We start from the raw sequence: 57,671 nt of genomic DNA, 5'->3' as shown, positions 1-57,671 counted from the left end.
TGATCACGGTAGAGCTCGATTCCGTCGGCCAGGCCCTCGGCGCGCTGGAACTCCCAGTACGCCTCGTCCACGACGACCACCACGTGGGACGGGACCCGCTTCAGGAACTCGCGCACGGCGTCGTCGCGCAGGCTGGGGCCCGTGGGGTTGTTGGGGGTGCACAGCAGGATGACCCGCGTGCGGTCGGTGACGGCGCGGGCCATCGCGTCGAGATCGTGCGAGCCGTCCGGGAGGTTGGGCACCTGCACGCCGAGCGCGCCGGCCAGACCCACCGAGATCGGATACGCCTCGAACGAGCGCCACGCGTGGATCACCTCGTCCGGGCGACCGTCCTCCCCGGAACCGGCGAAGGCCGCGAGCAGTTGGTTGAGTGCGCCCAGGCTGCCCGCACCGGCCACGACGTCCTGCGCGGGGACGTCCAGGTACTGCGCCAGGGCCTCACGCAGGGCGCTCGCGGCGGGATCCGGATAGCGGTTGTAGGCGTCGAAGGACGCGAGCGCGTCCCGGACAGCCGGAACGGGACCGAAGGGGTTCTCGTTGGATGCCAACTTGTAGGCCACGAGACCGGGGATCTCGGCGGCCGACTTGCCCGCGGCGTACGCGGGGAGCTTGCCGAGCGCCGCCCGCGGCGTAACGCGCGTGGTCCGCTGCGGTGACCCCTGCGATCCGAAAGCGGGCGTGGAAGTTTCCATAGCTGCCATGCTAACGCCAGGGACCGCCCCACTTCGTCGGTGCGTCAGTGTTCCTCCCGTCCCTGGTAGACGTACGTTTCGGTGCGCGTCCCGGGCCCATGGGGCACCGCGTCCGCGAGCCGCCGCTCATGAGCCACCACGGCCGGGTGGCGCGAATCGGTGATCCCCTGGGCGCCCACCGTGTACACGTACATCTCATGCGCCCCGACCCCCGCGACCCCCTGCTTCAGGGTCAGCGCATCCTGGTAGGGGGTGTTCACGCGCACCGTGGATCGGTGGCCGGCATCCGGGTTGGGCACGCCGTCCAGGGTGGGCACGACGTCGTCCACGTGTTCCACGGCCATCACGGACGTGCCCTCGGGGATCTCGAAGTCCCCCACGGGCGAACCGAATGTGGTGACCGCGGCGACGTCGTAGCGCTCACGGAACGCGCGGTTCGCGGCCAGCCCCGCGGCGTCGATCCCGCCCAGACTGTGGCCCGTGAGCACCACGGTGTCCCCGGGGCGGATGCCCGCGTCCTGCAGGGCCTGCACGGCCATGCGCTGCGCCTGGGGCAGCTCGGTGAGGGCGGCGTCCGGTTGCGCCGTGATGCCCTGCCCGATCCCCTTCAGATCATGCACGCCGGGACTGTCCTCCCACTTCTCGGTCCCGGTCAGCACCACGGAGTACGCCGTCCTCCCGTTCCCGTCCGTGGCCTTCTGCACCATGACCGTGCTGTTCTCGACCTGCGCCCCGTCCGGGCCCGCGCCCGAGACGATGTTCTTGGCGTCCTTGAGCGCCGCGGCGGTCCCCGCGATCGTGGTGGGCACGGCCCCCGCGTGCCGCACCCCGGCCGGAAGCGGCCGCTCGGGCATGCCCGTCATGTGGTGGCGGGCGGCATTGGCGGGGGTCACCCCGGTGAACACCTCCCGGCGCGCCTCGCGTAACGCGCGCGGCCCGAGCGCCGGTCGCAGGGCAGCCGGCACACCGCGGTCGAAGGCCTCTGCCGGGGTCAACCGGCGCCCGTTGCGATACGGCGTGCACCACGCGATGCCCGCCAGGGAAGCCGGCAGCACGGCTGCCGCGGCGGGTGCGAGCATGGCCTCGAGCACCCCGGGGTCCTCCCCCGCGGCATCCCGCAACGGGTCGCCCGCACCTCCGGTGGTCTTCTCGGACCTGCCGTACGCGGTGAGCAGCCCCACGGCCAGCGCTCGCGCGTGCTGGCCCAGCGTCAAGGGCCTCGGCGCCGACGACGCCGCACCGCCGGTTCTCCCGTCCGGCTCCGCCACGACGGCGCCGGGCCCTGGTACGTCCGCACCGGCTCCCGAGGTGCCCGCACCGGCTCCCGGGGCGGTGTGGGCCCCGGAGGCTTCCCCGCCGGGCACGACGGGGTACCGAAGCAGCCCCTCCATGAGATCGTCCAGGCCGGGACCGCGAATGAGGGCGTCGGTCCCGCGCGGCCCACCTCCCCGGATGATGAGCCCGTACTGCCACGGTTGGACCCGCTCGAGGAACTCGTGCGGTGAGTCGATCCCCGCGCGAGCCAGTGCGACGTCCAGGTCCTCCAGGGTCCGACCGCAATCCCGGGCCAGAGGGCGGGTCACACCGTACAGGGGCAAGTCCCACACCGGCCCCGCCAGTAGGGACGTCAATGCCCTCTCCACGGTCTCGTAGTTCTGTCGCGCGAGAACCAGTCGTGCGGCAGAGGCCTCCAGCCCGGCCATCTGCCCGAGCAGATCGCGGCTCACGAGATCGGCGAGCGCCCCCGCACCCGCCAGGGACGGTTGACCCGTGAGGGACCACAGGTGCAGTTCGGCGGTGACCGGGACGAGCCCGGCGAGGGCGCCGCCCACGGTCTCGGCCACCCCGGCGAGCGAGCCCTCGATCCCCGAGATGACGTCCGTGTTCACGCTGAACGCGCCGCCGCCCGGGACACCACCCGAGACCTCCATGCTGGTTCTCGCGCCTTCCGCGGCGGCTATGACCCGTTCCGGGTCTGCGTAGCCGTCCGGCGCGGGACGCTCCCCGGAACCCGGGGTGAACAGTTCGCTCTGGAGGTCCTCGGCCCGCCCATGGACCTCGGTCACGCCGTGTTCCATGCTCACGGCGGTGTCCCGCGGGGACGAGGCGCCCACATCTTCCGCAACCGGCACGGCGGCGGGGCCACCTCCCGAGACCGGCACGGCCGACCTCCCGGCCTGTTCCTCACCCGCGGCCGGCACAGCTGCGTCCTCCGAGGGTCCGGTGCTCGGGCCTCGCACCGTCCGCGTCGCCGCGGTCACGGCGTCCCACCCCACGACGCGCTCGCAGCGTGACCCATCGCGAGTCCCACGCCCAGCACCGTGCTCAGTGCCGCGGCCATGGGAGCCCCCACCTGGGCGATGCTCTCCACCGCCGCGACCCGTTCCGCGAGCGCGGCCGCCCCCGTTCGCACGAGTTGAGCGGTTTCGCGGCAGCGCTGCGACGCGCCGCGCAGTTCCTGTTCGTGGCGATCGGCACGGGCCCGGAAGGATCTGGCGCCCGGGCCCTCCCAGGCGCCGTGGGTTTCCGCGAGGGACGCGATCCGGGAGGCGAGCCCCGCGAGGTGCTCCGCGGCGTCGTCGTAATGACGTGCCACGACGCAGAGCCGTTCGTGGACCAGCGCCGAGACCGCCGACGGGGACGTTCCCGGGAACACCGGGCTCGCGAGTTGTATCATGACCGGTTCCTTCCCGCGCCCCACCACGCGGGCGCCACGGGACCAGGCTAGGGAGCGGCGACCCTGCGCTCGGGCGGCCCCGGAAGCATGTGAGTCCAGGCTCCGCGCGGCCGTCCCGAGGGCCGCGGTGCAGGGCGTTCACCGCGGCGAGGGGCGCCCCGGCGCGTGAAAGAATGAGGGCCATGTCGAACACCGCGCAGACCCTCCCCTCCGGACGTGTGGCCCTGAGCCAGCAGTCACCCGCCATCGCGCTGGGACCGCTGGACGGCCGTTACCGCCCCCAGACCGCCGTGCTGGTGGACTACCTCTCGGAAGCGGCGCTGAACCGCGAACGGGTGCACGTGGAGGTCGAGTGGTTCATCCACCTGTGCGAGCAGCGAGCGCTCACGGGTCTGGAACCCCTCTCGGACGAGCAGAAGAGCGGTCTGCGCGCGATCGTCGCGGACTTCGACGCCGCGTCGGTCGCGGAACTGGCCGAGATCGAGGCCGTCACGGTGCACGACGTCAAGGCGGTGGAGTACTACATCGGGCGCAGGCTGCCGGAGCTCGGCCTCGAGCACCTGACGCCGCTCGTGCACTTCGCGTGCACGTCCGAGGACATCAACAACCTCTCCTACGCGCTCGGCATCCGCGATGCGATCAACCACGTGTGGTTGCCCGCGGCGCGCGAACTGGTCGCGGCGGTGGCCACGATGGCGCGGGACGCGAAGGCCACTCCCATGCTGTCCCACACCCACGGCCAGCCGGCCACGCCCACGACCCTGGGCAAGGAACTCGCGGTGTTCGCGCACCGCCTGGGCCGCCAGGTGCAGCGCGTGGCGGACACCGAGTTCCTGGGCAAGCTCAACGGCGCCACCGGGACGTTCGCGGCGCACACCGCCGCGGCCCCGGACACGGACTGGCCCGAGATCTCCCGGTCCTTCGTGAGCCACCTGGGGCTCACGTGGAACCCGCTGACCACCCAGATCGAGTCCCACGACTGGCAGGCCGAGCTCTACGCGGACATGGCCCGGTTCAACCGGATCCTGCACAACCTGTGCACGGACGTGTGGTCCTACATCTCGATCGGGTACTTCCACCAGATCCCGGTGGAAGGTGCCACGGGCTCCTCGACCATGCCGCACAAGGTCAACCCCATCCGCTTCGAGAACGCGGAGGCCAACGCGGAGATCTCCTGCTCTCTGTTGGACACGCTCGCCGCGACCCTCGTGACCTCGCGGTGGCAGCGGGACCTCACGGACTCCTCGTCCCAGCGCAACATCGGGGTGGCGTTCGGTCACTCGTTGCTGGCGGTGTCCAACGTGCTCAAGGGCCTCGACCGCCTGGACGTGGCGCAGGAGGTCCTGGCCGAGGACCTGGACCAGAACTGGGAGGTCCTGGGTGAGGCCGTGCAGACCGCCATGCGGGCGGAGGCCATTGCGGGCCGCGAGGGCATGGACAACCCCTACGAGCGGCTCAAGGAACTCACCCGCGGCCACCGCGTGGACGCCGAGCGGATGCGCGAGTTCATCGCGGGCCTCGGCCTCTCCGAGGACACCGCCCGGCGCTTGAGCGACCTGGGCCCCGGGCAGTACACGGGCCTGGCCGAACAGCTCGTGGACCGTTACCTGGACTGAGCCGCCGGTCCCCACCCGGGCATCACCGGGCCACCCGGTCCCGGCCCGACGCCGCCCGGTCCCGCCCCCGGAGCGGCTCCGGGCAGGGCGGATGCAGCACCAAACAGCTGTGTCCCGGAACAGCACGCTCCATGCGTGATCACGTGCTGTTCCGGGACACGGATGTATTCGGGGGTCTCACGGGGCCCGGAGCGGTCCCCGCCCGGGGTCGTGCGCCCTACTTGCGCTTCTTCCGGCCCTTCGTGTCGGGCTCCAGTTCCTTCCGATCACCGTCGGAGGAACCGTCCTCGAACTTCTCCGCGCGCTCACCCAGGGCCAGGTTGGGCGGGAACTCGTCCGGGAACTCCCCGAAGGCCTCGCGCGAGGCCTTGATGACCTGGCGGGCCATGGCGAGGTTGGCGCCGCCACCCACCACGGCACCCAGCCCGAACGGCAGCGCACGGCCCAGCACCGCGCCGGACTGGCGGGCCAGGAACCGCTTGACGAACATGTTGCGGATCGAGCGGCCCACGTCGAAGCGCTTGGAGCTGTCCGGGGACTTGCCGAGCATCAGGCCCCACTTGCTCGTGAGGCTCTTGCTCGCGGACGAGCTGGACAGCAACTGGCCCATGAGCGCGCTGCCGTCCTCGCCGAGCATGAGCGCCATGATCATGGTCCGGTTCTGCTGCTCGTCCTTGGGCTCCACCCCGTGCAGTTCGGCCATGGCCTGCGCGTACAGGGCCGTGGCCTCCAGGTAACCCGCCACGGCGGCGGAGGACAGCCCGAGGGACGCGATGGTGCCGATCCCGGGGACCGCCGCGGTGGCACCCACGGCGCCGCCGCCCACGGTCACGGAGCGCAGGTAGAGCTTCTCGGCGCGCTTGGCGATCTGGGCGGGCGTCTCCTTGGGGTGCTGCGCACGTTCCCGCTTGAGCGCCTTGACCACCCACGGCTGCTGGATGCGCAGCACGTGGTCCAGGAACTTGTTGACACCGGGCTTGGGTTTGCCGTTCTCGTCGAACGCCTTGTTCAGGGGGTTCAAGTCCATCAACGACCACTCCTCGAAACGGGTTGGGGGTGTTCGGCGGGTACCGCCGAAGACATCAGCACCACTATTCCACAGCGCGCAGGGCTTTCGGCGTGCCCGGCCCCCCGGTGTATCGTGCGCGCGGCCGACGACGCCGCCCCGGCCCCGTCCCACGCGCGGCTCACACCGGAGTCCTGCCACCGCATGGCCGCGAGCAACATCATGGGCAGCTGCTCGAAACCGCCCACCGTCTCGATCTTCAGTGTCACGTCCTTGGACGTGGCATCGAGCTCGGACAGCTGTTCCAACAGATCCGCGACATCGTCCGCGCTGCGCACGAAGGACATATTCACGAGGTCCGCGTGCCGCGCCACGAAACGCAGATCAACGGCAGGTGAACTCCGCCCGCGGGTCAGTGCGTGCTGAAGTCGGTGAACGCCCCCGTGGGCGGGCCGAAGTGCTCGTCCACGGTGATCACCGCACCGGGGGTGTCCCGGGAGATGAGCGCCTGCAGCAGCTCACCCACGGCCCAGCGCGGACCCTCGGCCACAACGGTCACGGTGCCGTCCGGGTTGTTGGTGGCACTTCCCACGAGTCCCAATTTCTCGGCCTGGCGCCAGCACCAGTAGCGGAACCCCACGCCCTGCACGGTCCCGTGCACCACGGCGGTGAGGGCGAGGGTCCCGTTCAGGTCCAGCTTGTCCTGATTGCGGCCGGCTGACGCGGCGGGATGAATCGACGGCATCTCCATGCCCCCAGCCTAGAAGACCCCGGTCGGAGCGACCCGGCAGACAGGGCCCGCAGGTCCGGAGCGGCTATCACGACCGGGCGCCGGGGCCGGCTGTCGGGCCGAGCTGCAGGAGCCCGAACCATCAGGGTCTGATTTGCGGGGCCCGATCTGCCGCGACCGGGCGGGAGAAATCGCCCGGCCCACGCGGACCCCGGTGGGGCCCGCCACGGACCGGGCGATCACGACTGACAAAGGCTGCAGATCAGCCCAGGTTCTCGAGCGCCTGTGCGATCGGGGTGTCACCGTCGGAGAACTCGATGAACTTCCTGGCGGTACCCCGCGGATCGGCGAGCACCCGGGCGGCCACGAGGGCCACGTTGCCGCGTGCCGTCTTCTTCTCGTCGTCGCTGCCGGCGCGGCCCAGCGTGATCTCCCCCGAGGGGTCGTCGTCGGTGAGCGCCCCGGGGCCCAGGATGGTCCACTCGAGGGAGCTCGCGCGCAAGTGGTCGTCCGCATCCGCCTTGGACTGCGCGTAGGGGTAGAAGTCGTTGTCCTCGGGGACCCCGTGGTCCTGGCCGGCGCCCATGTAGGACACCATGACGTAGTGCGTGACGCCGGCGGCCTGTGCGGCATCCATGGAACGGATCGCGGCGTCCCGGTCCACGGCGTACGTGCGCTCGGGGTCGCCCCCGCCCGCGCCCGCGGACCACACGACGGCGTCCTGGCCGGAGAACAGCTCTGTCATGGCCTGGACGTCCAGCTCCTGGACGTCCGCGACGACCGGGGTGGCCCCGGTGTTCTCCACGTCCTGGCTCTGCTCCCGCTTGCGGATCACCGCGTTGACGGTGTCCCCCTGCGTGGACAGCAATCGGCTCAGCTGCAGCGCCACCTTGCCGTGGCCACCGATGATCGTGATCTCGGACATTGCGGGTCCTTCCTGTCGGAACGGGTGTCGCGGGGACAGCGCGTGCCCCCGACATCCAGTACAGCATGCGGCAGCGGCGGATTATTCCGAACCCCCGGGGCCCACCCGGTAGCTCTGCCGCCGCTCGATACGGGGGTCCGCCGCGCCCGGCGGTGCCGGAACGCCCCGGCCCCACGGGCCCGTCATACCCTGCGGGACCTCAGTTCTCGGGGCCGCCGTTGGCGAGGCTCGCGTTGAGCACCCGGGCAAGGGTCAACAGGTCCGCGTCCTGCTGTTCGGCGAGTGCGTCCGCGAGCACGCCCAGTAGACCGTGGACCACGAACCGGTCCCGGATCTCGACGACGCCGCGCTCCTCCCCGCTCTCGTGATCCTCCCGGAGGCTGCGCAGACCCGTCATGGCGTGTTCCGCGACCGCCCCGCGTGCCAGGGAGGGCCCGGGCCCGCACAGCACGGCCCGGTAGAACTCCTGGTGCTCGTCCAGGTGCGCCACGAGCGGGGGCAGGACCAGGTCCAGCGGGCTGGCCTCGCGGTTCTGCAGGGTGCTCGGGTCCAAGGGCACGCGAGCCAGCAAGGATTGCGTGGCGCCGAGCAGCACCTGGTCCCGCGAGCCGAAGTTCTCGTACACGGCCTTACGGCTGACGCCCGCGGCCTGCGCGATCTCGGTCATCCCCACCTGGGAGCCCCGGCGCGCGACCAGTTCGACGGCGGCTTCCACCACTGCCGCACGGGTGCGTTCGATCCGCCGGTCCATGCGCGCTCCAATGTCAGGGTCGTAGAAAGGGTGCCCATCTATTGAACGCTTAAACAGGAAATTACGCGACAACCTAAAGGGTGAGACCCGCAACCCCTCCGAGGCCCTCAGCGCGCGGGCGTGACCGCCTCCACGAGGAACACGCGCCCGTCCCCGCTCAGGGTCACCGTGCTCGGGGTGTCCAGGCAGATCAAGGACTCGCCCGACGTCGCCCGCACACCCTCCGCGTCCGCGTCACCGGCGGAGCGCGCGGAGACCTCCACGTCCCCCTCGGTCACGAGCACCATGCACACCCCCGCGAGCTCCCGGGTGACGGGGCGCTGCGGGCTCACGCGCACCGCGGCCAGGGAGAGGGCGGGATCCCACAGCGGGTACCGCACCACGCCGTCCTCGGCCTCGCGCGGCTCCAGGACGCTCACGGGCTGCTGGGCAGTGGCCATGACCCGCAACAGTTCCGGGACGTCCACGTGCTTGGCGGTCAGACCCGCGCGCAGCACGTTGTCCGAGCACCCCATGATCTCCACCGCGGTGCCGCTGAGGTACGCGTGCACCTGTCGGTCCGGGGTGAACAGGGCCTGGCCGGGGGCCAGGTGCACCATGTTCATGCACAGGGCCACGAGCAGACCCCGGTCACCCGGGTAGTGGTGGGTCAACAACCGGATCAGGTGCGTCGCGCGTTCCACGGGATCGGCCTCCGCGGACAACCGGGGTTCGTCCGCGTCCTCGCCGCGGGGCGAGGTGGCCGGGGTGGTATCCACAGCGGTGACGCACGCGCGCACGGCGGCGGCAGCGGCGTCGTCGGCGAGCTCGAGCGCGTACTGCACGGGACACTCGGACGCCGCGGCGTCCGCGAGCCACGGGAGGTTTAGTTCCCGGGAGAGACGCTTCAGGTCGGCCCGATCCTGCTGACCCGCGAGCAACCACATGGGTGACAGCGCCACGACCGTCTCCGGTTTGGCGCGCTCGTCCTTGTAATTACGGTGCGCGGAGTCCCGCGCGACGCCCGCGGCGTTCTCCCGCGCGAACCCCTCACGGGCCTGTTCCTCGGACGGGTGCACCTGGATGGACAGCGGCGCCGCGATCGCGAGGATCTTCAGGAGGAACGGCAGGTCGGGGGCCACTTCGTCCAGGCCGCGCTGGACCCCGTCGAGGGTCACCCGGGACGGAGCGCTCGCGTGGGCACCCATCCACAGCTCGGCCTCGGGTTCCTCGGTGGGTGCGGAGCGCCCCTGCATGCCGGCGAGGACCGATCGCGATCCCCACGCGTAGTGCTGGATCGGATTGGTCATCCTCAAGAACTCGGCCATGTCGAACATGTAACCACAGCGCCCCGGAAAACGCCGGACTACCGGGGTTCACCGATCCCGCTCACGTAGAATCGGGACGGTGACCACAGATCTTTCCTCATCATTCAAGGCGTACGACGTCCGCGGCATCGTGGGCGAGAGCATCACCGCGGACAGCGTGCGCGCCACCGGTGCCGCGTTCGTGGACGTCCTGGGCCTGGCCGGCTCCGGGGTGGTCGTGGGTGGCGACATGCGCCCCTCTTCCCCCGAGTTCGTGGAGGCGTTCGCGGCTGGCGCCACTCGCCGCGGTGCGGACGTCACGGTGATCGGCAGCATCTCCACGGACGAGCTGTACTTCGCGTGCGGCACCCTGGACAGCGCCGGCGTCACCTTCACCGCGAGCCACAACCCGGCCGAGTACAACGGCATCAAGATGGCCAACGCCGGAGCCGTCCCCGTCTCCTCGGACACCGGCCTGTACGAGATCCGCGACGTCGCGCAGCGCTACCTGGACGCCGGGGAGATCCCGGCCTCCGAGCACCGCGGCCAGGTCTCGCGTCGGGACGTACTGGGTGACTACGCCCATTACCTGCGCAGCCTGGTGGACCTCTCCGGGATCCGCCCCCTCAAGGTCGTGGTGGACGCGGGCAACGGGATGGCCGGGCTGACCACTCCGGCGGTGCTCGGGGACGCACTGTTGGACCCACTGCCGCTCGAAATCGTCCCGCTGTACTTCGAGCTGGACGGCACATTCCCCAACCACCCCGCCAACCCACTCGAGCCCGCCAACCTCGAGGACCTGCAGCGGGCCGTGCGCGAGCACGGTGCGGACATCGGGCTCGCGTTCGACGGCGACGCCGACCGCTGCTTCGTGGTGGACCAGAACGGTGATCCCGTCTCCCCGTCCGCGGTGGCCGCGATCGTCGCCGAGCGCGAGATCACCCGGGCCCGCGCCGCGGGTGAGGACCGGCCCGTGGTGATCCACAACCTCATCACGTCCAAGGCGGTCCCCGAGCGGATCGAGGCCTCGGGCGGGCGTGCCGTGCGCACGCGCGTGGGCCACTCCTTCATCAAGGCGGTCATGGCCTCCGAGCGCGCCGTCTTCGGCGGTGAGCACTCCGCGCACTACTACTTCAAGGACTTCTTCAACGCGGACACGGGCATGCTCGCCGCGATGCACGTGCTGGCCGCGCTGGGTGAACAGGACGCGCCGCTGAGCGATCTCATGCGCACGTACGACCCCTACGTGGCCTCCGGGGAGATCAACTCCGAAATCGAGGACAAGGCCGCCGCGGTGGACCGCGTCCGGGCACACTTCGCAGCCACGGACCCCGCCGTGCAGGTCGAGGACATGGACGGCACCACGTTCACCCACCCCGAGCAGGGCTGGTGGTTCAACCTGCGTCCGTCCAACACCGAGCCGTTCCTGCGGCTCAACGTGGAGGCCCCGGACACCGCCGCCATGGAGTCCGTGCGGGACACCGTTCTGAAGCTCGTCCGGCAGATCTGAGTTCCTGGGTGCCGCGGGCTCGGCCCGCGGCTCCCGCCCGGCCCTCCCCTCCGCCCGTTTCGGGCGGCTCGGCACGGCCCGGAGAACACGACGACGCCGCGCGGCCCGGGTGGCCACGCGGCGTCGTCGTCATGTCGGGGAGGCTCAGGCGTTCGCGGCGCGCGCCTCGTCGTGGAGCATCCACTGGTCGGGACCGAAGATCTCGTACTGGATGTTGCGCCCCGGCACACCCTTCTCGATGAGCTGTGAGCGCAGCGCCTTCATGAAGGGCAGGGGGCCGCACATGAACGCGTTGGTGTCCTCGTCCACGTCCAGGTCCACGTCCGCGATGTTCATGAAGCCCTCGTGGTCGCCCTCACCGGGGGTCTCCATCCAGGTGATCATCGTGGCGTTGGGCAGGCTGTCCACGAGACGCTCCATGATCTGGCGGCCGGGCCAGCGTTCCTTGGAGTGATCCGCGTGCAGCACGGTGACCTTGCGCTGCGAACCCTCCTTGGCCAGGCGGTCCAGGAACGCGACGATGGGCGTGGTGCCGATGCCGGCCGAGGCCAGCACGAGCGAGCCGTGGCCCTCGTCCAACACCACGTCACCGTAGGGGTTGGAGATCTCCAGGACGTCGCCCTCGTTGATGTCCTCGTGCAGGATGGGCGTGACCTCGCCGTGGGGATCCTTGCGGATCACCACGCGGCGGTGGCCCTCCTGGGACGGCACCAGTGTGAACTGGCGGGGCTGGCGGATCCCGTCCTTGACCTTGACCTGGATGGTCACGTACTGACCGGGGATGGAGCGGGTCAGCGGGGTGTCGTCCGCGGGTTCGAACTCGAACGCCACCACGCCTTCGGCGATGTCCTCCTTGGACACGAGTTTGAAGGGCGCGAACATGACGTCATTGGCCTGCTGACCGTAGAGGCCCTTCTCAAGCTTGATCAGTGCATCCGCCATGAGCCAGTACACCTCGTCCCATGCGGCCACGACCTCGGGGGTCGCGGCGTCACCCAGGTCCGCGGCGATGGCCCCGAACAGGTGCTCGTGGACGGTGGGGTACTCCTCGGGCAGCAGCCCCAGGGACGCGTGCTTGTGGGCCACGCGCGAGAGCACCTCGTCCGGGTAGGAGTCCGGGTGGTTGAGCAGGTGCGAGGCGAAGGCCGCAATGGAACCGGCAAGCGCCTGCGGCTGGGTGCCGTTCTTCTGGTTGGAACGGCTGAACATGCCGTCCAGCAGATCGGGGCGGGCGTTGAACATGGACTTGTAGAACTCGGGGGTGATCGCGGGGATCCGCTCGGCGATCACGCCGATGGTTTGCTCGATGACCGGGCGGGACTTCTGGGACAGCATGATGATTTCCTCTCATCGCGGTGTGACGAGAGTCAATTTAGCATTTGAAATGCACGTTAAAGAACCGACGCTCCATCCCTGGTGACGGGGGTTCGCACGCTCGGGGGACGCAGCCCCAGTTGCACCGCGATGGGGCCCACCTGGCGGGGGTTCACGAGGTCCGCGATGGTGATGCCGTCCAGTTCCCGGTAGAAGGCCTCTCGCGCCCCGGCCAGGGCCCGGCGCAGCCGGCAGCCGTGGTTGAGCGGGCACGCGACCTCGTCCGCCTCGCACTCCACGATCGCGGTGTCCGCCTCCAGGATGCGCAACACCTGCCCCACGCTGGCCTCCCGGCCCTCGTCCGTGAGCATGACCCCACCAGCGCGCCCGCGTTGCGAGCACAATAGGGACATCCCGCGCAGTTTGGCCACCGTCTTGGCCACGTGGTTGTACGGCGCCCCCACGCCGTCCGCGATGCGCTGCGTGGACATCATGGTGTCCGGGGGCAGCCCTCCCATGAGCAGCAGCACCCGCAGCGCGATGTCCGAAAAAGCCGTCAGCCGCACAGTTGTCCCTTCGTCATCGGCCCGTCCTCAGCCCACCGACGACGACGCCGCGCGGCCGGTGTGGCCGCGCGGCGTGATTATACAGGATGGCTCCGACCGCGTGACCACGCGGATCGGGAGACCGGCGTCAGCTGTTGCGCAACCGGTCCTCGAGCCCGGCGCGCTGTTCGAGGATCACCTCGGGCACGTCACCGAGGCGCGCGAACCACTCGTCGATCCCGGGCAGTTCGTTGAGCCACTCGTCCTTGTCCACGCGCAGCGCGGCCTCGAGATCGGCGTCGGAGATGTCCAGGCCGGTCAGGTCCAGGTCCTCCTTGCCCGGGACCACACCCACGGGGGTCTCGTGCCCCTCCGCGGTGCCCTTGAGGCGTTCGACGATCCACTTGACCACGCGGGAGTTCTCCCCGAAACCGGGCCACGCGAAACCGCCCTCCGGGGTGCGGCGGAACCAGTTGACGTAGTAGATCCGCGGCATGTTCTCCTCGCCCACGCGGGCGCCGGTGTCCAGCCAGTGCTCCAGGTAGTCATTGGCGTTGTAACCGATGAACGGGAGCATGGCCATGGGGTCACGGCGCACCACACCCACGGCGCCCTTGGCGGCCGCGGTGGTCTCGGAGGACAGCGTGGCGCCCTGGAAGACACCGTGCTCCCACCCGAAGGACTCGGAGACCAGGGGCACGGTGGTCTTGCGGCGGCCACCGAAGATGATCGCGGACAGCGGCACGCCCTCGGGGTCGTCGTACTCGGGGGCCAGGATCTCCACCTGCTTGATGGGGGTGCAGAACCGGGAGTTGGGGTGCGCGGCGGGGCGGCCGGACTCGGGGGTCCAGTCGTTACCCTTCCAGTCCGTGAGGTGCTCGGGGACGTCGTCGGTCATGCCCTCCCACCACACGCCGCCGTCGTCGGTCAGCGCCACGTTAGTGAAGATGGTGTTGCCGCGCTCGATCGCACGCATGGCATTGGGGTTGGTGGACCACCCGGTACCGGGTGCCACGCCGAACAGGCCGGCCTCGGGGTTGACCACGCGCGGGGTGTGGTCCTTGCCGAAGCGGATCCAGGCGATGTCGTCCCCGACCATCTCGGCCTTCCAGCCCTCGATGGTGGGCTCGAGCATCGCGAAGTTGGTCTTGCCGCACGCGGACGGGAACGCTCCCGCGATGTAGTGGGACTCGCCCTGCGGGTCCGTGATCTTGAGGATGAGCATGTGCTCGGCCAGCCAGCCCTCGTCGTGGGCGATCGCCGAGGCGATGCGCAGCGCGTAGCACTTCTTGCCCAGCAGCGCGTTGCCGCCGTAACCGGAACCGAAGGACCAGATGGCGCGGTCCTCGGGGAACTGCACGATGTACTTGGCGGGGTTGCACGGCCACGGCACGTCCTGCTCACCGGGCTGCAGCGGGGCACCCAGGGAGTGGACGCACTCCACGAACTCCGCCTTGTCACGGGACATCTTCTCGAGGACGGGCGTGCCGATCGTGGCCATGATCCGCATGGAGCACACCACGTAGGGCGAATCCGTGATCTCCACGCCGTACTGGGGCTTCTGGGCGTCCAGGGAACCCATTACGAACGGGATCACGTACATGGTGCGACCGCGCATGGCCCCGTTGAAACGCTTGGTCAGCGTCTCCTTCATGACCGTGGGGTCTTCCCAGTTGTTGGTGGGACCGGCACCCTTCTCGGTCTTGGTGCAGATGAAGGTGCGCTCCTCCACGCGGGCCACGTCCTCGGGGTCCGAGAACGCCGCGAAGGAATTGGGGAGCTTCTCGTCCGAGAGCCGCACCAGGGTGCCCGCCTCCACCATGAGGTCGGTGAGCCGGGTCCATTCGGCTTCCGAGCCGTCCGCCCAGTGGATGTGATCCGGCTGGGCCAGCTCGGCGATCCCACGCACCCAGTCCACGAGCTCCCGGTAATCCGTGGGGGGATTGTCCAGGGACTGCTGGACCTCGCGGTTCAGGGCGGTGGTCCCGGTGGTTGCTGTGCCGTTGTCAGCCATTGACATGTCTCCTCGTTGAGGCCGTCGTACGTGCCGCTTCCCGCCGAGGTGCGCCGTCCGTTCATGCTTGCCACGTCACTGTGGAACGGTTCCGGGGGCCGACCTCGCAGGGGGTTGCGCGCGGGTGTGCCTGGAGTCTATCGCGGGGGGCCCTTCCGGAACGCGAGTTACACCACATCGCGGCCCCGACCATACGGCTCGCACCGCCCAGCCGCCCCGGCACCGCGCGGGCACCACTCCGGCGCGATTTGTCGCCGGGCACCGGCGGGTGTAAGTTATTACCCGTTGCAAGGGCCTCGGTCGTTGCTTCAGGAGCGCCTGTAGCTCAACGGATAGAGCATCTGACTACGGATCAGAAGGTTGTAGGTTCGAATCCTATCGGGCGCACTTCTTGTCGGACCCCGCATCCCCCAGGATGCGGGGTCCTTCTCATTCACCGCCGCGCCTCGGTATCAGGATCGGCTCCAGGATCGAGGTACCGCCGTGTCCCCTCTCACGACCCCCGTTCGCCGTCTCGCCCTGGGCGCCGCGGCCCTCGCGCTGGCCCTCACGGGGTGCGCGGCCCCCACCGATTCGGCCACACCCTCCCCGTCCGCCTCCGCGACCACGAGTGCTGCGGCCCCGGCGACGACGCCGCCCGCCACGCAGTCCCCCTCCCCCACCCGGGGCGCGGGAGACGCGACGTCCCCCGCGGCGTCGTCGTCCCCGCAGGACCCCACCGAGCACGCGGCGGCCGGGACCGCGCTGGCCGCGCTCGGGGAGCTGCCCGTGAAGGGGCGCGCACCCAAGACCGACTACTCGAGGGACCAGTTCGGCCCGCGCTGGGCGGACACCGATCACAACGGCTGCGACACCCGCAACGACATCCTGCGCCGGGACCTCACGGGGATCGCCGTCAAGCCGGGGACGCACGGGTGCAACGTGAGCTCCGGGACGCTCGAGAGCCCGTACACCGGCGAGACGATCGACTTCGTGGCCGGGCAGGCCACGAGCTCACAGGTGCAGATCGATCACGTGGTCGCGCTGTCGGACGCGTGGCAGAAGGGCGCGCAGCAGCTCGACGCCGCGCGGCGCACCGAACTCGCGAACGACCCCCTCAACCTGCTCGCCGTGGACGGGCCGAGCAACAACACCAAGTCGGACGCGGACGCCGCCACGTGGCTGCCGCCGCGCACCGGCGAGCGCTGCGAGTACGTGGCCACCCAGATCGCGGTCAAGCAGCGCTACGAGCTGTGGGTCACCGACGCCGAGAAGAACGCCATGGTGCGCGTGCTCGACACGTGCCCCGAGCAGCCGCTGCCGGAGGCACGTCCCATCCCGGATCCCGCGGACTCACCCGTGGCCCCCGTGACCGAGGCGCCGGCTGCGCAAGCGCCCGCGGCCGAGGCGCCCTCGACATCGGAGGCATCGGCTCCTGTGGCACCAGCTCCGGCCGCACCCGGTGCGGGCGCGGTATCCGATCCTGCGGACGCTGCCGTCCCGGAGGCCGAGGCGCCCGGTGCGGGGGTCCCGGGCGTTCCGGGTGCGGACGTCTACTTCTCACGCTGCGCCGAGGCGCGCGCGGCGGGGATGGCCCCGCTCTACGCCGGCACACCGGGGTACCGCCCCGGCCTGGACGGCGACGGGGACGGTGTGGCCTGCGAGTCCAGGAGCTGAGGACCGGCCCGGGGTGAACTCCACACCCGAGGGGGCTCCGCATGAGCTGCATCCCCGCGGCGCGTGGAACCGTGCGGGTTCTACTAGACCCCCGGGGCGTGGAAGCGCGTGAGGCGGGCGTCGGCGCCGTCGAGCACGGCCCAGTCCCCGGGGACCTCGAGCACCGCGGTGCCCCCGGTCGGGAAGCCCGTGGCGGCATCCATCATGGCGTCCTGGTCCGAGTCACGGGAGGCCAGGCGCAGGACGGTGTCCAGCACCTCGGGCATGTGGGCGACCACCATGAGGGTGCGCACGGTTTCCGGGGCGTGGTTCACGGCCGCGATGATCTGCGCGTCCGTGGCGTCGTAGAGCCCGTCCCACAACTGCGGCGTGGGGGCCTTCTCCCCGAGTTCGTGGCACACCCACGTGACGGTCTGGCGGGTGCGCAGCGCCGGGGACACCAGGATCATGTCCGGTGCGGCATGTTCGGCCAGCCACCGCCCCACGTCCGCGGCCTCACGGGCACCGCGTGGCACCAGGGGGCGGTCGTGGTCCGGGACGCCCCGCGGGAAGTCCGCTTCCCCGTGCCGCATGATCACCAGGTGCTTGAGGTCGTGGGGTGCCATGGGCCCCAGTGTGTCACGGCGGGGCACAGCCCGGTCACGGGAGCAGCGCGACGGCGCGCTCGCGGGTATGCGCGGCCTCGCGACTGAGCAGGATCAGATGGAGTATTCGGGCGCGGCCCACACGACGACCTCGGGGTGGTCGTAGAACCGGTACCCCTGGCCACGCACGGTGCGCACGGTGTTGGCCAACCGCCCCAGCTTGGAGCGCAGCCGCCGCACGTGCACGTCGATCGTGCGCTCGGAGGGGACTTCCTCGGCGTCGTCCCAGAGGTTGTCGAGCAGCTCGGTGCGGCCCACGGTGCGGGTGCCGTTCTCCACGAGGTAGTTGAGCAGCTCGAACTCGCGGTGGGTCAGGTTCAGCAGGTCGCCGTCCAGGAAGACCTCGCGGCGGGACAGGTCGATCAGCACACCCACGCGCTGGTGGTCGATCGCGCTCCCGGCACCGGCCGCGGGCAGCGGCGCGATGGGCTCGATCACGGGGTCCGAGAACGTGGGATCACCCAGGGCGCTGCGCACGACCTCGAGGTCCGTGCCTTCCGCGTGCACCGGGGCGAGGGCCACGGCGGCGTAGGAATCGGACTCCGGGACCGCGGAGCTGATGAACTGGCGGACGTCCTGCACGAGCTGCACGAGGTTGATCCCGCGGTCGGCGGCGGCCTGCTCGTCCACGCCCACGTAGATCACGAAGCCGCGGGCCTCGGTGGGCTGCTGCCCCGCGCCCGGTTGACGTTCCAGGCGCGAATCGGCGCCGTGTTCGGCGGCGACGGAACGCAGGTGTCGGAAATCCTCAGCGGTCCCCACCATGCGATGCGCCCCGCGGGGTCGGGCCGTGGACTGGGCTCCACCCAGTCGGTGCCGCTGCGAGATGTGGACGTAACCCGGTGCGCCTGACATTCGAACCCCTGCCTCGTGATGCCCCCGTTCCCGTGAATTCCCTGGAAAACGGCGTTATCCTCATGTTCTGTGACGCGCGTCTGGACTGGCAAGTAATATACCTGTTTTTTTCTCACATAGTGAGACTGGCCCTCGATTCATACGATCCCGTGGCGAAATAGGTTGCTTTCTCGCCAAGATGGGGGATCATTTGCCCGTTCAGGGCGCCCCGCAAGGACCGGGCCGGTGGGCCCTCAGTCCACGACGCCGTACAGGCGGTCGCCCGCGTCCCCGAGACCGGGGACGATGTACGCGTTCTCGTCCAGGCGCTCGTCCACGGAGGCCAGGACCACGTTGACCTCGTTGTCGTCCAGTTCCCGCCGCAAACGCTCGAGACCCTCGGGTGCGGCCAGGAGGCACACGCACGTGATCTGTTCGGCACCGCGGCGGTAGAGGAATTTGATGGCCTCGCTCAGCGTGCCGCCCGTGGCGAGCATGGGATCCAGCACGTAGACCTGACGGCCCGTGAGGTCGTCCGGCAGCCGTTCGGCGTAGGTGATGATGTCCAGCGTGGTGTCGTCGCGCGCCATCCCCAGGAACCCGACCTCCGCGGTGGGGATCAAACGGGTCATGCCCTCGAGCATCCCCAGACCGGCGCGCAGGATGGGCACCACGAGCGGCCGCGGGTGCGCGAGCGCGATCCCCTGGGTCTCGGCCACCGGGGTCTGAACGGTGACCGGTTCCACGCGCACGTCCCGGGTCGCCTCGTACGCCAACAGGGTGACCAGTTCCTCCACCAGCAACCGGAACACCGGGGAGGAGGTGTCCTTGTCGCGCAGCACGCTCAGTTTGTGGGCGACCAGGGGGTGATCCAAGACAGTGACTCGCATACCCCAGAATCTAGCAGCCACCGCCACACCCCCGGGATGTCACGGATTCATCACACGCCGCCCAAGATCAGCCGATGGGACGAGGACGTGCCATAGGGTCGTATGGGAGACTCGACACGGTTCTGCGCAAGGCAATCCTCGGAAGGGACACCTCATATGACGGCTCCGGTTCTCGAAACGGAGAATTTGGTCAAGATCTACGGCAGAGGAGAAACCAGGTTCGACGCCCTCAAGGGGATCAACCTGGAAATCGGCAAGGGCGAGTCCGTGGCGGTGGTGGGGAAATCCGGTTCGGGTAAATCCACCCTCATGCATCTGTTGGCATTGCTGGACGCCCCCACGCACGGGGTCGTGGCCCTGGAGGGCAAGCCCACCGGGGACCTCAACGCCAAGGAACTCAACGAACTGCGCAATTCCGCATTCGGTTTCGTGTTCCAGCAATTCTTCCTGACCCCTAATCAGAGCGTGCTGGAAAATGTCACGCTCCCCCTGAAGATCGCGGGTGTCCCCGCCGGTGAGCGTAAACGCCGCGGCATGGAAACGCTCGAACAATTGGACATGGCGGACAAGGCCGAGAACAAGGCCACCGATCTTTCGGGCGGTCAGAAACAACGCGTGGTGATCGCGCGCGCCCTGATCAACGAGCCGTCGGTGATCTTCGCGGACGAGCCCACCGGCAACCTGGACTCCGCGACGTCCAAGGTCGTGGAGGACATCCTCTTCGGGCTCAACCGGGACAAGGGCATCACCCTGGTGGTCGTGACCCACGATCTCGACCTCGCGCAACGGTGCTCCCGGCAGATCTACCTCATGGACGGGCAGATCGTGCCGACCCCCGAGAAGGCCCCGAGCGACGTCGTCGACCGGCAGCCGCGCCCCGCCGCGCAGCAGGTGCGCGCCGACGACGCCACCGGGGCCATCCGGATCACCGAACCCGCGACCGGCGAGGTCATCACCCTCAGCGAGGCCGACGCCGCCGAGCTCGCGCGTGCGGCGCAGGAACCCGCACGGCCGGGCAAGCACGCCGCCCCCTGGGCCACCGACGCCCCCGACCACTCGACCGACCAGCCAGGAGCCACCGCGTGAAATTCCTCGATCTGCTGCGCACGGCGATCGGCAACACGTTCCGGTCCAAAGCCCGCACCATCCTGACCGTGATCGCCATCTTCATCGGCTCCTTCACGCTCACCCTGACCTCGGGCATCGGCACCGGAGTCAACGACTACATCGACAAGACCGTGGCCGCGTTCGGCAACCAGAACGCCCTGTACGTCCAGAAGGTGCCCGAGCGCTCCACCCCCGGCTCCGGCCAGGAGGACGGGCCCACCGAGTACAACCCCGACCGGGCCAATGTGCAGACGGGGTTCGGTTCGATCGCCGGGCTCACGGACGCCGACATCGACAAGATCAGGGACATCGACGGCGTGGAGTCCGTGGACCCCATGTACATGGTCACACCCACCTACCTTGAGGCCCCCGACGGCAAGAAGTTCCAGCTGAGCCTGGGCTCGCCGTCGGAAGCGGAAGGGCTGCAGCTGGAGGCCGGTGAGACCCCGGACCGGTCCGCGGACGAGATCCTGCTGCCCGCCTCCTGGGTGGAACCCCTGGGCTTCGACTCCAACGAGGACGCCGTGGGCAAGACCGTGACGATCGCCATGAGCAACGCCGCCGGCGCGGACCGCGACTTCGACGTGCGCGTGGCGGGTATCAGCCAGGCCTCTCTCGCGGGCACGTCCACCAACCCCATCCCCTCGTCGGATCTGAACAAGAAGCTCTACGAGTACCAGACCTCCGGCTCGCCCCGGGACGCGCCCAACACGTACTTCACCGCCACGGCCAACCTGAGTGAGGGCGCCGACGTGGGTCCCATCAAGTCCCAGCTCGCGGACGAGGAAATGCTGGGCCTGACCGTGGAGGACCAGCTCGGGATGTTCCGCGCCGTGATCAACGGGATCGTGTGGATCCTGAACTCCTTCGCGATCATCGCGCTGCTCGCGGCCGGGTTCGGCATCGTGAACACGCTGCTCATGTCCGTCCAGGAACGCACCCGCGAGATCGGGCTCATGAAGGCCCTGGGGATGAGCGGTGGCAAGGTCTTCGGCCTGTTCTCCCTCGAGGCCATCTTCATCGGTTTCCTGGGCTCCGCGATCGGTGCCGCCGTGGGCGTGGTCACCGGCAGCATCCTCAGCGGGATCCTCTCCAACGGGTTGCTTTCCTCGCTGCCCGGGCTGAGTCTGTTCTTGTTCGACCCGCTCAAGACCGTGATCATCATCCTCGCGGTGATGTTCATCGCGTTCCTCGCCGGAACCATCCCCGCCATGCGGGCGGCCCGGCAGGATCCCATCAATGCCCTTCGGTACGAGTAATCCCCCGACACTCACGCAGTATCACTCGCAAGATGCACAGGAAGGACAGTCCTCATGAGCAACGACACCCCCAACAACAACCCGTACAACCCTCCCTACGGTGACCCGGGCGCTACCCAGCCCGTGCCGCCCCAGCCCCTCGGGCAGGGCGCGGTCAACGGCGCACCCCAGGGCCAGCAGTACGGCATGACCGGCGGCAAGTACGGCACCTCGGAGTACAACCCCAACCAGTACACCGGCACCATGGACCGCCCCTCCACGGTGGACAAGCTGCTCAAGCTGACCCTGGCGTCCCTGGGGCTCTACGTCCTCAACGGCATCATCGGCCTGATCGCGGCGAGCAGCGTGGACTACACCCAGATGTACCGCGACATGGGTCTGAGCACGGATATGGCCAACCAGGCCGCGGGCCAAGCGGCCGCCACCTCCGGTCCCGTGTTCAGCATCATCAGCCTGATCATTGGACTCGCGCTGTACTTCCTGGTCTACAACGGCCTGAAGAAGGGCAAGAACTGGGCCCGCATCCTGGGCACCGTCCTCGCGGCCATCGCCATCCTGAGCGGAATCTTCGGCCTGCTCGGCGTCTTCATCTACCCCGCGCCGTGGAACATCATCATGGCCATCCTGATGATCGTGAAGGTCGTGGTGGACATCCTGTGGATCGTGACCGCGTTCCGCGCCCCCACCTCCGCGTGGTTCAACCAGAACCGCGTCCAGCGCTGACACAGCGTGGCATTGCCGCACACCGCCAGGTCCATCCAGCTCTCGGGCTGGATGGACCTGGCTCTGTCAGAGGCCCGGGCCACGGAAGACGCGGGGGACGTGCCGATCGGCGCCGTCGTCCTGGACCCGAACGGACGGGTCATCGGGCGCGGGTACAACCGCCGCGAGGCCGACGGCGATCCCACCGCCCACGCCGAGGTCCTGGCCCTGCGGGAGGCCTCCCGCGCGCTGGGGTCCTGGCGGCTGGAAGGCTGCACCCTGGTGGTGACGCTCGAACCGTGCGCCATGTGCGCCGGGGCGATCGTGCTGGCTAGGGTGCCCACCGTGGTGTTCGGGGCATGGGACCCCAAGGCGGGGGCGTGCGGATCGGTGTTCGACATCGTGCGTGACCCGCGCCTGAACCACTGGGTGGAGGTCACGGGCGGGGTCCGCGAGGCCGAGTGCGCCGCGCTGCTGCACGAGTTCTTCCGGGGCCACCGCAACCCCTGAACCGGGACGCGCACACCCCTGGTTTGGAGGGGTTGCGCCCCGGGCTGTAAAGTGCTGGGAGTTGGTGACGTGTCCGAGCGGCCGAAGGTGCATCACTCGAAATGATGTTTGGTGTCAAAGCCAACGTGGGTTCAAATCCCACCGTCACCGCCAAATTTCGAGGCCCCTGCCTCCCCGAATTTCCGGGGGAGTAGGGGCCTCGTTCATGACCGGGGCCGGTTCAGCCCCGGCCCGCGAAGCCCTCCACGAGGGCCGCTGACTCCGGCGTCCCGGAGCGCCCCGCGATCTCGCTGATCTCCTCCGCCAGGTGGGTCTCGTACTCCGCGACGGCGCCGCGGCGCAGCAATTGCTTCGTGGGCCCGTAGGAACCGACAGCTCCCGCAACGAAACGGTCCTCCACCTCCGTCAATCGCTCGGTGAACTCCTCCGCGGCGACGGATTCCGCGGCGATCCCCCACTCGACCGCTTTCGCCCCGGTGAGCCGACGACCCCCGAGGGTCAGTTCCACCGATCGCTGATGACCCACTGCGCGGGGCAGCAGATAGGACACACCGGTGTCCGGGGTCAGACCGATCGCGGCGTACGCGGCGAGAACGGTGGCGTCCTCCCGGATGAGCGCCCAATCGGAGTTGAGGATCAGCCCCAGTCCGGCCCCGGCCGCCGTGCCGTTCACCCCGGCGATGATGAGCAGCCGCGAGCGCACCATGGCCAGGGCCAGATCCCGGGCCGCGGAGGCGAGTTCACGCAGGAACCCGGGACGCTCGGCAGCCGGACGACCGGCCATGCGCTTGACGTCGCCGCCCGCGCTGAAGAACCGCCCCGAACCCGTGAGGGTCAGCACGTGGACGGTGGGATCAGCTTCTGCCCATCGCAGGGCGGACAGCGTCTCTCGCGCGAGGTCCAGGTCCACGGCGTTGCCGGTGGCCGCGCGGTCCCACACGATCCGTACCACGCCGGTTCGCTGCTCGACCCGGATGGCATCGGGGTGTTCCACGGCGTCCTCCCGGCTCATGTCCGGTCCGTCCGTTCCGCGCGCAGTTCCCGCTTGAGCAGTTTGCCGGACTGGTTGCGGGGCAGCTCCGCGACGAAGTCCACACGCTTGGGCACCTTGTAGTCGGCCAGCCGGGCTTTCACGTGGGCTCGCACCGATTCCGCGGTGAGTTCTGCTCCCTCCTTGGGGACGACCACCGCCGTGACGGCCTCGATCCACCGCTCGTCCGGGAGCCCCACCACCGCGACCTCCGCGACGTCGGACAGCTCGTAGATGCAGTCCTCGATCTCGCGGGGAGCCACCAGGACACCCCCGGTGTTGATCACGTCCTTGATCCGGTCCACCACCTGGATGTACCCCTGCTCGTCCTGCACCACCTGGTCCCCGGAACGGAACCAGCCGTCCACGAATGCGTCTGAGGTGGCCTCGGGCTTGTTCCAGTACCCGGTCAGCAGCTGCGGGGACCGGTACTGGATCTCCCCCGGTTCTCCGGGGTCGGCGGGACGACCGTCGGGTGTGACCACGCGCGCCTCCACGTTGAACACGGGGCGCCCGCACGAGGCCGGCCGCGCATCGTGCTCGGTGGGCGTGAGGACGGTGCACAGGGGCCCGAGTTCCGACTGCCCAAAACAGTTGTAGAACCCGATCTTCGGATAGCGGGTACGCAACCGTTGCAGCACCGTGACGGGCATGATGGACGCGCCGTACTGCGCCTTGCGCAACGAGGACAGGTCCCGCGCCTCCAGGTCCGGATGATTGCTCAGCGGTACCCACACGGTGGGCGCCAGGAACAGCGACCCGATGTGCTCGGCCTCGACCAGCCGCAGGATCTCGGCGATGTCCGGTTTCCGGGTCAATCGCACCGCCGCCCCGAGCGCGAGATAGGGCAGCAGGAACACGTGCATGGCCGCCGAGTGGTAGAGCGGCATGGCCACGAGCGGACGGTCGTCCGCGGTGAGGTCCAGCGCGATGATCGCGGACGTGTACTCGGCCAACAGAGCGGCGTGCGTCATCATGGCGCCCTTGGGCGCGGACGTGGTGCCGGAGGTGTAGAGCAGCTGCAGCAGATCGTGGTCGCGCACCGTCACCCGGACGGCAGAGTCGTCGGCCCGCGGATCGAGCGCGGTCTCCTGGAGCGAGGCGCCGTCGTCCTCGCCGCCGGGCAGCATGGGCAGGACGCGTTCGACGGCGCGTGCTCGCCCGGAGTCCCGGACCTGTGCCACGAGCGGCAACAGGTCGGGATCGGCGATCACCGTGGTGGCACCGGAGTCCTCCAGGACGTAGGCGAGCTCGTCCCCTTTCAGCGCGAAGTTGACGGGGACGTGGACGAGCCCCGCTTGCGCGCACGCGAGGTACAGGATCGCGTAGACGTCCGAGTTCACGCCGAACGCCGCGACGCGCGTCCCCGGGGTCAGACCCGAATCCGCCAGGCGGCGCGCGACGCGCCGGACCGCGTCCCCCAGCTCCCGGTACGACCAGCGCCGGTCCTCGAAGAGCAACGCGGTGGCACCGCCGTTGCGCGACACGGACCGTTGCAGCAGAGCCCCCACGGTGTCGGCGCGGGCCTCGCCCTGCGGTTCGTCCTCGGTGGGTGGCGGCGTGTGCGGTGCGGAATCGGTCATGGCGGGGTTCCCCTCGTGGTCGGGTCCTCGGAGTCGGCGCGGGATCCGGGGACGACGGCGCTCCCCGGGTCCGCGCGCGTAGTAGCCACAGTGCCCAAGTGCGGGGGTGTTGTCCAGATCACACTCCGCGGCATCCCTCGGCCACCGTCGAATTCCTAGTGGAGCAAAAGCAGCTCGGGGTGCCCGGATGCTGCTTCTACTCAGAAAAAGCAGAGGGGTGCAGGGGGCGCCCACATGGTGGACGCATATTGCACGTTTACTTACTAATGGGTACAACAGGGGTATGGGCCACCCCGGGATCAAGGGATTCTTTCGTGCAGCCGCTGGAATCCTGAGCTACCCCCAGGACCCGCGGTCCTTCGCGCAGATCTTCGGTGCGCTGTCGAGCGCGCACTACACACGAGGCCGCATCACCCGCGTGCGGCGCGAGACCCCCGACACCGTGACCGTGTTCTTCACCGCCGGCGACGGGTGGATCCCGCACCGAGCGGGACAGTGGGCGCGGATCGGCGTGGAAGTGGACGGGAAGCGGATTTGGCGTCCGTACTCCATCAGCGCCCCCGAACACGGTGACCCGTCGATCACCGTCAAGGCGCAGGGCTTGGTGTCCGAACACATCGTTGAGCGCGCCGCCCCGGGCAACGTGCTCTACCTGGAACGCCCCGAAGGGCAGTTCCTGCTCCCGGACACCCCCACGGAACTGCTGTTCATGGTGGCCGGTTCCGGGATCACCCCGGTGATGTCCATGCTGCAGACCCTCATGCCGCGCAGGCCGGATCACGACGTCGTGCTGATCTACGTGTCCCGGAACCGGGAGTCGTGCATCTTCCACGACGAGATCCTGGAACTCGCGGACCAGTTCCCGGGATTGCGACCGGTCTTCTGGTTCACCGAGGAACGCGGCCGCCTCGACGCCTCCGACGCCGACGCCCTGGCCGAGCTGTGTCCCGATCACGCGGACCGGGTGACGTACGCGTGCGGCCCGGACTCGTTCGTCAGCGCCGTGGAGGACCTCGCGGGCAGCCACGGCGGCACGCCCGTGGTGGAACGCTTCGATGTCACCAGGCAGTTCAGCGGCGGCCAACGCGGGGAGGTGCGGTTCACCCGTTCCGACATGACCCTGGAGGTGGGCCCGGACGAAACCGTCCTGGAGGCCGCCGAACGAGCGCAACACCAGCTGCCCCACGGGTGCCGCATGGGCATCTGCCATAGTTGTCTGGTTCCCTTGACGGACGGGGCCGTGACCAACATCCGCACCGGTGAGCTGCACCGTGAACCCGGTCCCGTCCAGACGTGCGTGACCCGACCCGCTCCCCACGCCGTGTTCGACGCCTGACACCCACACCCGGCGCCGAGCGCCTACATCGAACCTCCGGCACCGACACCCGGTGCCACCCGACTCGCCCTCCGGGAACGATCCACCCGGCGGCAACCCCCTCCCACGAAGGAACCCCATGACACTCGCACCCGCCGCCCACCACACGGCCACCACGGCCGTCACGAGCTCACCCCCGCGCCGCGATCCGCTGCGCCTCACGGAGGCCGAGCTCGCGGAACTCGCGGCCGAGTTCGATGCCGTGCGGGACGAGGTCTTCTCCCGCAGCGGCCAGTCGGACGCCCAGTACATCCGCCGCGTGGTGGCACTGCAGCGCAGCCTCGAGATGACGGGGCGGGCCTGCATGCTCTTCTCGCGCCACAAGCCCCTGTGGTGGGCCGGTGTGGGGTGCCTGAGCGTGGGCAAGATCCTGGAGAACATGGAGATCGGCCACAACGTGCTCCACGGTCAGTGGGACTGGATGAACGACAAGGAGATCCATTCGACCACGTGGGAGTGGGACTTCGTGGCGCCGTCGGCGGGCTGGCAGCGCACCCACAACGAAACGCACCACACGTGGACCAACGTGCTCGGCAAGGACCGGGACGTGGGGTACAACGTGCTGCGCATGGACCCCGATCAGCCGTGGAAGCCCGTGAACCTGCTGAACCCGGTGATCAACCTGGGCCTGGCGCCGGCGTTCGAGTGGGGCATCGCGATCTACGACATCGAACTGGACCAGTTCCTGGCCGGCAAGAAGTCCGGGCGGGCCACGTTCGAGGACTTCAAGCGCGTCATGAAGAAGCTGGGTCGACAGTCCGCCAAGGACTTCGTGGTCTCCCCGCTGCTGGCGTCCCTCACGGGTTCGGGGAAGGCGTCGATCAAGGGGTTCCTGGCGGCGAACGTGATCCGCAACGTCTGGGCGCACACGGTCATCTTCTGCGGCCACTTCCCGGACGGCGCGGAGACCTTCACGGAGGAGGACGTGCGCGACGAGTCCCGGGGGCACTGGTACCGCCGCCAGGCCATGGGCTCGGCGAACATCGACGGTTCACGCCTCATGCACTTCATGAGCGGGCACCTCTCCTTCCAGATCGAACACCACCTCTTCCCGGACATGCCGTCCAACCACCTGGCGCGCATCGCACCCAGGGTCCGGGAGATCTGCCGTAAGTACGGCATCCGCTACACCTCCGGCCCCCTGCCTCGGCAGGTCTTCCAGGCGTGGCGCAAGGTGTGCCGGCTCGCGCTGCCCTGACGACGACGCCGCTCCCGCCCCCGCACGCCCCGCGGGCCCGATAGGTGTTCCCGCGGCGCTCCCCTAGGGTGTAATCCGGCACACACTCGCACCGTGGGCGGCCATGTTCCGGGAACCGGACGCCGCCCCGCCCGCGGTCAGGACAGGCAGGAGCACGCATGAGTACCGAAGAAGCCCCCGGGCACCTGGGCGCCAACGGCGAGGACGTCCCGGACGCCCACTACGTGCGCACGAGCGAGCACGGTTTCCGCACCACGGTGTACACGCAGGGAGCGTGGAGCCCCCTGGAACAGCACATGGCGGCGTCGTCCGGGCTGCTGGTGCACGAGATCGAACGCAACCACCCGCGGGAGGACGTGCTGCCGGTGCGTTTCTCGTTCGACATCCTGGGGTTCATCCCCGGCGGTGAGATCGAGGTGCACACGCGCGTGCTGCGCCCGGGCAAAACCATCGAACTGCTCGAGGCGACCATGAGCGCCGGCGGGCGGGACTGCATCCGGTTGAGCCTGTGGCGGCTGAAGACCTCGGACACCCAGGACGTGGCCGGCGGGGAGATCGAGCCGCTGACCCCCGTGGAACAGTGCGAGCCGGTCAATATGTCCGAGGTGTGGGGCGGCGGGTTCATCGGCTCCCTCGAAGCACGCATCGCCCGGCGGCCCCGACCCGGCAACGGCGCGGGCTGGCTGCGGATCACCAAGTCGGTGGTCGAGGGCGAGGAGTCCTCCCCCACCGCCCGGTTCATCAGCTCGGTGGACGCCGCCAACGGGATCGCCCCGCGCGCGGAGATCGGACCGTGGGCGTTCCCTAACGTGGACCTGAGCATCCACATGTTCCGCGCCCCGGTGTCCTCGTGGGTGGGACTCGACACCCGCGTGGAGTTCGGCGGGGACGGCGTGGGCCTGACCCACTCGGAACTGTTCGACGAGCACGGCCCGATCGGCCGGGTGGCCCAGGCGCTGACCCTGCGCCGGATGAGCTGAGAAGCCGGTGGTCCGCCAGGACTTGGGCGGGCCGGAACCGCCCGGCTCCGCCGGGGGTCGAGCGGGGGCCGGGCGAGTGCGGGCCTCATCACACTTCGCCATGCGATGTCCCCGGAGTTGACGCCCGATCATAGAATGGCCGCTAGTTCCCAGTAATCCGCAAGTATCCGGACGGGGTAGAACCCCAGGAGGTCCAGCCGCGTGAGCAGCATCCTGATCAATGTGACCGACCGCGAGGGCGAGCGCACCGAGGGCGTCGAGTGGAAGGACTACGAGACGCTCATGGAGTGCCTCACCCGCCACAAGTTCCCGATCCTCGCCACGTGCGGTGGTAACGCCTCGTGCTCCACGTGCCACTCGTACCTGGACCAGGACACGTTCGTGAAGACGGGCGGGACCAACGAGGAGGAGGAAGACCTCCTGGAGATGCTGGACGACACCCGCCATGACAACTCCCGGCTCACGTGCCAGGTGGAGTGGTCCGAGGACCTCGCGGGCGCGGAGATCACGATCGCCCCCGAGTGGTGATCGTCCGCCGCTGACGCGGTGACAGCACGACGCCGCCGCCCCGGCCCGGCGGTGTCGTCACCGGCGGCCCCGTCACCGGTGACACCGAGTTGGTAACGCGGCGCCGCGTGGGTGAAAGTTGGAGCATGACTGCTCTCCGGGATGATCTCACCACGCGCGCCGCTTACGTCTCGGACGCCTCGATCTACCGCCGGCTGCCCGCGGCGGTCGCGGAACCGCGCTCGGTCCAGGAGATCCGTGAGCTGCTGGCCGCGGCCCGGGAGAACGGCTGGCCCGTGATCTCCCGCGGTGGTGGCACCTCCGTGGCGGGCAACGCGATCGGTGACGGGTTGGTGATCGACACCTCCCGGTACTTCAACCGCATCCTGGAGATCGATCCGCACGCCCGCACCGCCACGATCGAACCCGGCGTGATCTGCGATCAGTTGCGGGACGCCGCGAGCGAGTTCGGCCTGACCTACGGGCCGGACCCCTCCACGCACTCGCGGGCCACCGTGGGCGGGATGGTCGCCAACAACGCGTGCGGTTCCCACTCGGTCGCGTGGGGCACGAGTGCGCAGAACCTCGTCTCACTCACGGTCATGCTCGCCGACGGGCGCGAGGTCACCCTGGACGCGGGTGGCACCTCGGACGCCGCGCTGGATTCCCAACTCACGCAGTTGCGGGACCGACACCTGGCCATGCTGCGCACCGAACTGGGTCAGTTCCCCCGCCAGGTCTCCGGCTACGGACTGCACTACCTGCTGAACGAGAACGGTTTCGACGTGGCCAAGGCGTTCGCCGGGACCGAGGGAACGTGCGGGATCATCACCCGGCTCACCGTGAAACTCGTGGCCAAGCCGCGCTTCACGGCGCTCGCGGTGCTCGGTTTCACGGATGCCATTGCGGCGGCCACCGCGGCCCCGAAGTTCCGCGTCACAGGCGTGACCACGATCGAGGGTATGGGCTCGGACCTGCTGGACGCCCTGCGCACCCGCCCGGGTCAGGAGAACGCGGGCCGTGAGCTTCCCGAGGGCGGCGGCTGGCTCTACTGCGAGGTGGGCGCGGACACCCAGGAGGCCGCGTTCGAGGCGGCCCGGGCACTTCCGGGACTCGTCGAGGAGACCGTGGTGGATTCCGTGGTCGTGGGCGATCCCGCCGAGGCCCGCGCGCTGTGGCGCATCCGCGAGGCCGGTGCGGGGATCGTGACCCGGCTGCCGGACGGTGGTGAGGCATGGCCCGGGTGGGAGGACTCCGCCGTTCCCCCGCACCATCTGGGGGCCTACCTCAAGGACCTCTACGCGCTGCTGGACGAGATGGACCTGCGCGGCATCCCGTTCGGTCACTTCGGTGAGGGCTGCGTGCACATCCGGATCTCCTTCGACTTCAACACGGACGAGGGCGTGGCCCACTACCGCCGGTTCATCGAGCGCGCCGCGGAACTCGTGCACCGCTACGGCGGCTCGGTCTCCGGGGAGCACGGGGACGGCCGTGCCCGCTCGGAGCTGCTCGGCACCATCTACTCCGACGAGGCACGCGGGGCCTTCTCCCGGTTCAAGCGGATCTTCGATCCCGACAATGTCTTCAACCCCGGGGTCGTGGTGGATCCCGAACCCCTCGACCGGGGCATCCGCCCGGGCCCCGGTGCGCGCACGTTCGAGCTGACCCCGGTGCATGCGTTCTCCGCGGACGACGGCTCGTTCGGCCAGGCCATCAACCGCTGCGTGGGCGTGGGCGCATGCCGCTCGGACTCGGGGGCCATGTGCCCGTCCTTCCACGCGACCCACGACGAGGTGCATTCGACCCGCGGGCGCATGCGGTCCCTCGCCGAGATGCTGCGCGGTGAGCACATCACGGACGGGTGGAAGTCCAAGGAGACCTACGAGGCCCTGGACCTGTGCCTCTCGTGCAAGGCGTGCGCCACGGAGTGCCCCGTGAACGTGGACATGGCCACCTACAAGGCCGAGTTCCTGCACCACCACTTCCGTCAGGGCCTGGGCTCGTTCATCGGTAGGAACCGCCGGCCCATGGCGCACCTGACCATGGGGTGGATGCCGTGGCTCATGAAGCTCGTGACCAGGGTCCCCGGTTCGCTGCGCGCGGTGAACTTCCTGGAAGGCTTCCGTCCGATCGAGGAACTGACCAAGAAGCTCGGCGGCATCGAACCGGAGCGGCGGATGATCCGCTTCAACGACACCCCGCTCACGTCGTGGTTCACGGCCCGCACCCAGCAGGGCGCGGTGGCGCGCGGAGGCGGCCGCGCGGCGTCGTCGACGGAGAAACCGTCCGTGGTGCTGTGGCCGGACACGTTCACGAACTTCTCCGCGGACGGGCCCGGCAAGGCCGCCGTGGCGGTGCTGGAGGCCATGGGCTACCGCGTGCTCATGCCCATGGGCAACGTGTGCTGCGGACTCACATGGCACTCCACCGGGCAGCTGGACATGACCCGCAGGACCCTGCTGCAGACCCTGGACGTGATGGAGCCGCTGCTCGAGGCCGGGTACCCGATCATCGGGCTGGAGCCGTCCTGCACGGTGATGCTCCAGCACGACATCACCGAGCTGCTGCCCGAGGACCCGCGCGCCCACAAGGTCCAGGCCCTCACGGTGACGCTCGGCGAGTTCAGTGCGCGCCACGCCGAGGACGGCGGGGACTGGCCGTTCGACACGCTGGAGACCCACGCGGGACCGGGGACCGCGGTGTGCCAGGTGCACTGCCACGAGAAGGCCCAGGGCGACTACACCCCGGAGCTGCGCGTGCTCGAGAAGCTCGGGGTGGACACCGCCGTGGTGGGCGGTGGCTGCTGCGGTCTCGCCGGGAACTGGGGTTTCGAACCGGGTCACCACGAGATCTCCCAGGCCCTCGGGGAACGCAACCTGTTCCCCGCGATCCGTGCCGCGGGGCCCGGTTCGATCGTGCTCGCGGACGGTTTCTCGTGCCGCACGCAGATCGCCCAGGGCACCGACGCGCAAGGAGTTCACCTGGCACAGGTGATGTATGCCGCATTACGCGCGGAAAAGTAGCACACTGTTGCCATGAGGAGTCACTTGCCCGTCCCCCGGGGCACCCACACCGCCACCCGTCCGTTGCTCGCGGCCACCGCGCTGACCGCTCTGCTGGCCCTTTCGGCCTGCGGTTCCTCGGACGATGCCTCGTCCCAGGAGCAGAACACCGCGCCCGCCGGCGCGTCCGTCTCGGCGAGCGCCGCGGCGTCCCCGAGTGCCACGTCCGCGTCCCCGAGCCCGACGGCGAGCCCCTCGGCGAGCGCGTCCGCGAGCGCCGAGGCCACCGAGGCCGCGGCTCCGGAAGCCACCGATGCCTCGACCACCACGCAGGACCGGGAGACCGCTCAGGCCGCGGAGTCGGCGCAGCCGTCCGCCGAGCCCGATCGCCTCGCGTCCGCTCCCGAGCTGGGCATGCCCACTGCGAGCCCGTTCGACCAGGCGAAGGCGGATGCCCAGCGCGCCGGCGGCACGTGCAGTGCCCGGCAGCTCTCCGGATCGCTCACGCCGCAGCAGGGCGCGGCGGGTTCGGTCATCGCGTCCCTCACGCTCACCAACAACGGCTCCGCGCCGTGCACCCTGAGCGGCTACCCCGGTGTGTCCTTCGTGGACGCGAACGGTGCTCCCGTGGGTGCGCCGGCCTCCCAGGACGCCTCGGGTGCGGGCACCGTGACCCTACAGCCCGGCGCGTCCGCGAGCGCCGGGGTGCGGATCACCCAGCCCGGTGTGATCGGTCAGGTGTGCAACCCGCACCAGGCCGCTGGCGTGCGCGTGTACCCGCCGGACAGCTACGAGTCGCTCGTGGTGCCCTACTCGGGTCAAGCGTGCGGCAACCCCAAGGTCTCCCAGTTGCAGGTCAAGGGTTTTGGGTCCTGACCCCGTCCTGAACCTCTTCTCCCCCGCGACCGCGCAGTGGTTCGACGCCGCGTTCAGCGGGCCCACGGCGGCCCAGCGCGGCGCGTGGGAGGCCATCTCGGCGGGCCGCCATGCTCTCGTGGTGGCCCCCACCGGTTCCGGTAAGACGCTCGCGGCGTTCCTGTGGTCGATCGACCGCTTGCTGACCGACAAGAAGGCGGACGGGTCCGACGACGCGGAGGACCGCACCTCGGTGCTCTACATCTCCCCGCTCAAGGCCCTGGGCGTGGACGTGGAACGCAACCTGCGCGCACCGCTGATCGGGATCACCCAGGCCGCCAAGGCCGCCGGCGGGGAGCCCCCGGAGATCTCGGTGGGTGTGCGCTCAGGTGACACCCCGCAGGCGATCCGCCGCGCCCTGTTGGCGCATCCCCCGGACGTGCTCATCACGACCCCGGAATCGCTGTACCTCATGCTCACGTCCAAGGCGCGGGAGACCCTGCGCCACGTGAACACCGTGATCATCGACGAGGTGCACGCGGTGGCCGGGACCAAACGCGGGGCGCACCTGGCGGTGAGCCTCGAACGCCTCGACGACCTCCTGGAACGTCCCGCGCAACGGATTGGGCTCTCCGCGACCGTGGAACCCGTGGACACCGTGGCCGGGTTCCTGGGCGGCTCCCAGCCCGTGGACGTGGTGCGCCCGCCGTCCGAGAAGGACTGGGACCTCACGGTGTCCGTGCCCATCCCGGACATGACCGTGTTGGGCGGGGCGGCGGCGTCGCCGTCGTCCGGGGACCTGGACGGCAACCTGGAGGCGTCCGATCACCAAGCCACGGCATCCATCTGGCCCCATGTGGAGGAACGGATCGTGGATCTCGTGGAGGCGCACCGTTCCACAATCGTGTTCGCGAACTCGCGTGGCCTCTCGGAGAAACTCACTGCGCGACTCAATGAGATCCACGAGTTCCGGCTCGCCAACGCCGCGGAAGAGAGACCCGCGGATTTGGACGATGGCGATCCCGTGGCGCTGGGTGATGCGCTCTCCGACCTCCTGGACGGCGCCGCCGCGCAGGCCGACGACGCCGCGTGCAGCGAGGGCGCGGTCAGCACTTCTCGGGCCCGCGACTCCGCCCCCACGGACATCCCCCGCCAGCACAACCGCCACGAGGGCGCGTCCCCGGTGCTCGCGCGCGCCCACCACGGCTCGGTGTCCAAGGACCAGCGCGGCCTGATCGAGGAGGACCTGAAGACCGGGCGGTTGCGGTGCGTGGTGGCCACCTCCTCCCTGGAGCTCGGGATCGACATGGGCCACGTGGACCTGGTGATCCAGATCGAGTCCCCGCCTTCGGCGGCGTCCGGTTTGCAGCGCGTGGGCCGCGCGGGCCACCAGGTGGGCGAGGTCTCGATCGGGCGGATCTACCCCAAACACCGCGGGGACGTGCGGGACGCGGCGGTGATCGCTGAGCAGATGCTCGCGGGGCACCTGGAACCGCTGTCCGTGCCCACCAACCCCCTGGACATCCTGGCCCAGCAGACGGTCTCGGCGGTTGCCGCGGAGGACGTGGACGTGGAGAGCTGGTACGACACCCTGCGCCGCAGCGCCCCGTTCCGTTCGCTGCCGCGCTCCGCGTACGACGCCGTGCTGGACCTGCTCGCCGGGCGGTACCCCTCCGACGAGTTCGCCCAGTTGCGGCCCCGGCTGGTGTGGGACCGCGAGACCGGGACTCTGCAGGCCCGCCCCGGTGCCCTGCGGCTCGCAGTCACGAGCGGTGGCACCATCCCGGACCGCGGTCTGTTCCCCGTGTTCCTCGTGGGTGAGCAGGACAGCAAGTCCCCCAAGCGCGTGGGTGAGCTGGACGAGGAGATGGTCTACGAGTCCCGCGTGGGGGACATCATCGCCCTGGGTGCCTCGAGTTGGCGCATCGAGGAGATCACGCACAACCGGGTGGTCGTGGCCCCGGCCCCGGGCGTGCCCGGCAAGCTCCCGTTCTGGCACGGGGACGGTCTGGGCCGGCCCGTGGAACTGGGTCGTGCCACGGGCCGGTTCACCCGCGAGCTCGCGGGCGCGCAGGACACCGAGGCCCGCGAACGCCTGGCCGCCTCCGGGCTGGACGAGTGGGCCCGGGACAACCTCATGGCCTACCTCTCGGAACAGCGGGAGGCCACGGAGCACGTCCCGGACGATCGCACGCTCGTGGTCGAGCGGTTCCGGGACGAGCTCGGGGACTGGCGCGTGGTGTTGCACAGCCCGTTCGGCACCCCCGTGCACGGCCCGTGGGCACTCGCGGTCCGAGCTCGATTGGACGAGCGCTGGGGTCTGGATGCCAGTGCGCAGGCCGCGGACGACGGCATCGTGCTGCGAGTTCCGGCCACGGACGAGGAACCGCCCGGTGCAGAGCTGTTCCTCTTCGACCCGGACGAGCTCGAACGCACCGTGACCGAGGAGGTGGGTGGTTCCGCGCTGTTCGCGTCCCGGTTCCGGGAGAACGCCGCGCGTGCTCTGCTGCTGCCGCGCGCGGATCCCGGTAAGCGCACGCCCCTGTGGCAACAGCGTCAGCGCTCCGCCCAGTTGCTGGACGTGGCCCGTAAGTACCCGCAGTTCCCGGTGATCCTCGAGACCGTGCGCGAATGCCTGCAGGACGTGTACGACGTCCCCGCGCTGCTGCAATTGCAGCGCGATCTGGCCGGGCGCAAACTGCGCATGGTCGAGACCACCACGGACACCCCCTCCCCCTTCGCGCGCACCCTGCTGTTCGGGTACGTGGCCCAGTTCCTGTACGAGGGCGATTCGCCCCTGGCCGAGCGCAAGGCCGCGGCCCTGTCCCTGGACCCCTCCCTGCTCAACGAGCTGCTCGGTCGCGCCGAGTTACGCGAGCTGCTGGATCCCGAGGTCATCGAGACCACGGTCCTGCAGCTGCAGCGCCTCGCGCCGGACCGCCGGTTGCGCGGTGTGGAGGGCGCGGCGGACCTCTTGCGCCTGCTCGGTCCCATGACGGCCGACGACGCCGCACTGCGCTTGCGCGCGGAAGGTACCGCAGCGGCGTCGTCCCCCGCGCAGAGCGCGCCGGAGGCCCCCGACGCCCCGGAGACCGACGCCACGGAGACCGACGACACCGAGGACGCCGATGCGACCGAGGACGTGGCCCCCGAGTACCAACCCATCAGCGCGGACGCCGCCCGCGAGCTGCTGGACACCCTGGTGTCCACGAACCGGGCGATCGTCCTGCGCGTGGGCGGGCGCGAGGTCTACTGCGCGGTGGAGGACGCCGCGCGGATGCGGGACGCCCTGGGCCAACCCCTGCCCATGGGTGTGCCCCTCGCGTTCCTGGAACCCGTCGCGGACCCCGTGGGAGACCTCGTGTCCCGGTACGCGCGCACCCACGGTCCGTTCAGCGTGGCGGAGGCCGCGCGGGCCCTGAGCCTGGGGCCCGCCGTGGTCGAGACCGCGCTGCGCTCGCTCGCTAAGCAGCGGCGCGTGAGCGAGGGGGCGTTCCGCCCGAGCGGGGACCCCGCGGCGTCGGAGTCGGAATGGTGCGACGTGGAGGTGCTGCGCACCCTGCGCCGCCGTTCCCTGGCCGCCCTGCGCGCGGACGTGGAACCCGTGGACCCGCAGGTCTACGCCACGTTCCTGCCCGCGTGGCAGCACGCCGTGCCGGGGCATCAGTTGCGCGGGTTGGACGGGGTGCTCACCGTGATCGACCAGTTGGCTGGGGTGCCCGTCCCGGCCTCCGCCTGGGAACCGCTCGTGCTCGCGCAGCGCGTGGTGGACTACCGGCCCGCGATGCTGGACGAGCTCATGGCCGCGGGCGAGGTGCTCTTCTCGGGTGCGGGGTCCCTGGGCGGTGAGGACGGGTGGGTCGCGTTCCACCTGGCCGAGTCCGCGGAACTGTCCCTGCCGCCCGTCCCGCAGCTCGAGGCCGCCGCCGAGGCCCTGGACTCCACGCTGGAACGTGAACTGCTCGCCGTGCTGCGGGCCGGTGGGGCGTACTTCGCGTGGCAGCTCGTCCAACCGCTCGCCGAGGCGGGCGTGTCCGTGGACATGGCCCAGCTGCGCACTGCGCTGTGGAACCTGCTGTGGGCGGGGCTCATCACCAATGACACCTACGCCCCGGTGCGCGCACTCGTCTCGGGCGGGCACTCCGCGCACAAGACGCCCAAGCGCCCGGGCCGTTCCCGTACGGCCGGGCGGCGCGGCGCCGCGCGGTTGCGGGCCGCATCCCGCGGCCCCGGCGGTGTGGATCCGGCGGCGTCCGCGTCCGGCGACGGCGCTCGCGTCGTTCGCGCCGCGGGGGGCGGTGAGGACCGTGTCACGGCCGGGCGCTGGTCCGTGCTGCGCCCCGAGCCACTCAACCCCACCGTGCGCGCGCAGGCCCAGGCCGAGCTGCTGCTCGATCGCTACGGCATCCTCACGCGCGGCCCCGTGGCCGTGGAGGACGTCCCCGGTGGGTTCTCCACCGTCTACAAGGTCCTGCGTGCCCTCGAGGACGCGGGCCGCGCGCGGCGCGGGTACTTCATCGAGGGTCTCGGCGCCGCCCAGTTCACGCAACCGGCAACGGTTGACGTGCTGCGCAGCTTCACGGACGACGACGCCGCTCGCAAGGCCGAACCCCGCGTCCTCGCCCTCGCGGCCACGGACCCCGCCAACCCCTACGGTGCCGCGCTGGACTGGCCCGAAGCGGTGGCTCTCGAATCCAGCACCAAGCACCGCCCGGGACGCAAGGCCGGTGCCGTGGTGGTGCTCGTGGACGGGGCGCTGATCCTCTACCTGGAACGCGGCGGGAAGACCGCGCTCGCGTTCGAGGCGGACCCGGCCCTGCTGCGCCTCGCGGCGGAGGCCGTGGCCGGGCTCGTGCAGCGCAGGGCCATGGACTCGCTCGTGGTGGAAAAGGTCAACGGCGACTCGGTGCTCTCCTCCGAGGACCTCGTGACCGCCGTGCGGGACGGGCTGCTGGCCGGAGGCTTCTACCAGACCCCGCGCAGCGTGCGGATGCGGGCTCCCGTGGGCGGGGGCAGGTCCGGCTGATACCACTTTGATACCTTGAGGGGCATGGCGATGACTTTGCGGCTGACCGAGGACGACGAACGCGCTCTCGCCGCCCTGGCCGAAGCGGACGGCATCAGCCGTCAGGAAGCCACGATCCGAGCCATCCACGAAGTTGCGGCCCGGAGAGGTCACGAGCGGCAGGTGACCGAAGCGTCGGCGCGTGCACGTGCACGCTATGCCGATGTGTTGGACCGGCTCGGGCGGTGACGCGGTACCTCACGACCGAGGACCTACTCGTGGTGATCAACGATCTCGGAGTCGGTCCATTACGCGATGTGGGGTTGCTGGAGGCCACGGCGAGTGGCCGAGCCGATCTCCCTGATATCGCCGCAATGCTGCGACGGTGGCATTGACGCCACAGCTGCGAACTGCCGCCGAGCCCACTCCCGTTCGACACTGAACACCCCACCCTACCTAGGAGGCCCAGGTGCCCGAAGGTGATTCCGTCTACCGGCAGTGCAAGATGCTGCGCGAAGCGCTGGAGGGGTCCGTGATCGTGAGCTCGGACTTCCGGGTGCCCTCACTCGCCACGTCGGACGTTTCCGGCCGCACGGTCGTGGCCGTGGTGCCGCGGGGGAAGCACATCCTCATCCGGCTCTCCGAGGCCCCCGATGCGGGCGAGCTGAAATCCGGGGCCGAGCCCCTCACCCTGCACTCCCACCTCATGATGGACGGCACGTGGCGGGTCTTCGACCGGGAAACGGCCGGGGGCGCCACAACCGGCTCCGGTGAGGAAGCGAAGGCGGCACCCGGTGCAGGTGACGTATCGAGCACAGGCGGGCGAGCGACGTCGTCGTCCCGTGGGAGGAACGGGATGCGCACGAGCCGACCCGGGGCGAGTCCCTACCGACCGCGGGGGCAGGCCCGGCGGGGCGGCAGCGTGCGATCGCGCGCGGAGGTGAAGACGCGGCTCAGCGCGGACGTGTCGATCGGGCAGGGCTCGCACACCATTCGCGCGATCCTGCGCACCGAGGACGTGGAGGCCGTGGGTTTCGACGTCAAGGACGTCCGGCTGGTGCCCACCCGCCTGGAGGACGAGCAACTCGTGGGGTACCTGGGCCCGGACATCCTCGGCCCGGACTGGGACCTGGAGAAGGCCCTCGAGCGGCTGAGCGCGCAACCGGACCGGGCGATCGGCACCGCGCTCATGGATCAGCGCAACCTCGCGGGGATCGGCAACGTGTATCGCGTGGAGGTGCTCTTCATGTCGCGCACCAATCCGTGGGTGACTGTCGGCTCCCTGCCGGAGGGCAAGCTGCGCGAGATCGTGACGCTCGCGCACAAGCTGCTGCACCTGAACAAGGACCGTTCGATGCGCTCGACCGTGGGGCAGGCACCGCAGGGTCGCCCACTGTTTTGGGCCTACGGCAAGGACGGCCAGCCGTGTCGCCGGTGCGGCGCGGTGCTGCGGCGCGGGGAGATCGACGACGCTCTGCTCACCGCCCCCGCGCCGGACGGGACCACGACGGCGTCGGGCACCGCGGTGCAGCACCTGCGCAAGATCGTGTGGTGCCCGCGCTGCCAGAGCTAATGACGGGCTGACGAAAAGGGGATCGGCTGCGGGGTGCGCCCGGGCCCGTCAGGACCGGAACGCACCCCGTGCGCGCGCCGTCGGCGAATCCGGACGTGCCGGTTCGCGGTGCGTCAGCGGGTGACCCAGGTCTTGCCCGTGACCGAGGACCAGTGGACGGTGTAGCCCTTGGAGAAGCGCTGGCGCATCTCGGAGCCCACGCGGTACTCCTCGGTGACGGGGTAGCCCCACCCGCGCTCGAAGCCGGCGGCCTTCCAGCGCTTGCCGATCGCACCGGTCTCTTTGATCACGTGCGCGCCGGAGGACGGGGACCACATGAACTTGTACTGGGCACCGCCCGCGGCCCTGAAGTTCTGGTAGACGCCGCCGTTGACCAGGCCGCCGCGTTCGTTCATGGTCGGGTAGCCGAACTTGGCGGCACCACCCAGTGCCTGGTACCGGCTCTTGATGCCGCCCTTGACGGTGTAGGCCGGGGGTGCCACGCGCTTCGCGGCCACGGGGGCCACGGTGTCGGCCTGCGGGCGCGGCGCGGCCGCAGTGACCGTGCGGGTGACGTCCGAGGGACCGCTGCCGGCCGGGTAGCCGTAGGAATCCACGGTGCCCACCAGGCGCCAGCCTTCACCCGTGCCGGACAACCGGCCATCCACGTAGGTCAGTCCGATCCCGACGACCTGCATCCGGGGATCCGTGAGGACCTTGTTGTGCGCGTGGGATCCCTTCCACCAGTTCATGAGGTCGGGAACCGAGTTCTGCCACGACAACGCGTGGATCTCCCCCGCCGCGTTGTACCCGGCGGCCCGGCGGTCCGTGAGGAACAGGTTGCTGTGGTCGATGACCTCTTGCTTGACCAGTCGGTCGGACTGGCTCTGGGCGATGCCGGACAGCGACTTGGAGTACTTAACCGGGGCCAAGCCCTTGGACGCCCGGTGCTGGTTGATCAGGTTCAGGAGCTTCTGGGCGTCCGCCGCCCGCGTGCTGCTGGACACGGACACGATGTCGGAGGGTGCGGCCTGCGCGGGGGTGCCGGTGAACAGGCCCCCGCTCAGGATCATGAGAGCCGCAATGATGGCTGCGGCCAGGCTCGTGAGGGCTCGTCGGGTCGGGGAGCACCCGTCGATGGCAGGAATGCGGTGATGTGACATGGGGACCATTTCGTCGTTGGGCGCACGCGCCCGCACCTCCGTGGCATGACACCACGAGGGTGTGACAGACGTGCGCGCTGTGGGGGGACAGCTCGTGGTGGCATGTGCCAACCGACTCGGGGCTGTGTGTACGACAACCCCTGTACGGGCCCGATGAGGGGGGAGGACCCGCTGGTAAGGGTACCCCGGGGTAGCCGGGTTTCGGTGTGTTACGTCACGCTCGGTCGGAAAGTTTCGGCATCCTTCGACGGACGTTCAACCTTGCCCTTGCAGGTCAGTGCGCCGGGAGTTCGCTGGACGCCCCGGATCGACGAGCCGCGTGGGAGCTGGGTGACAGACGTGAGTTCACGGTGGTCGTCTTGCCCGTCATGGGATGGGTGAAGGTCAGGGAGCGGGCGATCAACTGCATGGGGTTGTCCGGGTCCTCCACGTCGAAGTCGTCCCGCGGCACCGGGTACAGCTTGTCCCCGCGCAACGGTAGGCCCAGGGAGTTCATGTGCACCCGGATCTGATGGGTACGCCCGGTCAGCGGAGCGATCTCGTAGCAGCCCCACTGCCCCGCATCATCGGTGAAGCGGTCGAGCAGGCGGATGTCCGTGATGGCGTTGACCTCACCCGGTTCCTCGAAGGCTTGCACGACTCCCTGGATCTTGCGGATCCGGGACTCCACCCGGACCGGTTCCTCCCCCACCCGATCGTTGACACGGGCCACGGCCCAATAGGTCTTGGTCACCGTGCGCTCCTGGAACATGCGGTGGAACGCCCCGCGGTCCGCCGCGTGTTTGCTCAGCAGCAGCACCCCACCCGTGGAGCGGTCCAGCCGATGCAGTGCGGAGATCTCGTCGTCGTGGAACTGGCAGCGCGCGGCGACGACCACGGAGCGGCGGACGTTCTCACCCTTCGGTGTGCTGCACAGCCCGTGCGGTTTGTCCACCGCCAGGATCCACTCGTCCTCGTACAGCACGTCGAGGATGATGGGCGCGGCGTCGTCGTCCGGGACCGGGCGGTGGAACCATACCGAGGCCCCCGCTTCGTAGGGGGTGGCCGGGGTGACGACGGCGCCGTCGTCCCCGCGGACGCGACCGGCGGCGACCTCGTGGGCGAACCACGCGGCGTCGTTCGGGAAACGCTGCTGGACGTAGTCCGCGGCCGTGGTCGGGAGACCGTCCAGGGCCCGCAAGACCGGGTCCGGGGAACCCGGGCCGGGCATCCGGACCCGCGCGGGCCCCACGCCGCGCACCGTGGGTAGCGGAGGGTTTACGCGTCGTCTCACTGCGTGTCCGATCCGGCGGTTACCATGGCCTGGAACCTAACACATGACCGTGAGGCGGCCTCGTGAGCGAGCACACCAGCCCGGAGCGCGTGGTGCTCCTGGACGATCAGCACCAACCCACCGGAACGGCCCTGAAATCCACGGTTCACACCGAGGACACCCCCCTGCACCTGGCGTTCTCGTGCCACGTGCTCAACCCCCGCGGCCAGGTCCTGGTGACCCGCCGTGCGCTCGGTAAGCGCACGTGGCCCGGCGTGTGGTCCAACAGTTTCTGCGGCCACCCGGGCCCGGACGAGTCCTTCGAGGACGCCGTCGCCCGCCGCGCCCAGCAGGAACTCGGCCTGGAGATCCGCAACCTCACCGTGGTGCTGCCCGAGTTCCGATACCGGGCCACGGACGCCTCCGGCGTCGTGGAGAACGAGTTCTGCCCCGTGTTCATCGCCGTCGCCGACGACGATCCCCACCCCGCCGAGTCCGAGGTCGCCGAGTACTCGTGGGCCGCCCCGCACGACCTCGTGGCCGCGGTGGAGAGCGCCCCGTTCGCGTTCAGCCCGTGGCTCGCGGACCAGATCCGCGAACCCGTGCTGCGGGAGGCGCTGGGCTGAGGGCCCAGGTTCACCACCCTGGATCGGGTCACCTTTGGCCGTTGTGTGTTGATCGTCCCTCGGGTCATTCGGGGCGTAGAAATCTGGCATCAGTATTCTTCCCCAGTGCACCAAATTACCTCCACCCTCGGTGAGTGGGATCGACTCCACCAGCTTCTCCGGGGAGCACCCGACATACACGAGGCAACGGGAGGCCACCAAGACGGTCAGCGAGGTAGAAAGCACAAGGTTTTTCCTGAGCTGGGTCTGCTTCTCCAGGCCATGGGCGTAGTTGTTCCGCAGACTCTTCTCTTCTCTCTTCCACAGGTCGTGTGCCCCGGCAGCCGTCCCACAGATTGTCGGCACCAGTGGCTGTACATCGTCCACGATGTCCTGGATACGCTGCTCAAGTGTGGGTTCTCCCAACTGGCTATTGAGGACACGATTCTTCAGGGTGGAGGCTAGGAGATCGCCTATTTCCCCTTCATCCTTGACCCTCGCGATGATGTCCCCGATGGCGCGACGGGCCTTTTTTCTTGAGCTTTTGTCAGGGCACCGGTTTTCCCAGAGTGAAGCGTGCGGTGTAGCCCCTCCAGCGACATGACCATCGTGGAGAAGTCTGCGTCCACGAACCGTTCGCCATGCGTGCCACGAGCTAGAACATTCGCTGTCAGTTCAGGAGCCCGCCCCAGTTCTGGACGTCGTTCCAGCCAGGCAGCAATGAGCTCGACGTCAGACTCGCCCCTCCGAGCGGCCATGCCGTCATGACGTTGATCGTCTAGGGGATCTTCAACCATCCAGCCGTCGACCTCCAACGGCCGCTCGGGCCCTCCGGCGATCCGCACTCGGTACCGGTCGACCACAGCCCGGTTCATGCGCAGCAAGGAGAAGAACTCCTACCGTTCCTCAGCTTGGTCAGAAGTGCTCTCCAGGGACGCGATCGGAGCTTGCGCCCAGGCCTCCAATCCGCTCAGATACATGAACAGGCAAAGTGGGGTGATCTGGGTCGATGCCATAAACGAGCTCGCGCACCACGCGCCTATTCCACCCGCAAGTGATTACTCCTCGTGCATTTACTGGGGCCATGCCGAGCACTCGGGCCCGACGGTCGTCCCTGCCGGCCGGCGGTGGCCGAGCACATCCGACTTTTCATGCCCCTATCAGCCATTTCTCCGAGCGGGTACCCGCAACAGGTGCGAGGCCGGCTCCACGGTCAACCATCCTGGGTTTGATTCCAATCCTGCCACTAACTAAGAAGAATCAGGATCACGTCCAGTGTGTACTCTCGAAGCTTTAGCGACCACGCGGTGCGGATGGCGTTGGGCCACAGGGCCGCCCGAAGGTGTTCGCGTATCGCGGCGGTGTTGGCATTGTGCTATCCGTTAGGTTTCGGGAAAGACGCCTAACGGATGCGGATCCGAAAATATGGTGGGGTACAGTCCGAAGAAATGGTTTCTTTAATAGGAACGGTGGGTGAATCCCTCGGTTATGCGATGGTCGAGGCGCTCAAGAGGTGGCGCGAGACCGAGTTGATCTATTCGACAGCTACCTACATCTCGGTTTCAGTGGTCGTGCTGGTCACGGTGGAGTGGGTGCGGTGTGGGGCAACGCGCGTCTGCGCAAGGCCGTGGACTGCGCCACACCAGAAGGAGCGAAGGCCGCCTACCATGAGAACCGGAATCAGATGCTGGTATCGGTCTAACCTCCGGAAGCTAACCCAGGGAGGTTCGCCGGTGGCCCATCCTGCCATGCTTGGCCGGTGGCCATCGACATCATCGAACACCGCGACGACAACGCCGTGCACCGGATCCTTGAGGCACTCCCGGAGTGGTTCGGAATTCCCGAAGCCATCGACGGTTATGCCGCGGACGCCGCGGATGACAGCTACGGACGTCTTATGGCCCTCGATGACGGAGCGCCCGTGGGAGTCGTTCTCACCCGACGCCACTTCCCCGAATCCGCGGAGATCCACCTCATGGCCGTCCATCCGGACGTGCGTGGGACCGGTATTGGCAGGCGTCTCGTGGAACGGGTGGTGGACGATCTGTCCGCCGATGGCTGCACGCTGCTCTCCGTGCACCCGGTGGGGCCGTCCTTCGAGAACGGCCCCCTATGCCCAGACCCGGGCCTTCTACACCAGGATGGGTTTCCTTCCCCTGGAAGAGCACGAGGACCTCGAATGGCCGGGCCCCACGCTCATCCTGGTCCGGGCCTTGCCCGCGACAGGCCGAGGCCACGCTGAGAACCAGGACCACACCCAGGGGACATCAGCACCACCAACCAACGGGGCAGGCGGCGTTGGTGAGAGCGAGATGTCGGGGAATCGATGGGGCCCATGACGCGAGTGTATGGGGAGGTGCTCAGGGATCCGCGCACGCCCCGACGCGAATTCCTAGTGGAGTAAAAGCACCCCACCACGGGGAAAAGCTGCGATAACTCAGAAAAGGCAGCGGGGGCACCGGGCGAGCCGCAGCAGCACCGGGCGATAAACTCCTCACACACCCCACCCGTCCTCCCAGGAGCCCCGCGATGTCCGAATCCCCCGCCCACCGCGCCGCCAAGGCCGCGCACTCCGTGGACCACCTGTTCGGTTCGCGGGCGTTGCGCGTGCCGGGCACGTACCTGGGGGCTGTCGCGTTCCCGCGCCCGTGGCGGGGACCGTGGCACTACTGGTGGCAAGCCCATCTGCTGGACGCGTTCGTGGACGCCGCCGCCCGCGAGCACCAGGCCGGCAACCAGGACACCGCGGAGCTGGCCCGCTCCCGCGGGCACCGGTTGCTGCGGGGCATCGCCGTGCACAGTGGCGGGCGGGTGACCAACAACGTGTTCTTCGACGACATGGCCTGGTTGGCCCTCGCCCTCGGACGCCTGCGGGACGAGGACGTCGCCGCCACGGGCCGCACGTCGCGCGCGGTGCAGGACGACGGCGCCGCTCTGGCCAAGCGCCTCGCCTCCGGTTGCGACGACAACATGGGCGGCGGTGCGTGGTGGAACACCACGCGGGACTACAAGAACACGGCGTCCACCGCCCCGGTGGCCCTGACGTTCCTGCGCATGCACCGCACCGCCGAGGCCCGCGCACTGCTCACGTGGCTGTTCGACACCCTCTTCGACGCCGAGCGCGGCGTGTTCCTGGACGGCATCCGCATGGCCGCGGCGGGCTCCGGGGAGGAGATCACGTCCGTGGACCCGCACGTCTACACCTACAACAGCGGCCCGGCCCTCGGTGCGGCCCTCGAGCTCGCGGGGCTCACCGAGGACCCCGTCGAGCGCGAGCTGTGGCTCGAACGGGCGGCACGGCTCGTCCACGGCGCGGCCCGGGAGTTCACGCTCCCCGGCCCCCACGGTGCACCCGTCCTGCGCGGTCAGGGCGGCGGTGACGCCGGGCTGTTCACGGGGATCCTGGTGCGCTACCTGGGCGAAGCGGCGTCGTCGTCGTTGCTGGACGACGACGCTCGGACCACCGCCCGCGCGCTCGTCACCGACACCGCGGACGCCCTGTGGGACGGGCGCCGGGAATTCGACCCGGACGAGGACTTCACGGTGCCCGCCGCGGCGCGAACGGTGGGCGAGACGGTCGCGGTGTTCTCCCCCGAACCGGCGCAGCACGCGAACCAGGCGCAGCGGGTCGGCGCCCCGGTGGAACTCAGCACGCAGGTGCAGGCGTGGACCGTGCTGGAAGCCGCCGCGCGTTCGGCTGATCGCTGAACTCGGCCGCTGACGCCGTGGGCTCCTGGCCCGCGGGGGCGTCACGAGGGTAGAAACGAACCATGAGTTCAGTACGCACCCCGGACCCCAACCCTGGCTGGCTCAGCGAGGACGACCTCAACCGTGCCCGCGCGTCCTTGCCGATCGTGTACGTGCAGGCCATCCCCGTGCGCCTGGACCCGCTCGGGTGCCTGTCCGAGATCGGGTTGTTGCTCACGCCCAACGACGAGGGCCGCATGGTGCGCACGTTCGTCTCGGGGCGCGTGATGTACCGCGAGACGGTGCGCGCCGCGCTGCTGCGTCACCTCGAGAAGGACCTGGGACCGCTCGCCATGCCGCAGATGCCGTCCACCACGGTTCCGTTCGCGGTGTCCGAGTTCTTCCCGTCCCCGTCCGAGACCGGGCTGACCGACGACCGGCAGCACGCGGTGGCGCTGAGCTACATCGTCCCCGTGCGCGGTGAGTGCGAGCCCCGTCAGGACGCGCTGCAGTTGTCGTGGATGACCCCGGACGAGGCGCTGTCCACGGATGTCCAGGAGGAGTTCGAGGGTGGGCGCGAGGACCTCATCCGCCAGGCGATCGCCCACGCGGGCTGGGGCCGCTGAACGGCGGATGACCTGCCCGGAGGGGGTCACTTGCCCCCGTTGGCCGCTTGCCGCATGAGCGGGATCGCCTGGGTGTCCGCCGCAACCATGGCCCAGTAGCTGTGGGACAACCCACTGAGGCTGCCCAGGATGCCGGCCCCGTGGCCAGGAAAAACCGACCGGCGTGGGCCCGCAGCTGTCCCGTGGTCAGCCCGTGATGCTCCGGGACGGGCACCACCGGTTCCGACGCCCCCAGGTTGGACAGCAACGCACCGAGCATCACGCACGCCGTGATGAGAACCCCCGCCTGGGTCTGGTGCTTGAACCGCGCACGGATGGGCTCGTTGCGTGCGTAGATGGAGGTGAAGGCACCGAACGCCGCGTAGATCGCCAGATCCGTCCGCCCGACGACCAGCAGGAACAACAGGGGCACGGCCACGGACAGGGCGATGCGAGCCGCCGGGACGTGGTCGCGCTGGGACGGTGGGACCCTGAAGAATTCTGTGACCTGACTCACCGGATTGCGCTCGTTCTTTCGGCATCGGGTGGAGGGGACACCACATTGTCTCTCGCTTTCGCGCAACCGGCACAATGGTGTGGTGTCCAGCACCGAATCCCCCTCCCCGTTCACCTTCCGGCTCCACACGCGCCTGCGTGATTCTCCCGTTCCGCAGCAGCGCATCCGGGACAACGGCGGCCAGTTCCAGGCCCGCACGGGCACCATCACCACGCCGCACGGCCCCATCCGCACCCCGGCGTTCATCCCGGTGGCCACGCAGGCCGCCGTGAAGGCCGTGCTCCCGGAGTCCATGGCGGCGGAGGGCGCCCAGGCGATGCTGGCCAACGCGTACCACCTGTTCCTCGAGCCGGGCGACGACGTCCTGGACGCCGCCGGCGGGCTGGGCACCTTCATGAACTGGCCCGGCCCCACGTTCACCGATTCGGGCGGGTTCCAGGTGATGTCCCTGGGTTCGGGGCTCGGCAAGGTCATCGACATGTCCGCGCTCACGCCGTCCCCGGAGGGCGCGCAGCCCGCCCCCGGGCACAAGCGCATGGCGCGCGTGGACGACGACGGCGTGTGGTTCCGTTCCTACCTCAACGGGGACCTGCACCGGTTCACCCCGGAGGTCTCCATGCGGGTGCAGCACAACATCGGCGCGGACATCATGTTCGCGTTCGACGAGCTGACCACACTCCACGATTCCCGCGAGTACCAGGAGGACGCCCTGGAACGCACCCGCAAGTGGGCCCTGCGCTGCGTGGCCGAACACCGAAGGCTCACCGAGGCCCGCGCGGACAAACCCTGCCAGGCGCTGTTCGGGGTGATCCAGGGCGCCCAGTACGAGGACCTGCGGCGTATGGCCTGCCGGGATCTGGCCGAGATGGGCTTCGACGGGTTCGGGATCGGGGGTGCCCTGGAGAAACGTCAGCTGGGGACCATCGTGCGGTGGTGCACGGAGGAACTGCCGGAAGAGACCCCCAAGCACCTGCTGGGCATCTCCGAACCGGATGACATCTTCACGGCGATCGACAACGGCGTGGACACCTTCGACTGTGTCTCCCCCACTCGCGTGGCCCGCTCGTCGGCCGTCTACTCCCCCGATGGCCGGTTCAACCTCACGAACATCCGCTTCAAACGCGACTTCACGCCCATCTCGGACACGTGCCCGTGCTACACGTGCACCCACTACACCCGCGCGTACCTGCGTCACCTGTTCAAGGCCAAGGAGCGCAACGCCGCAACACTCGCGTCCATCCACAACGAGCGCTTCATCCTGGACCTCGTCTCCGGCGCGCGGGACGCCATCGACGCGGGGACGTACTTCGACTACCGTGACGATTTCCTGGCGAGGTACTACGGCGCGCCGTCGACCTCCCCTGTTCCTTCCGAAACGGGAGGCCCGCGATGAGCGACCCCAAGCCCGTGCACGCCACCCCAGGTGTCCTGCGCCGCGTGAGCGCGTGCGCCGGCGTGGTGCTCGCGCCCAATCCCGGGCCCATGACCCTCGACGGCACCAACACGTGGATCCTCTCCGCCCCGGGGGACGGCCCGGAGCACCCGAACTACGGCCACCACCCGTCCGCGCAGGGCCGGGGCGAGTGGCCCGGGCCGGACGTCGTCGTCGTGGATCCCGGGCCCCTGGACGAGGCGCACCTGCAGGCGGTCGCGGCGACCGGGACCGTGGTGCTGATCCTCGTGACGCACCGCCACGGGGATCACACGGACGGCATCGACCGACTCCACGAGATCACCGGTGCGCCCGTGCGTGCGGCCCTGCCCGAGTTCTGCCGGGACAGCGGCGAGCCCCTGCGGGACGGCGACTGCATCCTGGCCGCGGGCGTGAGCATCCGCGTGCTGGCCACCCCCGGGCACACCTCCGACTCCGTGTGCTTCCGGTTGCCCCACGACGAGCCGGAGACGGTCATCACCGGGGACACCGTGCTGGGGCGCGGTTCCACCATGATCGACCACCCGGACGGTTCCCTGGGCGACTATCTGCGCTCCCTCGAACTGCTCGGGCAACGCTCGGACGCCACGGTGCTACCCGCCCACGGCGCACCCCTGCCGGAGCTGCAGGAGGTGTGCGAGGAACTCACGGAGCACCGGCTCGAACGCCTGGATCAGGTGCGGGAGATCGTCGCCGGACTCGGCCGCGACGCGAGCGTCGAGGCGATCACGGACGCCGTCTACGCGGACGTCCCCGCCGGGGTGCGTCGCGCCGCGGAGCGTTCCATCGCCGCGCAGCTCACCTACCTGGGCTACTGATCCGGGGGCGTCTCGCCTACCCGGGCTCGCGAGCCGGGGGCACGACGACGCCGCTCGCGCCCCGCTACCGCGCGTTCGCCTCCTCGAGGGCGCGCGTGTCGTAGCCGGGTTCGCGGCGCTTGATCCAGCCGATCACCGCGTACGTGACCGGCATGATCACGACCTCCACGAGGACCTTGTAGACATAGCCCACCAGGACGTAGTTGAAGAACGCGGACCACGAGTCGATCCCGATGATGGGAGCGGCGATCGAGCAGAAGATCACGGTGTCCACGAGCTCGCCCACCATGGTGGAGGAGATCAGCCGCGCCCAAAGATGCTTCTCCTTGGTGCGTTCCTTGACCTTGACCATCACGTATGCGTTGAGCAGCTGACCCACCAGGTAACCCAGCAGGGAACCCGCCACGATCAGCGGGACCGGGCCCAGCACCGTCTCGAACGCGCTCTGGTTCTCGTAGAAGGGCGCCGGCGGCAGGATGATCACGATCCAGAACACCAGGGAGGAGAACGCCCCGAAGAAGAAGGACGTGATGATCGCCTTGCGTGCGGCCCGGAAACCGTAGACCTCGGAGACCACGTCCCCCAGCACGTAGGCCAGCGGGAACAGGAAGAACCCACCGTCCGTGATGATGGGCCCGAAATGCACGCCCTTGGTCGCGCCGATGTTGGAGAGCACCAGGATCACGCAGTACGCGGCCAGGATCACGTCGAAGTACGTCCGGGGACGGCGCGCGAAGAGGGACTGCCGGTCGCCCTGCGCGGGCGCGGCGGTGCGGGAAGAGGAAGTGTGGGGCGGGGTGGCGTGAGACACGGGTGTCCTTGGGATGTACGGAAGGGTCAGGGACGTCGTCTGCCACCCGGCGTCGAGCCCAGTGTAATGGGGTGGTGCGCCGAGTCGCGGGCGCGTCCCGCGCGGGAGCACAATAGCGTGCATGAGCGAAACCACACGTAACCAACCGCCCGTTGCCATGACCGTCGCGGGCTCCGAGGCCACCGGCGGTGCCGGGGCGCTCGCGGACATCAAGACCTTCACGTCCCTGGGGGTCTTCGGATCGCTCGCGCTGACGTGCATCGTGGCGTTCGATCCCGAGAACGACTGGGGCCACCGCCTCACGCCCGTGGACCAGCAGACCCTGGCGAACCAGCTGCAGACCATTTCCGCGGCGTACGACCTGGACGCCGTGAAGATCGGCATGCTGGGTTCCCCGGACACGATCCACACAGTCGCCACGGCCATGAAGGACCTCGCGCCCCGCCACCTGGTGCTGGACCCCGTGCTGATCTGCAAGGGCCAGGAACCGGGCGCCGCGCTCGACACCGATCAGGCGCTCAAGGCACAGATGCTGCCCCTGGCCACGTTCGTGACCCCCAACCACTTCGAGTCCCTGTCCCTATCCGGGATGGAGGAGATCAACGACGTGGAGGACCTCAAGGAGGCGGCCCAGCGCATCCACGACTCCTCCGGGGCCACCGTCCTCGCGAAGGGTGGCGTGCGGCTCTCCGGCCCGGACGCCGTGGACGTGTTCTACGACGGCTCCACGCTTGAGGTGCTGTCCGAACCCAAGGTGGGCGAGGTCCCGGTCTCGGGCGCCGGCTGCTCGTTGGCCGCGGCCGTCACCGCGGAGCTGGCCAAGGGCGCCTCCCCGCTCGACGCCGCCCGCACCGCCAAGAGCTTCGTCTCCGCGGGCATCCGGCACCGGCTGGGATCCCACCTGCCGTTCGACTCCCTGTGGCAGGGCGGGCTCGCCGCCGAGGTCTGATTGAACGGCGCCGACGAGGTTCCTGAAAGCCTGCGGGGAATGCCCTGAAGTAGGGGGCATTCCCCGCGCTCATGCGGTGGAATGGGGGAAGAACACACACGGCCCGTCAGCGCCCCGCCCTTTTGCTGACAGAATCAGGTAAGGTGTCGTCATGCCCCGCATCACCGCTTCCAGTAATGCCGCCCAGCGCGAGCGCACGCAGCGTGCCGTTCTCGACGCGTTCGGGGACCTGCTGTACAGCAACGGGCTCACCGATCTGACCATGACCCAGGTGGCCAAGACCGCCGGGGTGGGGCGCACCGCGGTGTACAACTACTTCGCGGACATGGGCGAACTGCTCGTGGCCTACGCCCTGGACAAGACCGAGCGCTTCGTCTCGGACCTGCATCGAGAACTCGCCGCGGTGGAAAACCCCGTGGACCAGTTGGGCGTGTACGTGCGGTTCCAGATCGAGGACCTCAGCCGCCGGCACCTGCCTCCCGGCCAGGCCATGCGCACCGTGTTGTCCCCGGAGGACTTCGCCAAGCTCGGCGAGCACGTGCAGCAACTGCAGTCCCTCCTCGCGTCCATCCTGCAGCGCGCCATGGACGAGGGCTACCTCCCGGAGGGCGACACCGACGAGCTGTCCGACCTGGTCCACGGCTCCCTCACCTCCACCGCGGATCGCAGCAAGTCGGTGCAGAGCGAGCGCGCCCAGCGCGAACGCACCCTGGCCACCGTCCGGTTCATCCAGCGCGGTCTGGGCGCCCAGTTCGACGCCGACTTCCGTCCCGTGCGGCTTCCCTCGCAGCCACCCGCTTTGAGCGCGGTCTCCTGACTCCCGAGTCCGGCCCCGCCATCGGGACCGGACTGCCGGCCCCGACGCCTGTCACCCGCCTCCGCGCTGGGCGCTTTCGGCCCCGCGGACGACGACGCCCGCCCGCCTCGTACGCCCCGGTTCTGCGGACCGGGGCGTACGGCTTTAGGGTGAGTCCATGATTTTCAAGGCCGTGGGAGACGATCGCCCCTATCCGGACCACGGTCTGGTCACACCCTCCGACTGGTCCAAGGTGGCCCCGCAGCAGGTGCGCCTGGGAGATCTGGTGACCACCACCTCCACCCTGAACCTGGCCACCCTTCTGGATTCGGACTCCACGTTCTACGGTGATCTCTTCCCCCACGTGGTGTCCTGGCGGGGAACGCTCTACCTCGAGGACGGCGTGCACCGGGCCCTGCGCACGGCCCTGCACCACCGCTCCGTGATCCACGCGCGGGTCCTGGAGCTCTGACCGCGCGGCGGCACGAACCTCCACGGTCGATGTCGCCCGGATCACCAAATCTTCACTTTCCCGCTACGACCTGGTCGTTCACCCTCTCTACCCTCGGGTCATCTCGTCCTGACCTGGAGGTTTGCCATGCGTCTGCGTTCTCGTACCACTGCGGTCTCGGCCGCGGCACTGGCCGGAGTGCTCGCCGTGACCACCGTGGCACCGGCCGCCGCGGGGGAAGGTCCGCGAGCGGCGTCGTCGTCCAAAGGACACGAAAGCCGGGACAAGCACGGACTGCGCGTGGCCACGTACAACGCGTCCCTGAACCGGGGCGAGCAGGGGCAATTGCTGCGGGACCTGTCCACACCGGACAACCAGCAGGCCCGGAACATCGCCCAGGTCATCCAGGTCAACGACCCGGACATCGTGCTGCTCAACGAGTTCGACTACGTCCCGGGCGGACGCGCCGCGCAGGCGTTCCGCGACAACTACCTGGCGGTGAGCCAGAACGGCCACGCGCCCGTGGACTACCCCTACCACTACGTGGCGCCGGTGAACACGGGCGTGCCGTCCGGTCTGGACCTCAACCAGGACGGCACGGTGGGCGGACCGGACGACGCCTGGGGCTTCGGGCTGTTCCCGGGCCAGTACGGCATGGTGATCTACTCCAAGTACCCGATCGCCTGGGATCGGGTCCGCACGTTCCAGCACTTCCGGTGGCAGGACATGCCCGGCAACCACCTGCCCACCGACTACTACGCGCCGGAGCAGGCTGCGCAGCTGCGGCTGTCCTCCAAGTCCCACTGGGACGTCCCCGTGCGCGTGGGCCACAAGACCGTGCACGTGCTGGCCGCGCACCCCACGCCGCCCAGCTTCGACGGCCTCGAGGACCGTAACGGGCGCCGGAACAACGACGAGATCCGGTTCTGGGCCGATTACGTCACGGGCACCAAGTCGGCGCGCTACATCTACGACGACGCCGGGCGGCGCGGCGGCCTGCCCCGCGGCGAGCGCTTCGTGATCGTGGGCGACTACAACTCGGACCCGAACGACGGCGATTCCTTCCCGGGTGCCGCGCGGCAGCTGCTCGACAACTCCCGGGTGCGCGACCCGCAGCCCACGTCCACGGGCGCCGTGGTGGCGAGCGCGCGCCAGGGCGGCGCCAACCGGACGCACGTGACACGCCCGGCACTCGACACCGCGGACTTCTCGGACGATCCCGCCCCCGGGAACCTACGGGTGGACTACGCGTTGCCGTCCAAGAACCTGCCCCTGCTCGACGCCGGTGCCTTCTGGCCCGCTCCGGGCCGGCCCGGTTCCGAGCTGACCGGTGAGTCCCCGTTCCCGACTTCCGACCACCGCCTCGTGTGGGTGGACGTCAAGATCCCGGGCAGGCGCTGATCCCCGCACGACGGCGCGTCCCGGGTCTTCGTGTGAAGCGCCGCCCGCTTCCGTCACCGCCTGTCACGCACCCCCCTGTTCCCACGCCCCCCTTTTTTCGCATCCTCTGTTTGCGTAACCCCGCCCCGGGGCGTGCGATCCCGATCCCCCACCCGACAAACCCTCGACTGGAGACCCCTCATGCCCGTGACATCACCCCTGTTCAGCCTGCGGACCCGCATCGCGACCGTATCCTCCGGCGCGCTCCTGCTGTGCGGCGGCCTGGCCGCAGCACCCGCGGTGGCCGCCCCCGCGCCTTCCGGTTCCACCGGGACCGTGTCGATCGCTCAGATCCAGGGCACCGGGGACGAGACGCCCCTGAAGGGCCAGACGGTCACCACCGAGCCCTCCGTCGTCACCGCCGTGTACCCGGGTGATCCGGGGACCCTGGGCGGATTCGTGATCCAGACCCCCGGAACCGGTGGGCACGTGGACACCTCCCGGGCCTCGAACGCCGTGTTCGTGTACACGGGAGCCACCCAGTCCACGGTGTCCGTGGGTGACCGCGTGCAGGTCACGGGTGTGGCCGGGGAGTTCAAGGGCCTGACCCAGCTCGCGGGCAACGTGGAGGTCACTCCGGTGCGCGACAAGCTCCCCGCAGTGAAGCCCGTGACGAACAACTGGGCGTCCACCGCCGCGAACCGCGAGAACCTCGAATCCATGCTCTACCTGCCCAAGGAGAAGTTCCGGGTCTCGGACACCTATGGCGTGGGCCGCTACGGTGAGCTGGGCCTGTCCGCGGGCAAGGAGCTGCCCACCCAACCCACTCAGGTGGCACGCCCGAACAGCCCCGAGGCGCGCGCCCAGGCACAGCGCAATGACGCCATCTCGGTCACATTGGACGACGGCACCAACCGGGGCTTCGCGGCCTCGCCCACCCAGGAACCCCGCCAGGTCCCGTACCTGACCCCCGAGAACCCCGTGGCCGTGGGCGACACCGCGCGGATCACCGCCCCGGTGATCGTGGACTACCGCTTCGACAAGTGGCGCCTGCAGCCCACCGCCCCGGTGGTCCCGGGCAAGGAACCGGCCCGGTTCTCCGGCTCGGCGGACCCCAAGCCGGGGGTGGGTGGACAGGTGCGGATCGCGTCCTTCAACGTGCTGAACTACTTCACCACCGTGGGGCAGGACAAGGGCTGCCGCGGCGGGAACTACTCCACGGACGGCACGTACAACGTGGCGCAGGGCTGTGACGCGCGCGGGGCCTACGACCGCGCGGACTTCGAGCGCCAGCAGGCCAAGACGGTCTCGGCGATCAACAAGGTGGATGCCTCCGTGGTCGGGCTCATGGAGGTCGAAAACTCCGCGAAGCTCGGCGAGCCCAAGGACGAGGCGCTCGCCTCCCTGGTCAAGGCGCTGAACAAGGCGGCCGGCTACACTAAGTGGGCCTACGTCCCCGTGGCGGATTCCGAGCTGCAGCCGGTCGCAGAGCAGGACTTCATCACCAACGCGATCGTCTACCAGCCCCGCGAGGTCACGCAGGTGGGTCAGGCCCGGGCCCTCGGCTCCGAGGCCGTGGCCGGCGGCGCCTTCGAGAACGCGCGCACCCCGATCGCGGCCACGTTCACCGCGACCAAGGGCGGCGGCAAGCACGGCGCAGCACCCACCACGGTGGTGGTCAACCACTTCAAGTCCAAGGGCTCCGCTCCCCGCACCGGTCCCAACCGGGACACCGGTGACGGCCAGGGTGCCTGGAACGCGTCGCGCGTGGCGCAGGCGAGCGCCGTCGTCGACTGGATCCCCGAACTCACGGCCGCCGCGGGCTCCCAGGACGTGGCCGTGCTCGGCGACTTCAACTCGTACGCGCAGGAGGACCCCCTGCAGGAGTTCTACCGCGCCGGGTACGCACGGGCCGCCGAGGACGACTACACGTACGTGTTCGGGGGCCAGGTGGGTTCGCTCGACCACATGCTGATCTCGCCGTCGCTCGCCAAGCGCATGACCGGCGCGGCCGCGTGGAACATCAACTCGGGCCAGTCGCCCTTGCTGCAGTACGCCCAGTACCGCACCACGGCCCTGGACTACTACGTCCCGAACGAGGTCGCCTCCTCCGACCACGACCCGTTCATCGCCGGGTTCCGGGCGGGCACGAAGTAGCCCTCCCTTCCGGTACGACGACGCCGCCCGGCCCGTTGCGCACGACCGCGGCCGGGCGGCATCATGCTGCCAGCCCCCGCGATCTCGGAGGCGCGGGACTCCCCGGCCGCCACGGGTGGATTGGGGAACTCCGCGGACAGCAGCGACCCCTTCGGCGGGATGGCCGCGGTGACCGGTTCGCTCACGGCCGCCGAGACGTGCGAGCACATCGACGCGTTCCGGGCCAACATGCCGGGCAACGTGAGCAACGATCTCGCGGGTGCCCGCGAGGCCGTGGCGCGACCGCGCTCGGCGGCACCGTAGGAGCTCAGCGGTAACCTGCGCGGCATGAAGCAGGTGCTGTGCAACTTCGAGAACGGCAACAACTCCATGCAAGCGGTCGAGGGCAAGATGACCGGGTTGACCAACCAGTGCCGGGGCCTCGCGAACCGGAGACGGATCCGCGCAGACATGTGCGATCGTAATTATTCGGCGGATATTACTCAGGGGTCATTCCTGTTCCTATGATGTGCTCACCCCCTTGATCGGTGAGTACCGCACAGGCCGGCGGAGCTGTCATCACACGCCCGCCACGGGCTTCCTCACCCTTAACGAAGGATCCGCGCATGTCCGCCGCAACCTCCATCCGCCGCTCTGTCACGACCGGGCTCATCGCATTGTTCCTCGCCTCCGGCACCGTTGCCGTGGGCTCCTCCGCACCGGCGGAGGCCGCCGTGGTCAAGCCGTGCAAGGCCAGCATGTCCGTGACGCAGCCCCGCCAGTACACCAAGACCTCCGTGAAGGTCTCTCAGGTGGGTGCACGCGCCAAGGTCACCACCACGGCCAAGTACAAGACCACCACGACCAAGAAGACTGCGGTCGCCTCGACCAAGGGCACCGCCGTGACGACCTACTCGATCGGCCGGGCCACCCTGAACCGCAAGGTGGTCGTGGACGTCGTCGCCACCTCGGGCAAGACCACGTGGAAGTGCTCCACGTCGTTCACGCCGAAGCGCTGACGCCTCGGGTGGAGGGGCCACCCTCCCACCCCTTCCGCTGGTGAAAATTAAGTGGAGTAAAAGCAGCCTGGCTCATGCGAGGCTGCTTTTACTCCACGAGGAATTCGACACGAGGTTCGACGCAGGGCCCGCGCCCACGCACCGACGTTCATGAATGAGAAATGCGCCCCGTGCTGACACGGGGCGCATTTCGTCGATCACAGCGCGGAGGATGGGGTGTCTAGCGTCAGGAGATCGTTGACAGTGTTGGCTGTGGGACCCACCGGGTGATCGTTGACAGCTGCGTCGGGTCATC

50 protein-coding genes and 2 tRNA genes (1 of these 52 running past the window's edge) are annotated in these 57,671 nt (G+C 69.4%); 32 read left to right on the top strand and 20 right to left on the bottom strand.

Features of this window, described 5'->3' with window-relative positions:
- The 3 genes from AS25_RS07630 to AS25_RS14610 all read right to left on the bottom strand — a co-directional run.
- On the bottom strand, positions 1–692 hold the 5' portion of the coding sequence (locus tag AS25_RS07630; RefSeq protein ID WP_035964023.1) for a histidinol-phosphate transaminase. Its footprint begins 469 nt before the window's first position; the window shows 692 of its 1,161 coding nt (coding positions 1–692); its start codon is at positions 690–692; the stop codon falls past the left edge of the window.
- Positions 693–736: 44 nt separating this feature from the next.
- Positions 737–2,824 (bottom strand): lipase family protein, encoded by a 2,088-nt coding sequence (locus AS25_RS07625; RefSeq protein ID WP_156960926.1) that lies wholly within the window; start codon positions 2,822–2,824, stop codon positions 737–739.
- Positions 2,825–2,949: 125 nt separating this feature from the next.
- Positions 2,950–3,369, bottom strand: coding sequence for a hypothetical protein (locus AS25_RS14610; RefSeq protein WP_052160813.1), 420 nt, complete (start codon positions 3,367–3,369; stop codon positions 2,950–2,952).
- Between the two features lie 182 nt (positions 3,370–3,551).
- Between AS25_RS14610 and purB the strand changes: the two genes are divergently transcribed.
- A complete protein-coding gene (gene purB, locus AS25_RS07615) occupies positions 3,552–4,985 on the top strand; it encodes an adenylosuccinate lyase (protein WP_437123711.1) in 1,434 nt (477 codons plus the stop codon).
- Positions 4,986–5,202: 217 nt separating this feature from the next.
- Here purB and AS25_RS07610 read toward each other — a convergent pair whose 3' ends face one another.
- From AS25_RS07610 to manA, 6 genes are all read right to left on the bottom strand, one after another.
- Positions 5,203–6,012 (bottom strand): hypothetical protein, encoded by an 810-nt coding sequence (locus AS25_RS07610; RefSeq protein ID WP_035964021.1) that lies wholly within the window; start codon positions 6,010–6,012, stop codon positions 5,203–5,205.
- Positions 6,012–6,344, bottom strand: coding sequence for a hypothetical protein (locus AS25_RS15265; protein ID WP_253270514.1), 333 nt, complete (start codon positions 6,342–6,344; stop codon positions 6,012–6,014). The genes AS25_RS07610 and AS25_RS15265 overlap by 1 nt, the downstream gene beginning before the upstream one ends.
- A 59-nt stretch (positions 6,345–6,403) precedes the next feature.
- On the bottom strand, positions 6,404–6,742 hold the full coding sequence (locus tag AS25_RS07600; RefSeq protein ID WP_084118079.1) for an acylphosphatase: 339 nt from the start codon (positions 6,740–6,742) through the stop codon (positions 6,404–6,406).
- 241 nt (positions 6,743–6,983) lie between these two features.
- Positions 6,984–7,646, bottom strand: coding sequence for an SDR family oxidoreductase (locus AS25_RS07595; protein WP_035964019.1), 663 nt, complete (start codon positions 7,644–7,646; stop codon positions 6,984–6,986).
- Positions 7,647–7,845: 199 nt separating this feature from the next.
- A complete protein-coding gene (locus AS25_RS07590) occupies positions 7,846–8,397 on the bottom strand; it encodes a TetR/AcrR family transcriptional regulator (protein WP_052160812.1) in 552 nt (183 codons plus the stop codon).
- Between the two features lie 107 nt (positions 8,398–8,504).
- Positions 8,505–9,704, bottom strand: coding sequence for a mannose-6-phosphate isomerase, class I (manA, locus tag AS25_RS07585; RefSeq protein ID WP_035964166.1), 1,200 nt, complete (start codon positions 9,702–9,704; stop codon positions 8,505–8,507).
- 79 nt (positions 9,705–9,783) lie between these two features.
- On the opposite strand from manA, the gene AS25_RS07580 reads away from it, so the two are divergent.
- Positions 9,784–11,193 carry a phosphomannomutase/phosphoglucomutase gene (locus AS25_RS07580; RefSeq protein WP_035964017.1) on the top strand — a complete coding sequence of 470 codons (1,410 nt, stop codon included), beginning with the start codon at positions 9,784–9,786 and terminating at the stop codon, positions 11,191–11,193.
- A 144-nt stretch (positions 11,194–11,337) separates the two neighbouring features.
- On the opposite strand, the gene AS25_RS07575 is transcribed toward AS25_RS07580, so the two are convergent.
- The 3 genes from AS25_RS07575 to AS25_RS07565 form a co-directional block, all read right to left on the bottom strand.
- Positions 11,338–12,528, bottom strand: coding sequence for a globin domain-containing protein (locus AS25_RS07575; protein ID WP_035964016.1), 1,191 nt, complete (start codon positions 12,526–12,528; stop codon positions 11,338–11,340).
- A gap of 56 nt (positions 12,529–12,584) precedes the next feature.
- Entirely contained in the window at positions 12,585–13,073 is a 489-nt protein-coding gene (locus AS25_RS07570; protein WP_035964015.1) for an RrF2 family transcriptional regulator, read from the bottom strand.
- Between the two features lie 127 nt (positions 13,074–13,200).
- Positions 13,201–15,066: a phosphoenolpyruvate carboxykinase (GTP) gene (locus AS25_RS07565; RefSeq protein ID WP_035964014.1), complete on the bottom strand. Its 1,866-nt coding sequence runs from the start codon at positions 15,064–15,066 to the stop codon at positions 13,201–13,203.
- Positions 15,067–15,380: 314 nt separating this feature from the next.
- On the opposite strand from AS25_RS07565, the gene AS25_RS07560 reads away from it, so the two are divergent.
- Both AS25_RS07560 and AS25_RS07555 read left to right on the top strand, forming a co-directional pair.
- A tRNA-Arg gene (locus tag AS25_RS07560) sits at positions 15,381–15,453 on the top strand.
- Between the two features lie 96 nt (positions 15,454–15,549).
- Positions 15,550–16,722, top strand: a complete 1,173-nt coding sequence (locus AS25_RS07555; protein WP_035964013.1) for a GmrSD restriction endonuclease domain-containing protein — start codon at positions 15,550–15,552, stop codon at positions 16,720–16,722.
- An 83-nt stretch (positions 16,723–16,805) separates the two neighbouring features.
- Here AS25_RS07555 and AS25_RS07550 read toward each other — a convergent pair whose 3' ends face one another.
- The 3 genes from AS25_RS07550 to upp all read right to left on the bottom strand — a co-directional run bounded on the left by AS25_RS07550 (position 16,806) and on the right by upp (position 19,090).
- A complete protein-coding gene (locus AS25_RS07550) occupies positions 16,806–17,327 on the bottom strand; it encodes a SixA phosphatase family protein (RefSeq protein WP_035964012.1) in 522 nt (173 codons plus the stop codon).
- A 93-nt stretch (positions 17,328–17,420) separates the two neighbouring features.
- Entirely contained in the window at positions 17,421–18,221 is an 801-nt protein-coding gene (locus AS25_RS07545; protein ID WP_035964010.1) for a winged helix-turn-helix domain-containing protein, read from the bottom strand.
- A gap of 233 nt (positions 18,222–18,454) precedes the next feature.
- Positions 18,455–19,090, bottom strand: coding sequence for a uracil phosphoribosyltransferase (upp, locus tag AS25_RS07540; protein WP_035964009.1), 636 nt, complete (start codon positions 19,088–19,090; stop codon positions 18,455–18,457).
- Positions 19,091–19,246: 156 nt separating this feature from the next.
- Here upp and AS25_RS07535 point away from each other — a divergent pair, with 156 nt between their 5' ends.
- The 5 genes from AS25_RS07535 to AS25_RS07515 all read left to right on the top strand — a co-directional run bounded on the left by AS25_RS07535 (position 19,247) and on the right by AS25_RS07515 (position 22,821).
- On the top strand, positions 19,247–20,176 hold the full coding sequence (locus tag AS25_RS07535) for an ABC transporter ATP-binding protein (protein WP_035964008.1): 930 nt from the start codon (positions 19,247–19,249) through the stop codon (positions 20,174–20,176).
- Positions 20,173–21,456 carry an ABC transporter permease gene (locus AS25_RS07530; protein WP_035964007.1) on the top strand — a complete coding sequence of 428 codons (1,284 nt, stop codon included), beginning with the start codon at positions 20,173–20,175 and terminating at the stop codon, positions 21,454–21,456. Before AS25_RS07535 ends, AS25_RS07530 begins: the two co-directional genes overlap by 4 nt.
- A 54-nt stretch (positions 21,457–21,510) precedes the next feature.
- On the top strand, positions 21,511–22,179 hold the full coding sequence (locus AS25_RS07525) for a DUF1129 domain-containing protein (RefSeq protein WP_035964006.1): 669 nt from the start codon (positions 21,511–21,513) through the stop codon (positions 22,177–22,179).
- Between the two features lie 6 nt (positions 22,180–22,185).
- Entirely contained in the window at positions 22,186–22,668 is a 483-nt protein-coding gene (gene tadA, locus AS25_RS07520) for a tRNA adenosine(34) deaminase TadA (protein WP_035964004.1), read from the top strand.
- Positions 22,669–22,731: 63 nt separating this feature from the next.
- A tRNA-Ser gene (locus AS25_RS07515) sits at positions 22,732–22,821 on the top strand.
- 67 nt (positions 22,822–22,888) lie between these two features.
- Here AS25_RS07515 and AS25_RS07510 read toward each other — a convergent pair.
- Entirely contained in the window at positions 22,889–23,680 is a 792-nt protein-coding gene (locus AS25_RS07510; protein ID WP_035964003.1) for an enoyl-CoA hydratase/isomerase family protein, read from the bottom strand.
- On the bottom strand, positions 23,677–25,281 hold the full coding sequence (locus AS25_RS07505; RefSeq protein ID WP_052160810.1) for a fatty acyl-CoA synthetase: 1,605 nt from the start codon (positions 25,279–25,281) through the stop codon (positions 23,677–23,679). The genes AS25_RS07510 and AS25_RS07505 overlap by 4 nt, the downstream gene beginning before the upstream one ends.
- A gap of 283 nt (positions 25,282–25,564) precedes the next feature.
- Here AS25_RS07505 and AS25_RS07500 point away from each other — a divergent pair, with 283 nt between their 5' ends.
- The 9 genes from AS25_RS07500 to AS25_RS07460 all read left to right on the top strand — a co-directional run bounded on the left by AS25_RS07500 (position 25,565) and on the right by AS25_RS07460 (position 39,776).
- Positions 25,565–26,617 carry a ferredoxin reductase gene (locus AS25_RS07500; protein ID WP_035964002.1) on the top strand — a complete coding sequence of 351 codons (1,053 nt, stop codon included), beginning with the start codon at positions 25,565–25,567 and terminating at the stop codon, positions 26,615–26,617.
- A gap of 118 nt (positions 26,618–26,735) precedes the next feature.
- Positions 26,736–27,854: a fatty acid desaturase family protein gene (locus AS25_RS07495; RefSeq protein ID WP_035964001.1), complete on the top strand. Its 1,119-nt coding sequence runs from the start codon at positions 26,736–26,738 to the stop codon at positions 27,852–27,854.
- A gap of 158 nt (positions 27,855–28,012) precedes the next feature.
- Positions 28,013–28,834: a thioesterase family protein gene (locus AS25_RS07490; protein ID WP_035964000.1), complete on the top strand. Its 822-nt coding sequence runs from the start codon at positions 28,013–28,015 to the stop codon at positions 28,832–28,834.
- Positions 28,835–29,035: 201 nt separating this feature from the next.
- Entirely contained in the window at positions 29,036–29,362 is a 327-nt protein-coding gene (locus AS25_RS07485; protein WP_035963998.1) for a 2Fe-2S iron-sulfur cluster-binding protein, read from the top strand.
- Between the two features lie 125 nt (positions 29,363–29,487).
- The gene (locus AS25_RS07480; RefSeq protein ID WP_035963997.1) at positions 29,488–32,364 is read left to right on the top strand and encodes an FAD-binding and (Fe-S)-binding domain-containing protein; all 2,877 of its coding nucleotides are present in this window, start codon (positions 29,488–29,490) and stop codon (positions 32,362–32,364) included.
- 12 nt (positions 32,365–32,376) lie between these two features.
- Positions 32,377–33,219 carry a DUF4232 domain-containing protein gene (locus AS25_RS07475; protein WP_035963996.1) on the top strand — a complete coding sequence of 281 codons (843 nt, stop codon included), beginning with the start codon at positions 32,377–32,379 and terminating at the stop codon, positions 33,217–33,219.
- The gene (locus AS25_RS07470; protein WP_035963995.1) at positions 33,209–38,224 is read left to right on the top strand and encodes an Lhr family helicase; all 5,016 of its coding nucleotides are present in this window, start codon (positions 33,209–33,211) and stop codon (positions 38,222–38,224) included. The genes AS25_RS07475 and AS25_RS07470 overlap by 11 nt, the downstream gene beginning before the upstream one ends.
- Positions 38,225–38,248: 24 nt before the next feature.
- Positions 38,249–38,452 carry a hypothetical protein gene (locus AS25_RS07465; RefSeq protein WP_035963994.1) on the top strand — a complete coding sequence of 68 codons (204 nt, stop codon included), beginning with the start codon at positions 38,249–38,251 and terminating at the stop codon, positions 38,450–38,452.
- A 220-nt stretch (positions 38,453–38,672) separates the two neighbouring features.
- Entirely contained in the window at positions 38,673–39,776 is a 1,104-nt protein-coding gene (locus tag AS25_RS07460; protein WP_035963993.1) for a DNA-formamidopyrimidine glycosylase family protein, read from the top strand.
- A gap of 113 nt (positions 39,777–39,889) precedes the next feature.
- Here AS25_RS07460 and AS25_RS07455 read toward each other — a convergent pair whose 3' ends face one another.
- Positions 39,890–40,918 (bottom strand): CAP domain-containing protein, encoded by a 1,029-nt coding sequence (locus tag AS25_RS07455; protein WP_035964163.1) that lies wholly within the window; start codon positions 40,916–40,918, stop codon positions 39,890–39,892.
- Positions 40,919–41,192: 274 nt separating this feature from the next.
- Complete coding sequence (locus tag AS25_RS07450; RefSeq protein WP_052160809.1) at positions 41,193–42,191, bottom strand: pseudouridine synthase; 999 nt, start codon at positions 42,189–42,191, stop codon at positions 41,193–41,195.
- A gap of 62 nt (positions 42,192–42,253) precedes the next feature.
- Between AS25_RS07450 and idi the strand changes: the two genes are divergently transcribed.
- From idi to AS25_RS07420, 6 genes are all read left to right on the top strand, one after another.
- Positions 42,254–42,796, top strand: coding sequence for an isopentenyl-diphosphate Delta-isomerase (idi, locus tag AS25_RS07445; protein ID WP_035963991.1), 543 nt, complete (start codon positions 42,254–42,256; stop codon positions 42,794–42,796).
- A 1,738-nt stretch (positions 42,797–44,534) separates the two neighbouring features.
- The gene (locus tag AS25_RS15505) at positions 44,535–45,017 is read left to right on the top strand and encodes a GNAT family N-acetyltransferase (protein WP_084118077.1); all 483 of its coding nucleotides are present in this window, start codon (positions 44,535–44,537) and stop codon (positions 45,015–45,017) included.
- A gap of 287 nt (positions 45,018–45,304) precedes the next feature.
- Positions 45,305–46,483: a glycoside hydrolase family 76 protein gene (locus AS25_RS07435; RefSeq protein WP_035963989.1), complete on the top strand. Its 1,179-nt coding sequence runs from the start codon at positions 45,305–45,307 to the stop codon at positions 46,481–46,483.
- A gap of 62 nt (positions 46,484–46,545) precedes the next feature.
- Positions 46,546–47,088: an NUDIX hydrolase family protein gene (locus AS25_RS07430; RefSeq protein WP_035963988.1), complete on the top strand. Its 543-nt coding sequence runs from the start codon at positions 46,546–46,548 to the stop codon at positions 47,086–47,088.
- Positions 47,089–47,666: 578 nt separating this feature from the next.
- Positions 47,667–48,977 carry a tRNA guanosine(34) transglycosylase Tgt gene (tgt, locus tag AS25_RS07425; protein WP_156960925.1) on the top strand — a complete coding sequence of 437 codons (1,311 nt, stop codon included), beginning with the start codon at positions 47,667–47,669 and terminating at the stop codon, positions 48,975–48,977.
- On the top strand, positions 48,974–49,834 hold the full coding sequence (locus AS25_RS07420) for an MBL fold metallo-hydrolase (protein ID WP_035963987.1): 861 nt from the start codon (positions 48,974–48,976) through the stop codon (positions 49,832–49,834). Before tgt ends, AS25_RS07420 begins: the two co-directional genes overlap by 4 nt.
- Before the next feature lie 64 nt (positions 49,835–49,898).
- On the opposite strand, the gene AS25_RS07415 is transcribed toward AS25_RS07420, so the two are convergent.
- Positions 49,899–50,645: a queuosine precursor transporter gene (locus AS25_RS07415; protein ID WP_035963986.1), complete on the bottom strand. Its 747-nt coding sequence runs from the start codon at positions 50,643–50,645 to the stop codon at positions 49,899–49,901.
- 121 nt (positions 50,646–50,766) lie between these two features.
- Here AS25_RS07415 and AS25_RS07410 point away from each other — a divergent pair, with 121 nt between their 5' ends.
- The 8 genes from AS25_RS07410 to AS25_RS07375 all read left to right on the top strand — a co-directional run bounded on the left by AS25_RS07410 (position 50,767) and on the right by AS25_RS07375 (position 57,376).
- Positions 50,767–51,594, top strand: a complete 828-nt coding sequence (locus tag AS25_RS07410; RefSeq protein ID WP_035963984.1) for a hydroxymethylpyrimidine/phosphomethylpyrimidine kinase — start codon at positions 50,767–50,769, stop codon at positions 51,592–51,594.
- Positions 51,595–51,745: 151 nt separating this feature from the next.
- Complete coding sequence (locus tag AS25_RS07405; protein ID WP_035963983.1) at positions 51,746–52,411, top strand: TetR/AcrR family transcriptional regulator; 666 nt, start codon at positions 51,746–51,748, stop codon at positions 52,409–52,411.
- A gap of 157 nt (positions 52,412–52,568) precedes the next feature.
- Positions 52,569–52,862: a type II toxin-antitoxin system VapB family antitoxin gene (locus AS25_RS07400; RefSeq protein ID WP_035963982.1), complete on the top strand. Its 294-nt coding sequence runs from the start codon at positions 52,569–52,571 to the stop codon at positions 52,860–52,862.
- Positions 52,863–52,988: 126 nt separating this feature from the next.
- A complete protein-coding gene (locus AS25_RS07395) occupies positions 52,989–54,242 on the top strand; it encodes an endonuclease/exonuclease/phosphatase family protein (RefSeq protein ID WP_035963981.1) in 1,254 nt (417 codons plus the stop codon).
- 180 nt (positions 54,243–54,422) lie between these two features.
- Positions 54,423–56,378 (top strand): ExeM/NucH family extracellular endonuclease, encoded by a 1,956-nt coding sequence (locus tag AS25_RS07390; RefSeq protein ID WP_052160807.1) that lies wholly within the window; start codon positions 54,423–54,425, stop codon positions 56,376–56,378.
- A 63-nt stretch (positions 56,379–56,441) separates the two neighbouring features.
- Positions 56,442–56,681: a hypothetical protein gene (locus AS25_RS07385; protein ID WP_035963980.1), complete on the top strand. Its 240-nt coding sequence runs from the start codon at positions 56,442–56,444 to the stop codon at positions 56,679–56,681.
- Positions 56,682–56,705: 24 nt separating this feature from the next.
- Complete coding sequence (locus tag AS25_RS07380; RefSeq protein ID WP_035963978.1) at positions 56,706–56,885, top strand: hypothetical protein; 180 nt, start codon at positions 56,706–56,708, stop codon at positions 56,883–56,885.
- Positions 56,886–56,983: 98 nt separating this feature from the next.
- Entirely contained in the window at positions 56,984–57,376 is a 393-nt protein-coding gene (locus tag AS25_RS07375; protein ID WP_035963977.1) for a hypothetical protein, read from the top strand.
- Positions 57,377–57,671: the final 295 nt, after the last annotated feature.

Source organism: Kocuria marina (assembly GCF_000786655.1).
Lineage (GTDB): Bacteria > Actinomycetota > Actinomycetes > Actinomycetales > Micrococcaceae > Kocuria > Kocuria marina_A.
This window is presented reverse-complemented; position numbering and strand designations above follow the sequence as displayed.

Bases quoted from the DNA above. Each gene is read 5' to 3' on its own strand.
- AS25_RS07475 (WP_035963996.1), top strand. From the start codon at position 32,377: ATGAGGAGTCACTTGCCCGTCCCCCGGGGCACCCACACCGCCACCCGT.
- AS25_RS07535 (WP_035964008.1), top strand. From the start codon at position 19,247: ATGACGGCTCCGGTTCTCGAAACGGAGAATTTGGTCAAGATCTACGGC.
- AS25_RS07390 (WP_052160807.1), top strand. From the start codon at position 54,423: ATGCCCGTGACATCACCCCTGTTCAGCCTGCGGACCCGCATCGCGACC.
- AS25_RS07420 (WP_035963987.1), top strand. From the start codon at position 48,974: ATGAGCGACCCCAAGCCCGTGCACGCCACCCCAGGTGTCCTGCGCCGC.
- upp (WP_035964009.1), bottom strand. From the start codon at position 19,090: ATGCGAGTCACTGTCTTGGATCACCCCCTGGTCGCCCACAAACTGAGC.
- AS25_RS07410 (WP_035963984.1), top strand. From the start codon at position 50,767: ATGAGCGAAACCACACGTAACCAACCGCCCGTTGCCATGACCGTCGCG.
- AS25_RS07550 (WP_035964012.1), bottom strand. From the start codon at position 17,327: ATGGCACCCCACGACCTCAAGCACCTGGTGATCATGCGGCACGGGGAA.
- AS25_RS07505 (WP_052160810.1), bottom strand. From the start codon at position 25,281: ATGACCGATTCCGCACCGCACACGCCGCCACCCACCGAGGACGAACCG.
- AS25_RS07575 (WP_035964016.1), bottom strand. From the start codon at position 12,528: ATGCTGTCCCAGAAGTCCCGCCCGGTCATCGAGCAAACCATCGGCGTG.
- AS25_RS07490 (WP_035964000.1), top strand. From the start codon at position 28,013: ATGAGTACCGAAGAAGCCCCCGGGCACCTGGGCGCCAACGGCGAGGAC.
- AS25_RS07565 (WP_035964014.1), bottom strand. From the start codon at position 15,066: ATGGCTGACAACGGCACAGCAACCACCGGGACCACCGCCCTGAACCGC.
- AS25_RS07375 (WP_035963977.1), top strand. From the start codon at position 56,984: ATGTCCGCCGCAACCTCCATCCGCCGCTCTGTCACGACCGGGCTCATC.
- AS25_RS07545 (WP_035964010.1), bottom strand. From the start codon at position 18,221: ATGTCAGGCGCACCGGGTTACGTCCACATCTCGCAGCGGCACCGACTG.
- AS25_RS07590 (WP_052160812.1), bottom strand. From the start codon at position 8,397: ATGGACCGGCGGATCGAACGCACCCGTGCGGCAGTGGTGGAAGCCGCC.
- AS25_RS07380 (WP_035963978.1), top strand. From the start codon at position 56,706: ATGAAGCAGGTGCTGTGCAACTTCGAGAACGGCAACAACTCCATGCAA.
- AS25_RS07480 (WP_035963997.1), top strand. From the start codon at position 29,488: ATGACTGCTCTCCGGGATGATCTCACCACGCGCGCCGCTTACGTCTCG.
- manA (WP_035964166.1), bottom strand. From the start codon at position 9,704: ATGGCCGAGTTCTTGAGGATGACCAATCCGATCCAGCACTACGCGTGG.
- AS25_RS07400 (WP_035963982.1), top strand. From the start codon at position 52,569: ATGATTTTCAAGGCCGTGGGAGACGATCGCCCCTATCCGGACCACGGT.
- AS25_RS07525 (WP_035964006.1), top strand. From the start codon at position 21,511: ATGAGCAACGACACCCCCAACAACAACCCGTACAACCCTCCCTACGGT.
- AS25_RS07610 (WP_035964021.1), bottom strand. From the start codon at position 6,012: ATGGACTTGAACCCCCTGAACAAGGCGTTCGACGAGAACGGCAAACCC.
- AS25_RS07600 (WP_084118079.1), bottom strand. From the start codon at position 6,742: ATGGAGATGCCGTCGATTCATCCCGCCGCGTCAGCCGGCCGCAATCAG.
- AS25_RS07435 (WP_035963989.1), top strand. From the start codon at position 45,305: ATGTCCGAATCCCCCGCCCACCGCGCCGCCAAGGCCGCGCACTCCGTG.
- AS25_RS07500 (WP_035964002.1), top strand. From the start codon at position 25,565: ATGGGCCACCCCGGGATCAAGGGATTCTTTCGTGCAGCCGCTGGAATC.
- AS25_RS07405 (WP_035963983.1), top strand. From the start codon at position 51,746: ATGCCCCGCATCACCGCTTCCAGTAATGCCGCCCAGCGCGAGCGCACG.
- AS25_RS07385 (WP_035963980.1), top strand. From the start codon at position 56,442: ATGCTGCCAGCCCCCGCGATCTCGGAGGCGCGGGACTCCCCGGCCGCC.
- AS25_RS07430 (WP_035963988.1), top strand. From the start codon at position 46,546: ATGAGTTCAGTACGCACCCCGGACCCCAACCCTGGCTGGCTCAGCGAG.
- AS25_RS07455 (WP_035964163.1), bottom strand. From the start codon at position 40,918: ATGTCACATCACCGCATTCCTGCCATCGACGGGTGCTCCCCGACCCGA.
- AS25_RS07510 (WP_035964003.1), bottom strand. From the start codon at position 23,680: ATGAGCCGGGAGGACGCCGTGGAACACCCCGATGCCATCCGGGTCGAG.
- AS25_RS07465 (WP_035963994.1), top strand. From the start codon at position 38,249: ATGGCGATGACTTTGCGGCTGACCGAGGACGACGAACGCGCTCTCGCC.
- AS25_RS07595 (WP_035964019.1), bottom strand. From the start codon at position 7,646: ATGTCCGAGATCACGATCATCGGTGGCCACGGCAAGGTGGCGCTGCAG.
- purB (WP_437123711.1), top strand. From the start codon at position 3,552: ATGTCGAACACCGCGCAGACCCTCCCCTCCGGACGTGTGGCCCTGAGC.
- AS25_RS07495 (WP_035964001.1), top strand. From the start codon at position 26,736: ATGACACTCGCACCCGCCGCCCACCACACGGCCACCACGGCCGTCACG.
- AS25_RS14610 (WP_052160813.1), bottom strand. From the start codon at position 3,369: ATGATACAACTCGCGAGCCCGGTGTTCCCGGGAACGTCCCCGTCGGCG.
- AS25_RS07395 (WP_035963981.1), top strand. From the start codon at position 52,989: ATGCGTCTGCGTTCTCGTACCACTGCGGTCTCGGCCGCGGCACTGGCC.